At 69.3% G+C, this 55,272-nt stretch carries 56 protein-coding genes, 2 tRNA genes and 1 other RNA gene (2 of these 59 running past the window's edge); 41 read left to right on the top strand and 18 right to left on the bottom strand.

Annotation, left to right across the window (positions count from 1 at the left end):
- From ACZ5J1_RS16695 to ACZ5J1_RS16685, 3 genes are all read left to right on the top strand, one after another.
- Positions 1-69, top strand: the 3' end of a protein-coding gene (locus ACZ5J1_RS16695) for a hypothetical protein (RefSeq protein ID WP_464560662.1). The gene continues 84 nt to the left of window position 1, outside the view; the window shows 69 of its 153 coding nt (coding positions 85-153); its start codon lies beyond the left edge, outside the window; the stop codon is at positions 67-69.
- Between the two features lie 61 nt (positions 70-130).
- Positions 131-1,564, top strand: coding sequence for a fatty acid desaturase (locus ACZ5J1_RS16690; protein ID WP_464560661.1), 1,434 nt, complete (start codon positions 131-133; stop codon positions 1,562-1,564).
- A 49-nt stretch (positions 1,565-1,613) separates the two neighbouring features.
- Positions 1,614-1,811 (top strand): ferredoxin, encoded by a 198-nt coding sequence (locus ACZ5J1_RS16685; protein WP_464560660.1) that lies wholly within the window; start codon positions 1,614-1,616, stop codon positions 1,809-1,811.
- 27 nt (positions 1,812-1,838) lie between these two features.
- On the opposite strand, the gene ACZ5J1_RS16680 is transcribed toward ACZ5J1_RS16685, so the two are convergent.
- The 3 genes from ACZ5J1_RS16680 to ACZ5J1_RS16670 are packed head-to-tail and all read right to left on the bottom strand — an operon-like array spanning position 1,839 to position 4,268.
- Positions 1,839-3,020, bottom strand: a complete 1,182-nt coding sequence (locus tag ACZ5J1_RS16680; RefSeq protein WP_464560659.1) for a PucR family transcriptional regulator — start codon at positions 3,018-3,020, stop codon at positions 1,839-1,841.
- A gap of 19 nt (positions 3,021-3,039) precedes the next feature.
- Positions 3,040-3,348, bottom strand: coding sequence for a GNAT family N-acetyltransferase (locus tag ACZ5J1_RS16675; protein WP_464560658.1), 309 nt, complete (start codon positions 3,346-3,348; stop codon positions 3,040-3,042).
- The gene (locus ACZ5J1_RS16670) at positions 3,345-4,268 is read right to left on the bottom strand and encodes a pirin family protein (protein WP_464560657.1); all 924 of its coding nucleotides are present in this window, start codon (positions 4,266-4,268) and stop codon (positions 3,345-3,347) included. Before ACZ5J1_RS16670 ends, ACZ5J1_RS16675 begins: the two co-directional genes overlap by 4 nt.
- Between ACZ5J1_RS16670 and ACZ5J1_RS16665 the strand changes: the two genes are divergently transcribed.
- Positions 4,269-5,267, top strand: coding sequence for an oxidoreductase (locus tag ACZ5J1_RS16665; protein WP_464560656.1), 999 nt, complete (start codon positions 4,269-4,271; stop codon positions 5,265-5,267).
- Positions 5,268-5,308: 41 nt separating this feature from the next.
- Here ACZ5J1_RS16665 and ACZ5J1_RS16660 read toward each other — a convergent pair.
- Positions 5,309-5,393, bottom strand: a tRNA-Ser gene (locus ACZ5J1_RS16660).
- Positions 5,394-5,484: 91 nt separating this feature from the next.
- Between ACZ5J1_RS16660 and ACZ5J1_RS16655 the strand changes: the two genes are divergently transcribed.
- The 11 genes from ACZ5J1_RS16655 to ACZ5J1_RS16605 all read left to right on the top strand — a co-directional run bounded on the left by ACZ5J1_RS16655 (position 5,485) and on the right by ACZ5J1_RS16605 (position 15,686).
- Positions 5,485-6,642, top strand: coding sequence for a cation:proton antiporter (locus ACZ5J1_RS16655; protein ID WP_464560655.1), 1,158 nt, complete (start codon positions 5,485-5,487; stop codon positions 6,640-6,642).
- Positions 6,643-6,651: 9 nt separating this feature from the next.
- Positions 6,652-6,742, top strand: an RNA gene (gene ffs, locus ACZ5J1_RS16650) — signal recognition particle sRNA small type.
- A gap of 130 nt (positions 6,743-6,872) precedes the next feature.
- Positions 6,873-7,532 carry an FMN-dependent NADH-azoreductase gene (locus ACZ5J1_RS16645; protein WP_464560654.1) on the top strand — a complete coding sequence of 220 codons (660 nt, stop codon included), beginning with the start codon at positions 6,873-6,875 and terminating at the stop codon, positions 7,530-7,532.
- Positions 7,533-7,591: 59 nt separating this feature from the next.
- Positions 7,592-7,945 carry a winged helix-turn-helix transcriptional regulator gene (locus ACZ5J1_RS16640; protein ID WP_464560653.1) on the top strand — a complete coding sequence of 118 codons (354 nt, stop codon included), beginning with the start codon at positions 7,592-7,594 and terminating at the stop codon, positions 7,943-7,945.
- 9 nt (positions 7,946-7,954) lie between these two features.
- Positions 7,955-10,015, top strand: a complete 2,061-nt coding sequence (locus ACZ5J1_RS16635; protein WP_464560652.1) for a DNA polymerase III subunit gamma and tau — start codon at positions 7,955-7,957, stop codon at positions 10,013-10,015.
- A 36-nt stretch (positions 10,016-10,051) separates the two neighbouring features.
- Complete coding sequence (locus ACZ5J1_RS16630) at positions 10,052-10,453, top strand: YbaB/EbfC family nucleoid-associated protein (protein ID WP_464560651.1); 402 nt, start codon at positions 10,052-10,054, stop codon at positions 10,451-10,453.
- 13 nt (positions 10,454-10,466) lie between these two features.
- A complete protein-coding gene (gene recR, locus ACZ5J1_RS16625) occupies positions 10,467-11,063 on the top strand; it encodes a recombination mediator RecR (RefSeq protein ID WP_464560650.1) in 597 nt (198 codons plus the stop codon).
- On the top strand, positions 11,060-11,641 hold the full coding sequence (locus tag ACZ5J1_RS16620; protein WP_464560649.1) for a DUF5063 domain-containing protein: 582 nt from the start codon (positions 11,060-11,062) through the stop codon (positions 11,639-11,641). The genes recR and ACZ5J1_RS16620 overlap by 4 nt, the downstream gene beginning before the upstream one ends.
- Before the next feature lie 11 nt (positions 11,642-11,652).
- The gene (locus tag ACZ5J1_RS16615) at positions 11,653-12,951 is read left to right on the top strand and encodes an aspartate kinase (RefSeq protein WP_464560648.1); all 1,299 of its coding nucleotides are present in this window, start codon (positions 11,653-11,655) and stop codon (positions 12,949-12,951) included.
- Positions 12,948-14,009 (top strand): aspartate-semialdehyde dehydrogenase, encoded by a 1,062-nt coding sequence (locus tag ACZ5J1_RS16610; protein ID WP_464560647.1) that lies wholly within the window; start codon positions 12,948-12,950, stop codon positions 14,007-14,009. The genes ACZ5J1_RS16615 and ACZ5J1_RS16610 overlap by 4 nt, the downstream gene beginning before the upstream one ends.
- 81 nt (positions 14,010-14,090) lie before the next feature.
- The gene (locus ACZ5J1_RS16605; protein ID WP_464560646.1) at positions 14,091-15,686 is read left to right on the top strand and encodes a lipase family protein; all 1,596 of its coding nucleotides are present in this window, start codon (positions 14,091-14,093) and stop codon (positions 15,684-15,686) included.
- Here ACZ5J1_RS16605 and ACZ5J1_RS16600 read toward each other — a convergent pair.
- The gene (locus ACZ5J1_RS16600) at positions 15,622-16,287 is read right to left on the bottom strand and encodes a hypothetical protein (RefSeq protein WP_464560645.1); all 666 of its coding nucleotides are present in this window, start codon (positions 16,285-16,287) and stop codon (positions 15,622-15,624) included. The genes ACZ5J1_RS16605 and ACZ5J1_RS16600 overlap by 65 nt on opposite strands.
- A gap of 107 nt (positions 16,288-16,394) precedes the next feature.
- Here ACZ5J1_RS16600 and ACZ5J1_RS16595 point away from each other — a divergent pair, with 107 nt between their 5' ends.
- Entirely contained in the window at positions 16,395-17,342 is a 948-nt protein-coding gene (locus ACZ5J1_RS16595) for an RDD family protein (protein ID WP_464560644.1), read from the top strand.
- Here the strand turns inward: ACZ5J1_RS16595 and cls are convergent.
- The gene (gene cls, locus ACZ5J1_RS16590; RefSeq protein ID WP_464560643.1) at positions 17,323-18,780 is read right to left on the bottom strand and encodes a cardiolipin synthase; all 1,458 of its coding nucleotides are present in this window, start codon (positions 18,778-18,780) and stop codon (positions 17,323-17,325) included. The genes ACZ5J1_RS16595 and cls overlap by 20 nt on opposite strands.
- Positions 18,777-19,343, bottom strand: a complete 567-nt coding sequence (locus ACZ5J1_RS16585; RefSeq protein WP_464560642.1) for an HdeD family acid-resistance protein — start codon at positions 19,341-19,343, stop codon at positions 18,777-18,779. The genes cls and ACZ5J1_RS16585 overlap by 4 nt, the downstream gene beginning before the upstream one ends.
- Before the next feature lie 56 nt (positions 19,344-19,399).
- Between ACZ5J1_RS16585 and ACZ5J1_RS16580 the strand changes: the two genes are divergently transcribed.
- Positions 19,400-20,557, top strand: a complete 1,158-nt coding sequence (locus ACZ5J1_RS16580) for an alpha-hydroxy-acid oxidizing protein (protein ID WP_464560641.1) — start codon at positions 19,400-19,402, stop codon at positions 20,555-20,557.
- Between the two features lie 295 nt (positions 20,558-20,852).
- Complete coding sequence (locus ACZ5J1_RS16575; protein WP_464560640.1) at positions 20,853-21,518, top strand: C40 family peptidase; 666 nt, start codon at positions 20,853-20,855, stop codon at positions 21,516-21,518.
- Between the two features lies 1 nt (position 21,519).
- Here ACZ5J1_RS16575 and ACZ5J1_RS16570 read toward each other — a convergent pair whose 3' ends face one another.
- The 3 genes from ACZ5J1_RS16570 to ACZ5J1_RS16560 all read right to left on the bottom strand — a co-directional run bounded on the left by ACZ5J1_RS16570 (position 21,520) and on the right by ACZ5J1_RS16560 (position 25,797).
- Entirely contained in the window at positions 21,520-22,641 is a 1,122-nt protein-coding gene (locus ACZ5J1_RS16570) for a hypothetical protein (protein WP_464560639.1), read from the bottom strand.
- Positions 22,638-23,975, bottom strand: coding sequence for an RsbRD N-terminal domain-containing protein (locus ACZ5J1_RS16565; RefSeq protein WP_464560638.1), 1,338 nt, complete (start codon positions 23,973-23,975; stop codon positions 22,638-22,640). Before ACZ5J1_RS16565 ends, ACZ5J1_RS16570 begins: the two co-directional genes overlap by 4 nt.
- A gap of 298 nt (positions 23,976-24,273) precedes the next feature.
- Positions 24,274-25,797, bottom strand: a complete 1,524-nt coding sequence (locus ACZ5J1_RS16560) for an Ig-like domain repeat protein (protein ID WP_464560637.1) — start codon at positions 25,795-25,797, stop codon at positions 24,274-24,276.
- Between the two features lie 291 nt (positions 25,798-26,088).
- Between ACZ5J1_RS16560 and ACZ5J1_RS16555 the strand changes: the two genes are divergently transcribed.
- The 13 genes from ACZ5J1_RS16555 (at position 26,089) to ACZ5J1_RS16495 (ending at position 42,872) form a co-directional block, all read left to right on the top strand.
- A complete protein-coding gene (locus ACZ5J1_RS16555; RefSeq protein ID WP_464560636.1) occupies positions 26,089-28,623 on the top strand; it encodes a lamin tail domain-containing protein in 2,535 nt (844 codons plus the stop codon).
- A gap of 165 nt (positions 28,624-28,788) precedes the next feature.
- A complete protein-coding gene (locus tag ACZ5J1_RS16550; protein ID WP_464560635.1) occupies positions 28,789-30,708 on the top strand; it encodes a hypothetical protein in 1,920 nt (639 codons plus the stop codon).
- A 134-nt stretch (positions 30,709-30,842) separates the two neighbouring features.
- Positions 30,843-31,781, top strand: coding sequence for a hypothetical protein (locus ACZ5J1_RS16545; RefSeq protein ID WP_464560634.1), 939 nt, complete (start codon positions 30,843-30,845; stop codon positions 31,779-31,781).
- A 169-nt stretch (positions 31,782-31,950) separates the two neighbouring features.
- A complete protein-coding gene (locus ACZ5J1_RS16540; RefSeq protein ID WP_464560633.1) occupies positions 31,951-33,711 on the top strand; it encodes an ABC transporter permease in 1,761 nt (586 codons plus the stop codon).
- Between the two features lie 85 nt (positions 33,712-33,796).
- Entirely contained in the window at positions 33,797-34,615 is an 819-nt protein-coding gene (locus ACZ5J1_RS16535; protein ID WP_464560632.1) for an MlaE family ABC transporter permease, read from the top strand.
- Positions 34,612-35,970: an MCE family protein gene (locus ACZ5J1_RS16530; RefSeq protein ID WP_464560631.1), complete on the top strand. Its 1,359-nt coding sequence runs from the start codon at positions 34,612-34,614 to the stop codon at positions 35,968-35,970. Before ACZ5J1_RS16535 ends, ACZ5J1_RS16530 begins: the two co-directional genes overlap by 4 nt.
- Positions 35,967-37,022 carry an MCE family protein gene (locus tag ACZ5J1_RS16525; RefSeq protein ID WP_464560630.1) on the top strand — a complete coding sequence of 352 codons (1,056 nt, stop codon included), beginning with the start codon at positions 35,967-35,969 and terminating at the stop codon, positions 37,020-37,022. Before ACZ5J1_RS16530 ends, ACZ5J1_RS16525 begins: the two co-directional genes overlap by 4 nt.
- Positions 37,022-38,038 (top strand): MCE family protein, encoded by a 1,017-nt coding sequence (locus tag ACZ5J1_RS16520; RefSeq protein ID WP_464560629.1) that lies wholly within the window; start codon positions 37,022-37,024, stop codon positions 38,036-38,038. The genes ACZ5J1_RS16525 and ACZ5J1_RS16520 overlap by 1 nt, the downstream gene beginning before the upstream one ends.
- On the top strand, positions 38,035-39,084 hold the full coding sequence (locus ACZ5J1_RS16515; RefSeq protein ID WP_464560628.1) for an MCE family protein: 1,050 nt from the start codon (positions 38,035-38,037) through the stop codon (positions 39,082-39,084). Before ACZ5J1_RS16520 ends, ACZ5J1_RS16515 begins: the two co-directional genes overlap by 4 nt.
- Positions 39,081-40,481, top strand: a complete 1,401-nt coding sequence (locus tag ACZ5J1_RS16510) for an MCE family protein (protein ID WP_464560627.1) — start codon at positions 39,081-39,083, stop codon at positions 40,479-40,481. The genes ACZ5J1_RS16515 and ACZ5J1_RS16510 overlap by 4 nt, the downstream gene beginning before the upstream one ends.
- Before the next feature lie 11 nt (positions 40,482-40,492).
- The gene (locus tag ACZ5J1_RS16505) at positions 40,493-41,662 is read left to right on the top strand and encodes an MCE family protein (RefSeq protein WP_464560626.1); all 1,170 of its coding nucleotides are present in this window, start codon (positions 40,493-40,495) and stop codon (positions 41,660-41,662) included.
- Positions 41,659-42,345 carry a hypothetical protein gene (locus tag ACZ5J1_RS16500; protein ID WP_464560625.1) on the top strand — a complete coding sequence of 229 codons (687 nt, stop codon included), beginning with the start codon at positions 41,659-41,661 and terminating at the stop codon, positions 42,343-42,345. The genes ACZ5J1_RS16505 and ACZ5J1_RS16500 overlap by 4 nt, the downstream gene beginning before the upstream one ends.
- Positions 42,342-42,872 (top strand): hypothetical protein, encoded by a 531-nt coding sequence (locus tag ACZ5J1_RS16495; RefSeq protein WP_464560624.1) that lies wholly within the window; start codon positions 42,342-42,344, stop codon positions 42,870-42,872. The genes ACZ5J1_RS16500 and ACZ5J1_RS16495 overlap by 4 nt, the downstream gene beginning before the upstream one ends.
- Positions 42,873-42,882: 10 nt before the next feature.
- Here ACZ5J1_RS16495 and ACZ5J1_RS16490 read toward each other — a convergent pair whose 3' ends face one another.
- The 4 genes from ACZ5J1_RS16490 to ACZ5J1_RS16475 form a co-directional block, all read right to left on the bottom strand.
- Positions 42,883-43,308, bottom strand: coding sequence for a DUF6325 family protein (locus ACZ5J1_RS16490; RefSeq protein WP_464560623.1), 426 nt, complete (start codon positions 43,306-43,308; stop codon positions 42,883-42,885).
- A 390-nt stretch (positions 43,309-43,698) separates the two neighbouring features.
- Positions 43,699-44,301, bottom strand: coding sequence for a class I SAM-dependent methyltransferase (locus tag ACZ5J1_RS16485; RefSeq protein WP_464560622.1), 603 nt, complete (start codon positions 44,299-44,301; stop codon positions 43,699-43,701).
- A 92-nt stretch (positions 44,302-44,393) separates the two neighbouring features.
- Positions 44,394-44,467, bottom strand: a tRNA-Pro gene (locus ACZ5J1_RS16480).
- 78 nt (positions 44,468-44,545) lie between these two features.
- Positions 44,546-45,490 (bottom strand): metallophosphoesterase, encoded by a 945-nt coding sequence (locus tag ACZ5J1_RS16475; protein ID WP_464560621.1) that lies wholly within the window; start codon positions 45,488-45,490, stop codon positions 44,546-44,548.
- 17 nt (positions 45,491-45,507) lie between these two features.
- Here ACZ5J1_RS16475 and ACZ5J1_RS16470 point away from each other — a divergent pair, with 17 nt between their 5' ends.
- Together ACZ5J1_RS16470 and ACZ5J1_RS16465 are read left to right on the top strand one after the other, a co-directional pair.
- Positions 45,508-45,975: a GatB/YqeY domain-containing protein gene (locus ACZ5J1_RS16470; RefSeq protein WP_464560620.1), complete on the top strand. Its 468-nt coding sequence runs from the start codon at positions 45,508-45,510 to the stop codon at positions 45,973-45,975.
- A 57-nt stretch (positions 45,976-46,032) separates the two neighbouring features.
- Positions 46,033-46,794, top strand: coding sequence for a response regulator transcription factor (locus ACZ5J1_RS16465; RefSeq protein ID WP_464560619.1), 762 nt, complete (start codon positions 46,033-46,035; stop codon positions 46,792-46,794).
- On the opposite strand, the gene ACZ5J1_RS16460 is transcribed toward ACZ5J1_RS16465, so the two are convergent.
- Positions 46,762-48,975 (bottom strand): transglycosylase domain-containing protein, encoded by a 2,214-nt coding sequence (locus ACZ5J1_RS16460; protein ID WP_464560618.1) that lies wholly within the window; start codon positions 48,973-48,975, stop codon positions 46,762-46,764. The genes ACZ5J1_RS16465 and ACZ5J1_RS16460 overlap by 33 nt on opposite strands.
- 180 nt (positions 48,976-49,155) lie before the next feature.
- On the opposite strand from ACZ5J1_RS16460, the gene ACZ5J1_RS16455 reads away from it, so the two are divergent.
- On the top strand, positions 49,156-49,431 hold the full coding sequence (locus ACZ5J1_RS16455) for a WhiB family transcriptional regulator (protein WP_464560617.1): 276 nt from the start codon (positions 49,156-49,158) through the stop codon (positions 49,429-49,431).
- Positions 49,432-49,439: 8 nt separating this feature from the next.
- Here the strand turns inward: ACZ5J1_RS16455 and bagB are convergent, their stop codons facing one another.
- Positions 49,440-50,594, bottom strand: a complete 1,155-nt coding sequence (gene bagB / locus ACZ5J1_RS16450; RefSeq protein ID WP_464560616.1) for an ATPase BagB — start codon at positions 50,592-50,594, stop codon at positions 49,440-49,442.
- Complete coding sequence (bagA, locus tag ACZ5J1_RS16445; RefSeq protein WP_464560615.1) at positions 50,591-51,559, bottom strand: ATPase BagA; 969 nt, start codon at positions 51,557-51,559, stop codon at positions 50,591-50,593. Before bagA ends, bagB begins: the two co-directional genes overlap by 4 nt.
- 92 nt (positions 51,560-51,651) lie before the next feature.
- On the opposite strand from bagA, the gene ACZ5J1_RS16440 reads away from it, so the two are divergent.
- The 7 genes from ACZ5J1_RS16440 to ACZ5J1_RS16410 are packed head-to-tail and all read left to right on the top strand — an operon-like array spanning position 51,652 to position 55,093.
- On the top strand, positions 51,652-51,942 hold the full coding sequence (locus ACZ5J1_RS16440) for a hypothetical protein (RefSeq protein WP_464560614.1): 291 nt from the start codon (positions 51,652-51,654) through the stop codon (positions 51,940-51,942).
- On the top strand, positions 51,939-52,367 hold the full coding sequence (locus ACZ5J1_RS16435; RefSeq protein WP_464560613.1) for a hypothetical protein: 429 nt from the start codon (positions 51,939-51,941) through the stop codon (positions 52,365-52,367). Before ACZ5J1_RS16440 ends, ACZ5J1_RS16435 begins: the two co-directional genes overlap by 4 nt.
- A 4-nt stretch (positions 52,368-52,371) precedes the next feature.
- Positions 52,372-52,953, top strand: coding sequence for a YdeI/OmpD-associated family protein (locus ACZ5J1_RS16430; RefSeq protein WP_464560612.1), 582 nt, complete (start codon positions 52,372-52,374; stop codon positions 52,951-52,953).
- 36 nt (positions 52,954-52,989) lie between these two features.
- Positions 52,990-53,145: a DUF4177 domain-containing protein gene (locus tag ACZ5J1_RS16425; RefSeq protein WP_464560611.1), complete on the top strand. Its 156-nt coding sequence runs from the start codon at positions 52,990-52,992 to the stop codon at positions 53,143-53,145.
- Complete coding sequence (locus tag ACZ5J1_RS16420; protein WP_464560610.1) at positions 53,142-53,609, top strand: RidA family protein; 468 nt, start codon at positions 53,142-53,144, stop codon at positions 53,607-53,609. Before ACZ5J1_RS16425 ends, ACZ5J1_RS16420 begins: the two co-directional genes overlap by 4 nt.
- Before the next feature lie 4 nt (positions 53,610-53,613).
- Complete coding sequence (locus ACZ5J1_RS16415) at positions 53,614-54,300, top strand: NUDIX hydrolase (protein ID WP_464560609.1); 687 nt, start codon at positions 53,614-53,616, stop codon at positions 54,298-54,300.
- Between the two features lies 1 nt (position 54,301).
- A complete protein-coding gene (locus ACZ5J1_RS16410; protein WP_464560608.1) occupies positions 54,302-55,093 on the top strand; it encodes an MBL fold metallo-hydrolase in 792 nt (263 codons plus the stop codon).
- A gap of 69 nt (positions 55,094-55,162) precedes the next feature.
- On the opposite strand, the gene ACZ5J1_RS16405 is transcribed toward ACZ5J1_RS16410, so the two are convergent.
- Positions 55,163-55,272 carry the 3' end of a Crp/Fnr family transcriptional regulator gene (locus ACZ5J1_RS16405; protein WP_464560607.1) on the bottom strand. It continues 568 nt past the right edge of the window, so 110 of the gene's 678 nt are visible here — the last part of the coding sequence; the start codon falls outside the window, past its right edge — the gene reads right to left on this strand; the stop codon is at positions 55,163-55,165.

Below are 55,272 nucleotides of genomic sequence, written 5' to 3'. Positions count from 1 at the left end.
GGCCTCCGGCCACTGCTCCTCGGAGCGGTTGTCGCCGCCCTGATCGTTGTGCAGATGCACAATGGCTGACCGGCAAGTCTGCGCACAACGACGGTGACGGTGCGGCGGTCGAGGGCGCAGGCTGAGTCGCATGGCGACGTACAACCTCAGTGGCGAGGCGAGCGGCACGGTCCCGGCGGGGAGTGTCGCGCAGTGGACGGACAAGAAGCGCTACCTGTGGCTGATCGGCCTGGTGGTGCCCTCGCTGGTCTTCGTCGCGATCGGTGGCGCGGCGCTGACCGGGGTCGGCGCGTTCTACTGGACCGGCCCGATCGTGGTGCTGGTCGTGGTGCCGCTGATCGACCTGGTCGCGGGCCGCGACGGCACCAACCCGCCCGACGAGCTGATCGAGGCGCTGGAGAACGACCGCTACTACCGCTGGATCACCTACGCGTTCCTGCCGATCCAGTACGCCGGCTTCGTGTTCGCGCTCTCCGTGATCGCACGCGGCGACCTCAGCACGGTCGACCAGATCGGGTTGGCGATCACGATCGGGGCCGTCGGCGGGATCGGGATCAACACCGCCCACGAGCTCGGTCACAAGAAGGAGAGCCACGAGCGGTGGCTGTCCAAGATCGCGCTGGCGCAGAGCTTCTACGGGCACTTCTACCTCGAGCACAACCGCGGCCACCACGTCCGCGTCGCCACCCCGGAGGACCCGGCCAGCTCGCGGATCGGGGAGACCTTCTACGCGTTCTGGCCGCGCACGGTCAGTGGGTCGCTGCGCTCGGCGTGGAACCTGGAGAAGCGCCGGTACGCCCGCAAGGACACCCACCCGTTCCACCTGGGCAACGACGTGATCAACGCCTGGCTGATGTCGGCGGTGCTGTGGACCGGCATCTGCCTGTGGCTGGGGGTCGGGATCCTGCCCTTCCTGCTGATCCAGGCGGTCTTCGGGTTCTCGCTGCTCGAGGTGGTCAACTACATGGAGCACTACGGGATGCTGCGGCGACGAGTCGGGACCGGCGACCGGCAGCGCTACGAGCGGGTCGCGCCGTCGCACAGCTGGAACTCCAACAACCTCGCCACCAACGTGCTGCTCTACCACCTGCAGCGGCACAGCGACCACCACGCCAACCCGACCCGGCGCTACCAGGCGCTGCGCGACTACGAGGAGTCCCCGGTGCTCCCGACGGGGTACGCCGGGATGATCGTGCTGGCGCTGTTCCCGCCGCTCTTCCGGCGGGCGATGGACCAGCGCGTGGTCGACCACTTCGGCGGCGACCTGCGGCTGGCCAACGTGCAGCCCGGCAAGGAGTCGCAGCTCTTCGACCGCTATCCGGTGCCGGGTCTCGAGTCCGGTGACGACGCCCACGACGACGTCACCCGCCAGGAGCTCGCCGATGACGTGCTCGCCGCGCGCTGCCCGGGCTGCGGCTACGTCTACGAGGTCGCCGAGGGCAACGAGCTCGAGGGGTTCGCCGCCGGGACCGCGTGGCGTGACGTCCCCGACGACTGGTGCTGCCCCGACTGCGGGGTGCGCGAGAAGGTCGACTTCATCCCGCTGACGGAGTCACTCCGATGAATCACCCCATCCAGATGCTCGCTTCGCTCCGCTCTGGACAGGGACCCCGATGACCCGGCTCGTGGCCGACCTCGGTCTCTGCGAGGGGATCGGGATGTGCGAGGCCCAGGCGCACGAGTACTTCCAGGTCAACGACGACGACCAGGTCGAGCTGCTGCGCGACGAGGTCGCCGAGGCCGATCGCAGCACCGTGCACCGCGCGGTCGAGAGCTGCCCGGTGTTCGCGCTCAAGCTCCTCGAGGCGTGACACCAGCGCCACCTCGGGGGGCAGACGTCACAGCTCGATGACCTGCAGCGCCAGCAGCAGGTCGCCGAGCCGGTGCTGCACCGGCCGTCCGAGCAGCTGCTCGACCTGCCCCATCCGGTAGCGGACCGTGTTGCGGTGCACCCCGAGCCCGGCAGCGACGGCCTCGGCGCCACCCGGGGCGGTCAGCACCGCCTGGACGGTCTCCCGGAGCACGGCGTGCTGCGGGTCGGCCAGGGGACCGAGCACCCGATGGGCGAACCGTTCGGCGGCGGCCGGGTCGGCACTGAGGAGGACGAGGGCCGCCACGTCGTCGTACGTCGTCACGGGGCGCGGCCGACGGAGCGCGACCTCGATCGCGGCGCGGGCCTCGGTGTGGGCGAGCACGAATCCGTCGAGGCCGGGATGTGGTCCGGCCAGCGTCAGCCGCAGCGTCGGATCGAGGTCCAGGTCGGTCAGGGTCTCAGCGGTGGGCGCGGACGCGGCCGGGATCCAGCCCCAGACCTCACGCCCGGTCGAGCGCACGACCAACGGAGCCCGGCTGCCGAGCCGCGCGGCCACCCGCACCAGGGTCGGCTCGAGCAGCGCGAGCGCGTCCGGTGTCCGCGTGCTCAGCACCAGGGCGAGGTGGGAGTCGGTCAGCGGATATCCGCCGAGGGCCGCCGACAGCGCTCGCGGGTCGGCGGCGGCGGTGTCACCGGTCAGCAGCTCCTGCACGGCCTCGAAGCGTTGCGCCTCGCCGCGTTGCCGGATCCGGGTCGCCTCGGTCTGGTGCCGCAGCAGCGACTCCTCGACGCTCGAGTCGAGCCAGGCCGCCGCCTCGGTCCAGAAGACGACCAGGAGCTCCTCGTGGCTCAGGCCGGTCGGCGCCTCCCGGACGATCCCGGTGGCGTAGGTCCACGACGCACGCTGGGCCGCGCGGTAGACGGCGAGCAGCAGCGTGACGTCGAGGTGGCGGCGGGCGAGCTCGTCGGCCAGCTCGGCCGCGGTGGGCGGCAGCCGGTAGGGGCTCTGCGTCTCGAGGTGGTCGAGGAAGGCCCGCCAGTGCTCCTCGATCGCGCCCTGGATCGGCTCGGCGAGGTCGGGCATCGCGTCGACCGCGGGGACGTCGGTCCGGATGGCCGCCCACGTGCGTGCCACCCACGCCTCGACGTGCTCACTCGATCGCTCGGTGGCGATGAAGTCAGCCAGCCAGGCATCGATCGACGTCATGGCAGGGTCCGTGGCGCGGTCAGGAGGGCCAGTCGGTGATCGTGTCGAAGCCCTCGGCCTCGCCGTGCTTGCGCAGCCAGGAGGCGACGTACGGGCACTCGGGGATGATCCGCTTGCCCTGCTGCCGCACGTCGTCGAGGGCGAACGCGACCAGTCGGCCGGCCAGTCCCTGGCCGCCGTACTCCTCGGAGACCTCGGTGTGGACGAAGTCGAGGTGGGTGTCCTCGAGGGGGACGTACTGGGTGAACCCGATGACCTGGTCGCCCTCGCGCTCGTCGTCGCGGATCTCGTAGCGACGCTGCTCCGGGGCGTGGACGAAGGTGATCACGGCTGTCTCCTCGGGATGACGGTGGTCGGCAGGGCGGGGGCGGGCAACGGGGGCTCCGGGTCCTCGGCGGGGAGGCCGAACGCGGCGGCCGCGACGGCGTCAGGATCACCGTCGATCTCGGCCTGCCAGCGCACCCGTGCGGCAACGATGTCCTCGTGGCTGCGGCCGACGAAGTTCCACCACATCACGATCGGCTCCTCGAACGGCGGGCCGCCGAGCAGGATCAGCCGGGTCCGCTCGGATCCGGCCTCCAGGGTGAGGACCTCAGCGCCGGGAGACCGGAAGCCGAGCTCGTGGGCCGCCAGCGGCTCACCGTCGACCTCGACGGCGCCGTGGTCGACCAGCACCCCCAGCTCGAAGGTCGGGTCGACCTGCAGCTCGAGCGCCGCACCCGGCTCGAGGATCAGCTCCGCGCCGAGCAGCGGCGTGTACGTCGCCACCGGACTGGTCTCGCCGAGCAGCGATCCGAGGAAGACCCGGGCGCTCCAGCCGGCGCTGCGCCGCACGGGCGGGACGTGGTGCTGGAAGCTGCGTGCGACGAACCGGGCGTGGTCGGGCAGCGCGACCCAGAGCTGGACGCCGTGCAGGATCTCGGTCTCGGGGGTGGAGCGCTCGGAGTGACTGATCCCGGAGCCGGCGGTCATCAGGTTGACCTCGCCGGGGCGCACGATCGCGTGGTTGCCGGCGCTGTCGCGGTGCTCGATCTCGCCGGTGAAGAGCCAGCTGACCGTCTGCAGGCCGATGTGCGGGTGCACCGGCACCTGCATCCCACCGGTCGCGGCGACCGGGTCGGGTCCGTAGTGGTCGGCGAAGCACCAGGCTCCGATCAGGCTGCGCTGGCGCTGCGGCAACGTGCGCCGCACTCCCATCGCCCGGGGTCCGCCGAGCGGGACGTCGCGGGGGGTGAGGACCTCGATCACATGCGCGAGCCTACGACGTCGGTGCTTGGCGTCTACGGTGGTGCCGACACGACGATCCGAGGAGCCGAGATGAGCTGGTCCGAGCAGGACATTCCACTCCAGGACGGCCGCACCGCCGTCGTCACCGGCGGCAACGGAGGCCTCGGGTTCGCCACGGCCCGGGCGCTCGCCGCCGCCGGCGCCACCGTCGTGATCGCGGCCCGCAACCAGGCCAAGGCCGAGGCCGCCCGGGCCGCCATCGTCGGCGCCACCCCGGCGGCTGCGGTCGAGATCGTGCCGCTGGACCTGTCCGCCCAGAGCTCCGTCCGTGAAGCCGCCGCTGCCGTCCTGGCGGAGCATCCGCGGATCGACCTGCTGATCAACAACGCCGGCGTGATGGCCACGCCCGAGGGCCGCACGGTCGACGGGTACGAGACCCAGCTCGGCACCAACCACCTGGGCCACTGGACCTGGACCGCCGACCTGCTGCCCGCGGTGCTGGCCGCTCCGGCCGGTCGAGTGGTGACGCTGACCAGCATCGCCCGGTTCCAGGGGCGTCGCCTCGATCCAGCCAACCCGTTCCTGGAGGGCAACTACTCGGCCTGGCGGGCCTACGGGAACTCGAAGTACGCCAACCTGCACTTCGCGATCGGGCTCGACCGGCGGTTCCGGGCCGCTGGGGTGCCGGCGATCGCGGTCGCCGCCCACCCGGGCCTGACCAACTCGGACCTGCAGGCCACCACCCAGGAGGCCGGCGGCGCCGGTCTGATCGGCACGCTCAGCCACCTCGGCGCCGAACGGTTCGGGATGCGGGTCGAGCGCGGTGTGCTGAGCCAGCTGCGAGCGGCCACCGATCCGACCGTGACCGGAGGGACGCTGTACGGCCCCGTCTTCGGGAGCTTCGGAGATCCGATCCGGAAGCCGATCGAGCCGTTCGGGGTGGACGAGGCCGTCCGACGGCTGTGGGCGATCTCGGAGGAGGCCACGGGCGTCGCGGTCGAGGTCCCACCCACGTCCTGAAATGCCGAATGGCACCGCTTGCGCGATGCCATTCGAACCTGCGGACCCGGGGGGATTCGAACCCCCGAGGGCTTGCACCCAACACGGATTCCAGCCGTGCGCCATAGGCCACTAGGCGACGGGTCCGTGGAGGAGGTTACCGGCGTCACCGGGGGAGGACGAAATCGCCTCCGCGCAGCCCCGCCCCATCCAGGCCCGCAACCACTAGCGTCGAGGCGTGGACTTCACGCAGCTCGCCGTGATCGGAGCGGTCGCGCTGCTCGGGCCGCTGCTCGCCACACCGACCGCGTGGCGGCTGCCCGTGGTGCTGGGGGAGCTGCTCGCCGGGATCGCGCTGGGCGCGACCGGGATCGGCTACCTCGACGCCTCGGAGCCGACGTTCCGCTTCCTGGCCGAGGTGGGCTTCGCCCTCGTGATGTTCGTCGCGGGCACGCACGTCCCGGTCCGGGACCCGCGACTCCGAGCCTCGATGGTCGCCGGGCTGGTCCGCGCGGTGCTGGTGGGTCTCGCGGCGGTCGTGCTCGGCTGGGCGCTGGCCGAGTGGATCGACCTGCCGCACGGGGCGTTGTACGCCGTCGTGATGGCGTCGTCGAGCGCCGCGATCGTGCTCCCGACGATCGACTCGCTGCACCTGCCCGCAGCATCGGTGGTCGACCTGGTGCCCCAGGTCGCGATCGCGGACGCGACCTGCATCGTGCTGCTCCCGCTGGCGATCGACCCGGACCACGCCTGGCGTTCAGCGGTGGGGACCCTGGCGGTGCTCGGCGCAGCCGCCGTCGTCTTCGGGCTGCTGTGGTGGCTCGAGCGCACCGGGGTGCGGAAACGGGTCCACCGGGTCTCGGAGCGCCGGCTCTTCGCCACCGAGCTCCGGATCCAGATCGTGATCCTCGCCAGCCTGGCCGCGCTGGCCGTGGCGACCCACGTCTCGATCCTGCTGGCCGGCTTCGCGTTCGGGATCGCGGTCAACGCGATCGGGGAGCCGCGTCGGTTGGCCCACCAGCTGTTCGCGCTGACCGAGGGCTTCTTCGGGCCGATCTTCTTCGTCTGGCTGGGAGCCTCGATCCAGGTCCGGAACCTGGCGACCCATCCGGAGATGGCGTTCCTCGGCGTCGCGCTCGGAGTCGGTGCGGTGCTCGCCCACCTGGTGACCCGCCTCGTGGGCCAGTCGCTGCCCCTGGGTCTGCTGGCCGCGGCTCAGATCGGGGTGCCGAGTGCTGCCGTCACGATCGGGGAGGAGCAGGGCCTGCTGGCCGCCGGTGAGGGGGCCGCGCTGCTGCTGGGCGCGTTGGTCACGATCGGCGCCGCCGTACTCGGGGGTGTTCTGGCCGGGCGTGGGAGTGAGGCCGGATTGGAGACGCCGCGGCTGGATGCCTAGACTCTGGGCAACCCCCCGTGTGGCGTTATCTCGCCGAACCTCCCCAGGGCCGGAAGGCAGCAAGGATACGTGAGCTCTAGCGGGTACGCGGGGGGCCTTTTCATGCCCTGACGCATGCCGACGCCGAGCTCCTCGCAGCCCGTCGAATGAAATTTCATGAATCCGGAATGGATCTCTGTTTCCCGGGGTTACTACTGATACAGAAGCACCTATCTGATCAGGAGAACATCATGTCCTTGCTGCGCCTCGACTCGTCCGTCCTCGGCCCCTACTCCTCCAGCCGCGCGCTGACCGACTCGGTCGTCGCCACCTGGTCCGCCGAGCACCCGGGAGCCGACGTCGTCACCCGCGACCTCGCCGCCAACCCGGTCCTGGCGACCTCCTGGATCGCTGCGGTCAGCGGCGGCCAGACGCCCGCCGACCAGCGCACGCCCGAGCAGGTCGCCGGCCTCGCGCTCGCCAGCGAGCTCTTCACCGAGCTGACCTCGGCCGAGACCATCGTCGTCGCCACCGGTCTGTACAACTGGGGCGTCAACCAGCTGATCAAGTCCTACATCGACCAGGTCATCGTCGGCGGCCAGCAGGCCCAGGCCGAGGGCTTCCTTGTGGGCAAGGACGTCGCCATCGTCGTGACCCGTGGTGGGTACTACGGCGAGGACGGCCCCAAGGCCGGCTGGGACCACGGCATCGACTACCTGGTCCGCATCTTCGGTGAGGTGTGGGGCGCCAACGTCACCATCGTCGAGCGTGACTTCACCCTCGTCGGTGTGAACCCGGCCCTCGACGGCTTCGCCGAGCAGGGCGCCGCCCTCAAGGCCGCCGCCGAGTCGCGGGCTGCCGAGGTCGGCAAGGAGCTCGCCGTCTCCTACGCCGAGCGCGTCTCCGCCTGATCGCATCTCGATCCGGTTCATTCGTCGTACCATCGCTTGCCCAGGAGAAAGGAGTGGAGATGACCGAGCACCAGCCGACGAGCTGTGACGCTGCGCTGAGCTCCGCCTTCGCCATCCTGGGCAAGCGCTGGAACGGCCTGATTCTCAGCGTGCTGGCCGACAGCGGCGCCGGATTCGCTGATCTGTCCCGCGGTCTGGGCTCCCAGATCAGCGACTCGATGCTCTCGGGCAGGCTCACCGAGCTCGCCCAGATGGGGCTGATCGAGCGCCAGGTCTCCCCCGGTCCGCCGGTCTCGGTGCGTTACACCTTGACCGATGCCGGGCGCGCCCTCCTGCCCGCGTTGAACGCCCTGGCCGACTGGGCCCGCCTCCACCTGGAACCGAACCGCGACGCACAGCCTGCGGCTGGCTAGGGTTGCGGGGTGGAGTCACCCCTCGCGCTGTATCGCCGCTACCGGCCGGAGACCTTTGCCGAGGTGATCGGCCAGGATCACGTCACCACGCCGCTGCGTGCGGCGCTGGCGAACAACCGGGTCAACCACGCCTACCTCTTCAGCGGCCCGCGCGGCTGCGGCAAGACGACGTCGGCCCGGATCCTGGCCCGCGCACTCAACTGCGAGAAGGCCCCGATCGCCGACCCGTGCGGCGAGTGCGACTCGTGCCGGGACCTGGCTCGCGGCGGTCCCGGCTCGATCGACGTGATCGAGATCGACGCCGCCTCCCACGGTGGCGTCGACGACGCACGCGACCTGCGCGAGAAGGCGTTCTTCGCGCCGGTGAAGTCGCGTTACAAGGTCTACATCATCGATGAGGCCCACATGGTCTCCACCCAGGGCTTCAACGCGCTGCTCAAGCTCGTCGAGGAGCCGCCGCCGCACCTGCGCTTCATCTTCGCCACCACCGAGCCGGAGAAGGTCATCCCGACCATCCGCTCGCGCACCCACCACTACCCGTTCCGGCTGATCCCGCCGCGGCTGCTCTCGGGCTACCTCTCCGAGATCTGCGCCGCCGAGGGCGTCCAGGTCGAGCCCGCCGCGCTGCCGCTGATCGTCCGCGCCGGCGCGGGCTCGGCCCGCGACACGCTCTCGGTGATGGACCAGCTGCTCGGTGGTGCCGGCACCGACGGTGTCACCTACGAGCTGGCCTCCGGGCTGCTCGGGTACACCCCTGACTCGCTGCTCGACGAGGTCGTCGACGCGTTCGCCGCGCACGACGGCGCCGCGGTGTTCGGCGTGGTCGACAAGGTGATCGAGACCGGTCAGGACCCCCGCCGCTTCACCGAGGACCTGCTCCGCCGCCTGCGTGACCTCGTCATCGTCGCCGCCGTACCGGGTGCGACCGCCTCCGGCCTGATCGACGTCTCCGAGGAGGCCGGCGAGCGGCTCGAGGCCCAGGCCCGCCGCTTCGGAGCCTCCGAGCTCTCCCGCGCCGCCGACCTGGTCGCGGTCGGGCTGACCGAGATGCGCGGAGCCACCGCCCCCCGGCTGCTGCTCGAGCTGATCTGTGCCCGGGTGCTGCTGCCCGCCACCGGCCCTGACGGCCTCGGCGCCCGGATCGACCGGCTCGAGCGCCGCCTCGCCGTCGGCGGGGAGATCGCGATGCCCGCCCCCGGCCCTGCCGCGCCCGCTCCGGCTCCGGCTCCGGCTCCGGTGACAGCTCCCGCCCCGGTGGCTGCCCCTGAGCCCGCCGCCGCGCCGGTCACTGCTGGTCAACGTCCTGCCGAGCCGGCCCCGGCCCCCGTTTCACCAGCAGTTACCCCTGAGGCGGCGGCCCCTGCTGCCCCTCCGGCCCCAGCCGCGCCGGCAGCGCCCGTCGCACCGGCAGCCCCGGCAGCTCCCGCTGCCGCCACGGCCCCCGCGGGGTTCGGGGCGGTCGACGTCCGACGGGTGTGGCCGGAGATCGTCGAGGCGACCAAGTCGATGCGCCGGTTGGCCTGGATGCACCTCACCCAGAACGCGCAGGTGCTCGGCCTCGAGGGCGACAACCTCACCCTCGGCTTCATCAACGAGGGCGCCCGCAGCTCGTTCGCCAACGGCGGCTACGACGAGATCCTCAAGCAGGCCGTGGTCAACGTGGTCGGCGCGCAGTGGACGATCACCGCGATCGTCGCCCCCGGTGCCCAGCCCGGCACGATCGGCGGCCCGAGTACGGCGTCCGCGCCGGCGAGCCCGCAGGCCGCCCCCGCGCCCGCCGCGCCGGCCACCCCCGACTTAACTGCTGGTCAACGCCCCTCCGAGGCACCCCCGGAGCGGCCTTCGCCAGCAGTTAACCCGGCGGTCGAGGCGGCGCGTCAGCAGATCGTGGCCCAGGGCGAGCAGGCACCGCCGCCGCCGTGGGACGACCCGGCCGAGCCTGACTGGGTCTCGGCCGACGCCGCGGCCGGGTTCGACGACGCCGTCACCGACGACGTCGTCGACAGCGAGGAACTGCTCCGTCGTGAGCTCGGTGCGACCGTCATCGAAGAGATTCCGCACGACCAGTGACCGGCACATCGGGTCGGGCAGTGGAAGAATCGACCCATGACTGAGAACCCGTTCGGTGGCTTCGACCTCAACGCCCTGCTGGGTCAGGCCCAGGCGATGCAGGCCAGCCTGGCTGAGGCCCAGGAGCGGCTGGCCGAGGCGACCGTCACCGGCACGGTCGCCGGCGGTGCCGTCTCGGTCACCGTGAGCGGCATCGGCGACCTCGTGGGCGTCGACCTGCGGGCCGGCGAGTTCGACGGCTCCGACGCCGACAGCCTGTCCGACCTCGGCGACCTGATCGTCGCCGCCTACCGCGACGCCAAGGCGCAGGCCGACTCGCTCGCCACCCAGAGCCTGGGCCCGCTCGCCGGCGGCCTCGACTCGTTCCTCGGCGGCGACAGCGACGTCAGCGGCCACGGCGACGGCCCGGGTGAGCCGCCGCTGAAGCTCGGCTTCTGAGCGGAGGGGCACGGTGTACGAGGGTGTCGTCCAGGATCTGATCGACGAGCTCGGTCGGCTTCCCGGCGTGGGTCCGAAGTCGGCCCAGCGGATCGCGTTCCACCTTCTGCAGGCCGACGCCGAGGACGTGCAGCGACTCGCGAACACGCTGCTCGAGGTCAAGGCGCGGGTGAAGTTCTGCTCGATCTGCTTCAACGTCTCCGAGGAGGAGACCTGCCGGATCTGCCGCGACCCGCGACGCGACCCGAGCGTGCTGTGCGTGGTCGAGGAGTACAAGGACGTCGTTGCGATCGAGCGGACCCGGGAGTTCAAGGGCCGCTACCACGTGCTCGGCGGCGCGATCAGCCCGATCGACGGGATCGGACCGGAGCAGCTGCACATCCGCGAGCTGCACCAGCGGCTCAGCGACCCCGGCATCGTCGAGATCATCCTCGCCACCGACCCGAACCTCGAAGGCGAAGCGACGGCCACCTACCTGACCCGCCAGCTGGCACCACTGGGGTTGCGCGTCACGCGACTTGCGAGTGGACTGCCGGTGGGAGGAGACCTGGAGTACGCCGACGAGGTGACTCTCGGTCGAGCATTCGCCGGACGGAGGGCAGCTGAATGACCGCACCAGTCAGCGGGGTGGACGACGGCTTCGCGAACGAGATCGCCGATCAGGTCGAGTCGTTCCTGGTGGCCCTGCGAGCGATCGCGGTCGAGGGCGACCCGGGGCGCGCCGTACCGCTGCTGCTGCTGGAGATCAGCCAGCTGCTGCTCGCCGGTGCGCGGGTCGGGGTGCAGAACGACTTCACGCCGCGCAGCGAGTTCCAGCCCGACGTGGGCCCGGAGGCCGATGTGGAGGAGCTGCGGCTGCGGCTGGCCGAGATGCTCGGTGACGCCGACACGTACAGCTTCGTCTTCGACCCGTACGACCCCGAGGTCGTCGACTCGCAGATCTCCGACGACCTGACCAGCATCGCCGCCGACCTGGAGAACGGCCTGCGGCACTACCGGCGCGGCGACCTCACCGAGGCGCTGTGGTGGTGGCAGTTCTCCTACATCTCGAGCTGGGGAAATCTCGCCGGCGCGGTGCTCAACGCGCTGGTCACGGTGGTCGCTCACGACCGCCTCGATGCCGAGCATCCGGGCGAGGATGACCAACTGGCGGTCGCCGAACAAATAGTCAGTAGCGACCGCCCGTAGAATCATCCCCCGTGGGAATCGTCGTTCAGAAGTTCGGCGGCTCGTCCGTGGCAGATGCCACCGGAGTCAAGCGGGTCGCCCAGCGGATCATCAACACGCGCAAGCAGGGCCATGACGTCGTCGTGGTCGTCTCAGCGATGGGCGACACGACCGACGAGCTGATCGATCTCGCCAACGAGGTCTCCCCGCTCCCGCCGGCTCGTGAGCTCGACATGCTGCTCACCGCGGGGGAGCGGATCTCGATGGCCGTGCTCGCGATGGCGATCCAGAACCTCGGCCACGAGGCGCGCTCCTTCACCGGTTCCCAGGCCGGCGTCATCACCGACGCCGCGCACGGCAAGGCGAAGATCATCGACGTCCGTCCGGGCCGGATCAGCGAGGCCCTCGGTGAGGGTGCGATCGCGATCGTCGCCGGCTTCCAGGGCGTCTCCCAGACCACGAAGGACATCACCACGCTCGGTCGTGGTGGCTCCGACACCACCGCGGTCGCTCTCGCCGTCGCCCTCGAGGCCGACGTCTGCGAGATCTACTCCGACGTGGACGGCATCTTCACCGCCGACCCGCGGATCGAGCCGCGGGCCCGCAAGATCAACCGGATCTCGTACGAGGAGACTCTCGAGATGGCCGCGCAGGGCGCCAAGATCCTGCACCTGCGGTGCGTCGAGTACGCCCGCCGCTACGACATGCCGATCCACGTGCGCTCGTCCTTCTCGGACAAGGAAGGCACCTGGGTCGTCAAGGCCGAAGACGTCCCCACCCCCCAGACCTCCGAGCAGGGAGACAGCACCATGGAAGCCGCGATCATCACCGGCGTCGCCCACGACCGCAGCCAGGCCAAGATCACCGTGGTCGGCGTCCCGGACAAGGTCGGCGAGGCCGCCGCGATCTTCCGTGCGATCGCTGACGCGCAGGTCAACATCGACATGATCGTGCAGAACGTGTCGGCCGCCGCGACCGGTCTGACCGACATCTCCTTCACGCTGCCGCGCGGCGAGGGGCAGCACGCGATGTCGTCGCTCTCCAAGCTGCAGGGCACCGTCGGCTACGAGCGCCTGCAGTACGACGACTCCGTCGGCAAGGTCTCCATCGTCGGTGCCGGCATGTCCTCGGCCCCCGGCACCTCGGCCCGCTTCTTCGAGGCGCTGTCGGACGCCGGCGTGAACATCGAGATGATCTCCACCTCCGAGATCCGGGTCTCCGTGATCGTCGCCGAGGCCCAGGTCGAGGCCGCCGTCAACGCCGCCCACGACGTCTTCGAGCTCGGCTCGGACGAGGTCGAGGCCGTGGTCTACGGAGGTACCGGACGATGAACGACGCCAAGCCCGGCCTCAAGATCGGCATCGTGGGCGCCACCGGCCAGGTCGGCGTCGCGATGCGCCAGATCCTCGCCGAGCGGAACTTCCCGGTCGAGGAGATCCGGTTCTTCTCCTCGCCGAAGTCGGCCGGCACCGTGCTCACCTACGAGGGCCGCGACGTCGTGGTCGAGGACGCCTCGACCGCCGACCCGACCGGGCTCGACGTGGCACTCTTCTCCGCCGGCGCCACCGCGTCCCGCGCCCTGGTGCCGAAGTTCGTCGACGCCGGCGTGATCGTGGTCGACAACTCCAGCGCGTTCCGCAAGGACCCGTCGATCCCACTGGTCGTCTCCGAGGTGAACCCGGAGGCCGCCGCCGAGGTGATCGCTGCTGGACGCGGGATCATCGCGAACCCGAACTGCACCACCATGGCCGCGATGCCGGTGCTCAAGCCGCTGCACGAGGAGGCCGGCCTGCGCCGCCTCGTCATCTCGACCTACCAGGCCGTCTCCGGCTCCGGCATCGCGGGCGTCGCCGAGCTCGCCTCGGGCGTCGCTGCTGCGGGCGAGAAGGCCACCGAGCTGGCCTACGACGGCGCGGCGGTGTCGTTTCCCGAGCCGGGTGTGTACAAGCGCACCATCGCCTACAACGTGCTGCCCTTCGCCGGGAACCTGGTCGAGGACGGGTCCAACGAGACCGACGAGGAGCAGAAGCTCCGCAACGAGTCCCGCAAGATCCTCGGGCTGCCCGAGCTGCTGGTCTCGGCCACGAACGTCCGCGTCCCGGTCTTCACTGGCCACTCGTTGACGATCAACGCCGAGTTCGACGGGGAAATCTCCCCCGAGCGGGCCACCGAGATCCTCGCCACCGCCGCCGGTGTCGAGGTAACCGACATCCCGACGCCGCTCCAGGCCGCCGGCCAGGACCCGTCGTACGTCGGCCGGATCCGCGCCGACGAGGGTGCTCCGGCCGGTCACGGTCTGGCGATGTTCGTCTCCGGTGACAACCTGCGCAAGGGTGCGGCGTTGAACACCGTCCAGATCGCGGAGCTGGTCGCCGCCTCGACCCGCTGACGGCGCGTCTGCTTCATTGGTCGTGGTCCCGCTGATGTGACTCACCAGTAACTCCCGCAGACCCGGCCCGTTGAGCAGGGCATGCGACGAGGAATTCGGGTCCTGGCGGCAACAGTGGCGACGAGTCTGGTCACCGGACTCGGACTGACGGTCGGAGCGGCGCCGGTCCAGGCGGCTGGTGAGCTCGACGACCCGTTCTACGACTACACCGGCTCGACGCCCTTGAGTCGGATCCCGCTCGGCACCCCGCTGAAGACCCGGACCATCCCGTACTCCATCCAGGGCCTCCCGCTGCCGCTGCAGTCGGTGCAGGTGCTCTACCGGGCACGCAACCAGCGTGGTCAGGCCGTCACCAACGTGACAACGGTCGTGCGCCCGCTGCTCCCGGTCGGCCCGTCCCGGGTGGTCTCCTACCAGTCGTTCTACGACTCGCTCGACCCTGCCGACCAGCCGTCCGCGGCGATCGCCGGCGCCCAGGGCATCGGGCCCGCCTTCGCCAACATCGAGACCCTGCTGTTCGCTCCGCTGCTGCTGGCCGGATTCGCGATCAACATCCCCGACACCGAGGGACAGACCGCGAACTTCGCCGCCGGCCCGGAGTACGGCTACAACACCCTCGACTCGCTGCGTGCGATCACCCGTGTCGCCGACACCGGGGTCAGTGCGGACGCACCGATGGGCCTGATCGGCTACTCCGGTGGCGCGATCGCCAGCGAGTGGGCGGCCGAGCTGGCGCCGACGTACGCGCCCGACGTCGCCGACAACCTGGTCGGCACCGCGATTGGCGGCGTGCTGGTCGAGCCCGGCCACAACCTGCACTACGTCAGCGGGTCCCAGGTCTGGGCCGGCGTGATGCCGATGGCGATCATCGGGATCGCGCGTTCCTTCGGGGTCGACTTCCAGAAGTACCTGAGCCCCTACGGCCAGCAGCTCTTCGCGCAGATGAAGGACGACACCATCGCCGAGGTGCTCGGTGCCTACCCGGGCCTGACCTGGGACAAGCTGGTCAAGCCGGAGTACGCGGTCCCGGAGAAGATCGGCCTCCTGGTGAAGCTGGCCAACCAGCTGATCATGGGCACCGGCGGCACACCCAACGCTCCGCTGTTCATCGGGCAGGGCACCGGCGGTCAGCTCGAGGGGACCTCCCCGAGCCAGGCGTACGGCGGCGGGGACGGCGTCATGATCGCCGGCGACGTCCGGGGTCTGGCTCACCGGTACTGCGACCGGGGCGTGCCGATCCAGTACAGCGAGTACCCGCTGTCCCACTTCACCTCGGTGGCGCTCTGGCTGCCGGAGGCGCTGGGCTGGCTCACCTCGCGGTTCGCCGGCGTCAGTGCTCCCAACAACTGCGACTCGATCGCACCCGGCAACTCACTCGCCCCGCTGGTCTCCCAGGAGAAGCCCACTGCCACGCCGGTGGGGGTCACCTCGTGGGGTGCGAAGACCCGCGCGAAGCCGCGGGCGGGTGACTGGGTCGGCGTGAAGCCGACGACGGCGATCGGTGCGCAGCCGCGCTACGTGTGGCGGGTCGGTGGCCGGGTGGTGAAGTCGGGCACCGTGACCAAGCTGCGGATCAAGTCGAAGTGGCGGGGGAAGAAGGTGACCCTGACGGTCACGGTCCCGCGGGCTGGTCAGGCTCCGCTGCAGCGGACGTACCGCTTCGGTCGGGTGCGCTGACCTCGACCACCTGGTCGGCCGGCTCGATGTAGCGCGTCATCACCCAGTGGCTGACGACGTAGCCGAGCACGGTCAGCACCGGCACGATCACGACCGCCGCCCAGCCGTCGACGGCATCGAGCAGGAAGAGTCCGACGACGACCGCGACCAGGGCGATCGCGAGGAAGCTCGTCGAGGTGGCGCTCGGGGTCCGGGCCAGGGCACGCAGCAGGGCGCCGCCCAGAACGACGGCGCCACCGAGGATGACGATCAGCAGCGGCAGGCCGACGTTGCCGCACGACTCGGTGCCGCGGAGGTTGCCGCAGACGTCCAGGGCGGCGGAGGAGACCGCCAGGATCGCGATCCCCACGATCAGGCCCGTGATGATCGAGGTCGGCCACACGCCGAGGGGTGCGCGCTGCTTCCGCACCCGGGGCGGCTTGACCGGCTTGGGCTCCTTGGCCGGCTTCGGCTCCTTGACCGGCTTGGCTGCCTTCGGCTCCTTCTCCGGTTGGGGAGTCTGGGGGTCGGAGGGGACCTTTGGGGCCTTGGGCGCCTTGGGTGTCCTCGGTCGCCCGAAGCCGACCTCGAGGGACCGATTTTCGCCACTCTGTGAGCCCATAGCGCCCGAGTGTGCATGATGGGGACCATGCTGCCAATCACCGGGTCCGCTCAGCCCAGGAGCACACCTCGGAGCCGGCGATGAGCGGGCGGGATCCGTTGGGCCCGGTGGGACGTCTCGCGGACGCCGTCACCGGCCGCCTGGTGGACGCGGTGCCGCCCGAAGTCCTGATCAGCCACCTCGATCTGGACGCGATCCTCGACCAGATCGACATCAACCACCTGCTCGACCGGGTCGACATCAACCACCTGCTCGACCGCATCGACGTGCCGCGGTTGCTGGACCGCGTCGACGTCAACGCCCTGCTCTCCGAAGCCGACCTGGAGGAGCTGGTGCAGCGCGCCGGGATCCCGGCGATCGTCGCCGAGACGACGGGGCACCTCGCCGGCGGCACCCTCGACTCCGCCCGCCGTCAGCTGGTCGGGATCGATGCGCTCGTCTCGCGCCTGCTCGACCGGCTGCTGTTCCGGCGCCGCGTCCGGTTCGTCGGTCCCGAAGCACTCCTCCCGCCGGAGGAGGCGGTCGCGGGCAAGCGCCTGGTGGTCAGTGGTCGGTACGCCGGCCCGGGATCCCGGTTGGCGGCGGTGCTGATCGATCTCGGCCTGGGGCTCGCGACCTATGCGGCGGCCGGTGCGGTGGTGTCGTGGCTGCTCGGCGTCCTGATCTCGAAGGATCTCCCCGAGCTGCCCGGCTGGTTGGCCACGGCGATGCTGTTCGGCTGGTTCGGCGCCTACATGCTGATCGCCGGTGTGATCTCGGGCCGCACGGTCGGCAAGGCGATCGTCGGGGTGCGGATCGTCAAGGCCGCCGGCACGCCGCTGACCCCGGGTGCGGCGCTGGTGCGGGTGATCGCGTTCCCGTTCAGCCTGGCGTTCTTCGGGCTCGGCGTGGCGTGGATGCTGGTCGACCGGCGCCGCCGTGCGTTCCACGACATCGTCGCGGGGACCGCGGTCGTCTACGACTGGGGTGACCGTCCGGCCGAGCTGCCCACGCCGCTGTCGACGTTCCTCGCCCGGCACCAGGCCGAGGAGGCCGCTACTGCAGTCCGGCCGTGAGCCGCATGACGTTGTCGACGTACTTGAGCCGGGGACTGCGCTGCTCCCACTCGTCGAACGTCAGCTCCTTGGACAGGGCCCGGTAGGTGTCCTCGACCTCCCGCATCCGGCGGACGACGTCGGCGTCGGGGATCATCATCGACACCTCGTAGTTGAGCGCGAACGAGCGCATGTCCATGTTGGACGACCCGATCACGGCCACGTCGTCGTCGACCGTGAAGTGCTTGGCGTGCAGGATGTACGGCGCCGGGTAGAGGTAGATCCGCACGCCCGAGTTGAGCAGCGCCCGGTAGTACGACGCCTGCGCGTGCCCCACCATGAACTGGTCGGAGAGCTCGCTGACGAACAGCTCGACCTCGACGCCGCGCTCGGCCGCCGTGGTGACGGCGTAGAGCAGTGACTCGTCCGGGACGAAGTACGGCGACGTCAGCGACAGTCGCTGCTTGGCGGTGTAGATCAGCGAAGTGAACATCCGCAGGTTGTTCTCCGCCACCCGGCCCGGACCGCTGGGCACGACCTGGCAGGCCACGGTGCCGCCGGCGACGGGGGTGCCGAGGGCCTCGACCTGCACCACGTCACCGGTCTCGGTGTACCAGTCGGCGGCGAAGACCGCGTTGAGCGCGAGCGCGACCGGACCCTCGAGCCGGATCATCAGCTCCACCCACTCGCGACCGAGCTTGTGGTTCTTCGGCTTATTGTAGCCCCGCTCGGTGAGGTTGAGCGAACCCATGAAGGCCACCGTGCCGTCGGCGACCAGGATCTTGCGGTGGTTGCGCAGGTCCGGGCGGCGGAACCGACCCTTGAGCGGCTGGATCGGCAGCATCGCCTGGTAGGCGATCTTGGTCGCGTCCAGGCGCTTGAGCATCTCCTGGTAGACCGGGATGCCGCGTGAACCCAGGTGGTCGAAGAGCAGCTTGACGTCGACGCCGCGGTCGGCGGCGCGCGACATCGCCTGGAACAGCGGGTCGGTCACCTCGTCCCAGGCGGTGATGTAGAACTCGACGTGCACGTAGTGCTCGGCGGCGTCGACGGCCTCGGCCATCCGCGCGATCGTCTCGTAGTAGTCGGGCAGCAGCTCGACGGCGTTGTCGTCGATCAGCGGCAGGGCGCCCAGGTTGACGTTGAGGTCGACGATCTTGCGCACGTGCGCATCGAGCTTCGTCACGTCGAAGGCGGGGAACAGGTCCGCCTGGCGCTGGGTCGTCTCGATCGCGAGGACCTGACGCGCCTCACGCTTGGCGCCCAGCTTGGTGCGGCCGAGGAAGAGGAACGCGGTGAAGCCGAGGATCGGCTCGATCAGGATCAGCAGCAGCCAGGCGGTGCCGACCGCGGGGCGACGATTGCCCGGGATGATCCCCAGCGCGACGATACGGAGCCCGATCTCGAGGATCAGGATGATCCAGCCGATCAGGCTCGCCGGGGGCACGAAGTCCATCATGAGATCACGATGTTCTGCTCGTCGTACAGCTTGACGTCGCGGCGCAGGACGAAGCCGTTGAAGATCTGCATCACCCCGACCACCACGGCGAGCGCACCGAGCAGGACCGCGATGCTCACGGCCGCCTTGCCGGGGTTGGCGACGAAGAGGATGCCGATCGCGAGGTCGACCGCGCCGGTGAGGAAGTAGAGCCAGCGCGGTCCGTTCGACCCGCGGTTGAGCAGGCCGACGACGAGGTCGTGCACACCGCGGATGAGGAGCCAGATGCCGACCACCCAGGTGAGCACCTTGACCGTGTCGGTCGGGTGGATGATCAGGAAGAACGCGATCCCCAGCGCGATCAGCGCCATCACGATCGCGAAGACGCGGACCCCGCGCGGCTCGTCGACCCCGAAGGCCGAGACGCCGAGCGCGATGCCGTCGATCAGCGCCCAGATCCCCCAGAGCACGGTCAGTGCGACCACGGTCTCGGCCGGCCAGGTCATCACCACGATCCCGAAGATCACCGCGATCACGCCACGGATGACCAGGAGTTTCCACGAGGCGTTCAGGAGATCGCGCATGGGAGGGACTCTGCCAGACCTGACGCGCAGCGGTCGGGAGCGCTAGCGTCCCTAGGGTGCCGAATTTCGCGGATTTCCAGCTCAACACGTACTTCGCCGGGCTGGCCGGTCAGCTGCCCGAGCACCCGTTCAGCTTCGCCGAGGTGGCCGAGCGCGCCCGGGCCGCGCTGGAGGAGTCGGTGTGGGACTACATCGCGGGCGGGGCGGGGGACGAGCAGACCCAGGACGACAACGTCGCTGCCTTCGCGGAGTGGGGGATCCTGCCGCGGATGCTCTCCGGGGCGGCGCAGCGCGACCTGGGAATCGACCTCTTCGGAGTCCGACTTCCCTCCCCGATCTTCCTCGCCCCCGTCGGTGTGGTCGGCATCGCTGCCGCCGACGGCCACGGTGACCTGGCAGCGGCCCGGGCAGCGGCCGAGACCGGCGTCCCGTTCATCGGCAGCACCCTGATGCAGGACCCGCTCGAGGACGTCGCCGCCGAGCTCGGCCAGACCCCGGGATACTTCCAGCTGTACTGGCCCAACGACCGCGAGGTCGCCGAGAGCCTCGTCCATCGCGCCGAGGCGGCCGGCTACAGCGCTCTGGTCGTCACGCTCGACACCTGGACCCTGGGCTACCGGCCACGTGATCTCCGCCACGGGATCTTCCCGCAGCTGAAGGGCGCGTGCCTGGCCAACTACGCCAGCGACCCCGTCTTCCGCAGCCGCCTGAACAGCCCGGACGACCTGGTCGCGACCTGGGCGCTGATGTTCGGCAACCCGACCCTGACGTGGGACGACCTGGCGTGGCTGCGCGGGCTGACGACGCTGCCGATCGTGCTCAAGGGGATCTGCGCGCCCGACGACGTACGGCGTGCGAGGGATGCCGGGATGGACGGCATCTACTGCTCCAACCACGGCGGACGACAGGCTGCGAGCGCGCCAGCACTGGGTTTCCTGCCCGGAGTGGTCGAGGCGGCCGGCGATCTTCCGGTCCTCTTCGACTCCGGGATCCGCTCCGGAGTCGACGTGGTCAAGGCGCTCGCGCTCGGTGCCACCGCCGTCGGGATCGGGCGTCCGTACGTCTACGCGGCGGCCGCGGCGGGGGACCAGCCGACGGCCGGAATCACCCACCTCCTGCGCTGGATGCTCGCCGAAGCGGACCTCACGATGGGACTCAACGGGTACCCGGACATCGCCGCACTCATGACACCAGGTGCCGTTTTTCGGCGCTGATCCGGGTTTGGTGGGACGTACGTCCCGTGTCATAGTCGTTGGGTTCTTCTGCTTGAACGGAGGAAGAACCGCTCCGGTTGCGCCGAGGTCCGTGACGGCCGGAGGAGACATCGATACCGATGTCGGTCACGGACACGGGGGCACCACCGCATCCATCCCAGATGCACCGCTCCGGCCGCTGAGAAACATGGTCGGAGCTTGGGGCTAAGGCCATCGCCGCACGCGGCGTGGCCCGGACACCAGCAGTCCGAGTCCGACAGGTTCACCTTCGCAGGCGTCGCTGTGGATACCTCTCATGTCATTTGCCTGCCCCCAGGGGCTGTCGCGCGCATTCGTGCGCCTGCGCACCCTGATCGCCCTCGCCATCGTGAGCCTGCTCAGCGTCGCCCTCGTCGGGATCGTCCAGCCCGACACCGCCTCGGCGGCCCTGGCGACGCACGCGTCGAAGCACGCCACGAAGCACCACAAGCCCGCCAAGAAGCACCGCCCGGCTCGCCCGATCTCGCTCGCCGAGGCCGTCGACCGCAAGGTCGACCAGCGCGTCATGCGCATGGCCGCGTCGCGCAAGGGCACCCCCTACCGGTACGGCGGCACCGGCAGCGGTGGCTTCGACTGCTCGGGTTACACCCGCTGGGTCTTCAAGCGCCTCGGCGCGAGCCTGCCGCACAGCTCCGCCGCCCAGGTGGGTCGCACCAAGCGCACCCGCCACCCCGAGGCCGGCGACCTGGTCTTCTTCAGCCACGGCGGCCACGTCTACCACGTGGCGATCTACGCCGGCCACGGCCAGATCTGGCACGCGCCCTACTCCGGCACCCGTGTGCGCAAGGAGCGCCTCTGGACGCGCTCCGGCGTCTTCTACGGCAAGGTGAAGGGCATGCGTAAGGCCTACAAGAAGGCCGAGCGCGAGGTCGTCGCGCAGCGTCAGCGTGCTGCTGCGCGTGCCGCCGCACTCGCCGCCTGATTCACGCCGGGTCCGGCTCGGTCGCAGCATCGAGGCCGACAAAGCCCGCTGCTGCGACCAGCCCGACCACGGCCCAGGTGACGGCACCCATCGCGAGCGCGACCACCGGTGTCAGGAGTCCCAGGGCTGCGGCCGGAAGCGGTAGCAGGTAGAGCAGCCACGCCAGGATGATCGACCGGCGACGGATCTGGTGCGCGCGTGCCGCCAGTGTCAGGGCGTCGACCACGGTGTCGATGGCGCACGTGGCGAGGTAGATCGGTTCACCCGAGCCCCGCGCGTCGGCGTCGGGACCGACGATGAGCAGCGCCGCAGTGTCGTCGGCGAGCCCCTGCACCAGCCCGACCGGCTCGCCCCCGATCGCCAGGTCACCGGCCAGTTGGTGTGGATCGGTCTCGGCGTGCCAGGTCGGGCTGCTGGAGAGCTTCGCCAGCCGCTCGGTCTCCTCCACGCTGCGCGCGGCGGCGAGGATCGGCGTGAACCCCGCACGACGCAGCCGGTCGAGCTGACGTGCCGCATCCCGTCGGACCTCGTCCGCCACCGTGATCCTGCCGAGCGGGCGTTGGTCCACGTCGACAGCCACCGTGGTGCCGATCGGACTGACCGCACGGTCGTCCATGCCGATCCACTGCGGGTGCCCGACCCGCACGGGGTGCCGGTCGACAGTGCCACGAATCCCCAGTCCTGGCTCGGTCGCCACGTTCGTGATCCGGCCCCGACCGGCCAGCTTGGCGACTGCGCGGCCCACCGGATCGTCGTACGAGTGCGCGAGGGCGCCGGCGAACCAGCGCAAGTTGCCTTCGTGCTCCGGGTCGACCGGTTGCACCTCCGTGACCACCAGGTGCCCGGTGGTCAGGCTCCGGAACGGGTCGAGCACCAGGCTCCGGACGTGGTTCCACTTCTCGACCGCATCCAGGTCCATCGACGTGACCCCGATCCGCCGCCCGGCCCTGCGGGTGAGCCAAGGCGGAAGGGCGACGGCCAGGAGCAGCCCGACCGGCAGACCCACCGCGAGCACCGCGAGAGCGTCAGCGGGGTCGCGGGTCAGCCACGTCACGAGGGCCGCGACCGCCGTGATCCCCAGTGCGAGCAGAGGCTGGGCCCTCCCGGCCTTCGCAGTGCTCACAGGTCCGCGTCCTTCGAGTCGCGGAAGAGCTCGAAGTCGCTCTGGTCGCCGCCCTTCCAGAGCAGCAGGCTGGACTTGAGGACGAGGGTGATCTGGATGACGAACTCCGGGTCGTGCAGGGCCTCGCCGAACAGCTCGTTGATCCGACGCCACCGGTAGCGGACCGTCTGCGGATGGACGTCGAGCCTGGCCGCGATGGCGGGCGCACTCTCCCGCGTCTCCAACCAGGTCAGCAGGGTCTCGGAGAGGATCTCGCGAGAATTGGGAGACTCGGCGAGCAACGGCTGCAGCAGGTCCTGGCAGAGCCGGCGGCGCATCGACGGTTCCGCGTGCAGCCACAGCTGCGTGGTGTGGTCGACGCAGTGCACCACCTGGTCCGGCGGCAGGACTCCGAGACGCACCAGATCGAGGGCGCGCATCGTCCAGAGCAGGGCGGTGCCCGACTCCTCCGGCGGCACCGGCCAGCTCATCACCACCCGACGGTCGGTCGCCGATCGGGTGATGTCCGCGATCAACGCCGTCGCGTGCTGGGCCGGGCACAGGATGAGCATCCGGCCAGGTTCCAGCGAGACCAGCACCTCGTTGCTCGTCGGTGCCGGCGGGTGCTCGCCGTGGAACGTGACGGCGAGCGCGATCACCTGGTCCGGCACCGTCCAGTGCGCTTGCGTGGCCAGCTCGGCCAGCTCCTCGGGGTCGACACCGAGAGCTTCCAACGGTGAGATCCGGCCGGTGCGTCCAGGGGCGAGGAACTCCCACAGCCGGGTCCGGGCGCGGTCCTCGTCGTAGTACGGGTCGCGGTGCCAGAGGCTGTGTCCCGCCAGTAGTTCAGCCCTCAGGCGCTCGCTGTACTCCAGGAGCGTGTCGACCACGTCGCGGAGCGCCTGAACAGAGTGCCCGCGGGCGACTGACTCATCGGCGAGCGCTCGCCAGATCACCCGACGGGCGACCTGCAGGGCCATCTCGAGGTTCTCCGGGCCGTTGCCGTCCTGGGCCTCGCCCCACCCCATCCGGTGGAACAGCTCGTCGACCTTGCGGAGCGCGGAGGGCCGGTGTGTCGAGGTGTCGAGGAAGGCCCGCAATGCAGCGTTCGTCGCCATGCTCATGAGTTGGTGCCGGCGTCCCCCGACGGGACCCGCATAGGCAGGTACGTCGGACCGGACCTGCGCCACGATCGGCTCGGCGATCTGCAACAGCACCGCACGGAACGCCTGGGTGTTCATCCTGTTGGCGGCTGCTGGCACGAGGATCGGGACGTCGGTCATCGGCGCGCCCTCGACGTCGGTCGACTGCTTCCCATCCTCGGCCTCCTGATCCGTTGGCCCCTCGTCGTTCATGAACCTAGAGACTTCCGGTCTCGTTTGTCAGCGATTCCGTCCACAGCCCCGGCCGCGGAGCGTTCGGGGGGAGGGGCGGCCCCGCGGCCGGTGCTGACGGAACGGGTGCGAGTCCGTGGCTCCGCACCTCCGATCCAGCCAGTTCGAGGGAGGGCGGGCAAGGGATGTGGCGCAGTCCAGGTGGCACGGCTCTGAAAGTTGGTATCCGCGTCACAACTAATCCCGTTCGGCTCAGGCGAGACGAAGGGGCGGGGCCGCGGCACACAGCCGCGACCCCGCCCCGATCCGGGCCGGTCGTTCAGAGCTTGAACTTCACCGCTGTCCGGGCTCCGGTGACGTTGCCGTTCCCGGCGTAGGTCACCGTGGCGGTGTACTTGCCCTTCTTGAGCTTCTTGACCGTGACCGATCCCGTGCCGTTGGCGTTCACCGTGACGCGCACCGTCTTCTTGGTCTTGCCCTTGATCGTGATGGTGACCTGGCCAGCGGGTGAGATCCGGGTGGCGCTGGCCGCAGTGACCGTCAGGGTGACCTTCTTGGCCTTGTGGTTGGCCTTGGCCCGTGCGCTCACCTTGCCGGCCGCCTTCGTGACCTGGATGGTCACCGGGGTGGCGGTGGAGGCGAACGACGAGACGCTGCCGTTGTAGACGGCCGTGACAGTGCGGCTGCCCGGGGCCCGGGTGGGCAGCGCCCAGACGGCCTTGCCGCCAGTGACCGGGACGGTCTTCGTGTCCGTGCCGACCTTGAACGTGATCGTTCCGCCGCTGCCGCTGCCCGGCTGGGTGACCGTGGCGGTCGCTGTGCGGGCTCCACCGACCGGGCCGGTCGCCGGGCTCACAGCCAGGGTCGTGCTGGATGCGACCCGGTCGACGATGACTGCGGCGTGGGCGCCACCCATCGCGATGCCAGACACGGGTCGCCCGGTCAGCGAGGCAGGAATGGTGGAGATCGAGCTCGGTGCACCACCCCAGATGTGGACCGCGCCATCGGCTGTCACTGCCGCGGAGGCCGCGGAGTTCGAGTTGGTGGCCAGGCTGATCACCTTGCCGGCCGACGTCAGACCGTCGAAGGTCGGCTTGTCCGCAGGATCCCCGACCCCCCAGGTCTGCATCGAGCCGTCCTCGAAGACGACCAGGCTGTAGAGGAAGCCCGCCTGGATCTTGGCGACCTTCTTGCTCCCGAAATCAGGATGCTCGTTGAGGCCGGGAAGGGGCGCGCCCCAGATGGCGATGGTTCCGTCGGACCTGAGAGCGATCGCGTGGGTGAGAGAAGCGGACACGTCGACCAAGTCGGTCATGCCCGTCGCGGGCACCGGATAGGCGAGCGTGCCGCCCCAGGTCGCCAGGGTTCCGTCGGGCTTCACTGCGTAACCGACGTCGGACTGCAGGGCGATCGCTGTGGCCCGCAGGTCCGTCGGCACGTCGTCGAGGGCGTCGCCCTTGCCCCATGCGGTGATGTGACCGTCCTTGTGGAGGACGGCGGCGTGCTGGATGGCGAAGGTGACGGCCGCAGCGTCAGTGACCCCGACTGGTGCCATGTTCACGTCGTCGAAGGTCGACTTGCCCCAGACGACCAGCTTGCCGTCGGCGGTCACCGCCCCTGAGGCGCGGCCGTTGGTGCCCAGGGAGACGACCGGCCGGTTGATGTCCGCGGGGGTGTCGATGGCGTCGGGCCCCTCGTTCGGGTCCTGCGTATCGCCCCAGCCGACGACCTCTCCGCCGCCGGCCTGGGATGGCGGCGCCGTGACTGAGTAGGTCGGCGCGGCGGCCCCGCCGAGGGCTAGTGCCCCGACAGCCGTGGCGGCCAGAAGGTTGCGTAGTCGCATGTCTCTTCTCCTGATTCGACGGAGGTGGTTCCTCCCGGTGATCGGCCATCCTCATGAGACACACGTCGCTACGGCGCACCCGCCACCGAACTCGGCGGAGAGAAGTATCGAAATTGTGAACCAGGTCACAACTCTTGACCAGGCCGTGCTGGCAGCCGAGCCATCGGGGGCGGTCGGACCGGATTTCATCACCCTGATGACAAGTTCCGGGCCGCGGGCCACGATGTTCCGCTGGCACAGCCTGGGCTGGCGGACAGCGATCTACGGTGTGCCCTACGTCACGCTCTGCGTGTGCGCCCGACCGAGACGAAAGAGTCCACCTTGCGATCCTTCGGTAGACCCCTCACGGCTGTCCTAGCCGGCGCGCTGTGTGCCTTCTCCCTCGTAGCGGTCGTCCCGGCCGCGGGCGCGGACGCGGTCAGCGGACCTGCCGTTCGCATCACTGAGTTCTCGCCGACGGGCCAGGTCGCCCGCTACGGCATCGGCAGCGGCGAGTACGTCGAGCTGACCAACGTTGGTGACGAACCGGCCCAGGTGAACGGCTGGTCCTACGACAGCGGTTCTGATCACGTCCTCGGTATTTCCCTGACCTCGCTGGGAACGATCGAGCCTGGCGAGTCGGTGATCATCACCGATCTCTCGCCGACCTGGTTTCGTGACGAGTGGGGCTTGAAGGACTCGGTCAGAGTGATCAGCAACGCTCAGACCAGCACCCTGAGTGCGGGCCCGGACACGGTCACCATCTACGACGGCAGCGATCACGTGGTCGAGTCGGTCTCCTACGGCGCCGGGTTCATGTCAGCTGGTGAGTCGGCCTGGGTCGATGCGGCCCACCTTGGTGCCCAGTCCGGCACCGCGGGTTGGCACACCTCTGCGATCAACGATGCTGAAGCCAGTTGGGCCAGCAGGCTCGGCAGCATCGGTTCGCCAGGTGCCTCGAGCCAGGGAACCCAGGCGCCGAGCGACATCCGCGACGCCTCGCGTCCCGAATCGGCGTGCGACACCGACGACACGAGGTGGCCGAGGCCCCAGAGGAAGGACAACCCGGCGCCGTACGAATGGCCGGTGAACTCCACCCCGCGGACCATCGACGAAGTATGCGCCTGGGCCACCCCGGTTGCAGATCGGGGCTTGAGTGGACTGGTTCTCGACCCCAACGACCCCGAGGTCCTCTACGCACTGCAGGACACCGGGCACCTGTACCGCTTGATCCACTCGGGTGGCGACTGGATCAGGGATACCGATGACGGGTGGGCCGGCGGCAAGGATCTCCGCTTTCCGGGCGGCGGCGGGGTGCCGGACACCGAAGGGATCACCGTGGGGCCAGAGGGCTCGCTCTATGTCACCACCGAGCGCGACCATGCCGTTCCTGGGACACCGCTGGACTCGGTCCTGCGATTCGACCCGACTGCAGCGGGCACGACCCTGGTCGCCACCGACCAGTGGGTGCTGACCCCTGATCTCGGCCTGAGTGGTGCCGACGACGCCGATATGGGTCTGGACGGAATCACCTACCTCCCGGACAGTTTCCTGACCTCGAACGGGTTCAAGACGGGTGAGAACTCTGTGTACAACCCGGCTGCGTACCCAGCGAAAGCCGCTGAGGGGCTCTTCGCAGTCGCGATCGAGAAGACCGGCCAGGTGCGGTTGTTCGCGTTCGATCGCGACCACACCTTCACTCGGGTGGCGGACTTCAGTTCCGGCCTGGTGGGTGTGATGGACATTTCATTCGATGCCGAACTGGGACGGATCTGGGCCCACTGCGATGACAGGTGCCTCAACGCGACGGCGCTGCTCCGGATCGGAGTCGATGGCTACTTCGGTTACGACCGGTACTACCTCCGACCGGAGAACCTGCCGGACTACGGCTTCGAAGGTTTCGCTGTCGCGCCCGCCGCGACTGCGAAGGACGGCGTCCGTGAGGTGCTCTGGGCCGACGACGGGAACCGATTCGGCCATTCATTGTGGAGCGGCACTCTCGACGCCGACCAGCAACTGGCGCAGGTGCTGACCCCCCTTCCCGTGATCGTCGGCACGCCAGCCATTGGGGCGGGCGTTCTGAGCGCACAGATCGGAACATGGGGTCCCGGGGTGGCGGTTCACTACCGGTGGATGCTCGACGCCGGACCGCTCGGGGAAGAGGGAACCGAGATCGGCGCTGACGGACCCTTGTCACTATCCGACCCCACCCTCGCCGGTCGGACGGTCGTGCTCGTTGTCACCGGAGTCCGGAGCGGCTTCCGGTCGGCGACCGTGACTGCCAGCACGGGGATCACCGACGGTTCACTCACGACCCGGGTGCCCCAGATCAGCGGTCTTCCCGCGGTCGGGAAGACACTCGTCGCGCGTGCTGTCGGCTGGGGCCCGACGGGTGTGACGCTGGCGTACCAGTGGCTCGCCGACGGCCAGCCGATCCGCGGGGCGACCAGATCCACCCTCCGGCTTGGGACCGCTCAGCTCGGTCGGGCGATCAGCGTCCGAGTGACAGGTATCAAGGCCGGGTTCGATGATGAGACCGAGCAGTCGTCGTCCACTACACGGGTGCGGGCCGGCACGATCGTGACCCACCGGCCAGTCATCAAGGGCAAGGCCACAGTCGGGCGACGGCTGGTGGCCCGACCGGGCGGCTGGAGGGCCGATGGGGCCGCAGTCCGCTACCGCTTCCAGTGGTATGTCAACGGCCATGCTGTGCGCGGCGCCGATCGTGCGACGCTGGTCGTCAAACGAGCGTTCCGAGGCAAGCGGATCACCGTCAAGGTGACCGGAGACGCTGCTGGCTACGCGGTCGCCACGCGGCGTTCCCCGGCCACGGCCAGAGCCAGGTAGCGCCGAACCAACGCACCGGCCCGGACCCGCCCAGCGCGGTTCCGGGCCGGTTTTCATCATGGCGATGACAAGTTCCCAGGTGCTGTGGGACGGGTTCGGTCCAGGCCGGGGTGCGGGTGGCCAGTGAGCCCTACGGTGTGTCTCACGTCACATTGAGGAGTGAACATGCGCAGAGAGCTGATCAGGGGTCGTTCGGCCCGGAGCGGGGTGGTCCTGGCGGCAGTGCTGGCATTGGGTGCCACGGGCCTCACGGGCACGGCCCGCGCCGGTGTCCAGGAGAGTGCTGCAGCAGCGTGGGATCCAGCGGAGCTGACGCCGCTGACCACTCCAGGGATGGCGGTGCCGCTGGAGCGGGCCGGTGAGGTCGGTTTCTGGGGTGACAACGCCTATGGCCAGTCGACGGTCCCTGCGTCGTTGGACGGCGTTGCGATCTCGCAGGTGGTGCGCCCCGATGGGCGCTCGGCATTGCTGCTGACCGCGGACGGTCATGTGGTCGGCCTGGGAAAACATCCTGACAAGCTCGAAGTGATTCCGCCGGCGGTGGAGGCGGAGAAGATCGTGCAGATCACGACCGGCACCTACGCCGCCGGTTACGCCGGAGCCGTCACTGACGACGGTCGCGTGATCGTGTGGGGGAAGAAGCGCACCACAGCGAACCCTGCGCAGGTCCCGGCGGGGTTGATCGGAGTCAAGCAACTCGTGATCAGTGCCTATTCGGCCGGGGCGATTAAAGCCGACGGCTCGGTGGTGACCTGGGGGCAGCTCAAGGGAACCGCGCAACCCCCGTCGCAGTCAGCCACGCCACCGGCGGGCCTGAAAGCGGCGGCCATCGCGGTGAACGGGACCAACAGCTGGGTGGCATTGAAGCCTGACGGCTCGCTGACGAGCTGGGGGCAGACGCTGTCGGGTTCGGGTATGCCCTCGGCGTTGAAGGTGCCGGGAAGCGTGAAGGCGATCGTCGGCTACTCCGAGTACTTCCTGGCGCTGCTGACGAACAACACGACGATGTCCTTCGGTTACGGGCCCGCCATGCCGGCGGAGCTGACCAACAACGACACCGTGTTGTTGGCGTCCGGGCCTGGCACTTATGAGGCAGCGATCGTGGACCGGCAGCGGAAGATCCACTACTGGAGGAACTACGAGCTCCCGGGAACGGTCCCGACCACGTGGGACGGTCAGGACATCGCACAGATCGCTATCGGGCACTACTCCAACTCAAGCGCCGGTGACCCGACCGTACCGACGGGCGGGGTGATCGTCACGAAGATGCTGCGCGCCGCGGCGCCGCGTGTCGCAGGCGCTGCGACGGTGGGCGGGACGCTCACGGCGACGCCCGGCACGTTCTCCGCCTCGCCCGACAGCGTCACCGGGCAGTGGCTGGCCGACGGTGCCGAGATCCCTGGTGAGACCGGGACATCGCTGGTGCTGACCTCCGACCGGCTCGGCCAGCAGATCAGTTACTCCTCGACCGCGACCAAGGCCGGTCAGACGACGATCTCCTCGACCTCGCCAGCGGTCAAGGTGCTGGTCCCGGCAACCGTCGGACTGGCGGTGGCGCGGGGGGTGTACGGGACTGCTTCGACGGTGGTGGCGTCGGTGGCCGGTGTGAGCGGGAGTGTGTCCCTCACGGTCGACGGCAAGTCGCTCGGGGTGAAGGTGCTGGCCGGCGGCAGAGCGTCGTTCGCCGTCGCTGCGGGCACCGGCCCTGGCAACCACGCGGTCAAGGCGACGTACGCCGGTGGCACGGACTTCGGTCCCGGAAGTGCCAGCGCGACATTGAGCGTCGGCAGGGGCCGAACCGGCGCGCCGACGGTCCGGGTGACGAAGGCGAGCTCGAAGAAGAAGGGGACTCTCACCGTGACGGTCCCGACTGCCGTTGGGTTGGCGAAGGCCTCAGGAAAAGCGACCGTCGTGCTGAAGAAGGCCAAGACCTCGAAGAGGATCACCCTGACCCTGGTCAACGGCCATGCCTCCGGCAAGTTGCCCAAACTGCCGAAAGGTAGTTGGACGGCGACCGTGACGTTCCTCGGCAGCGGGTACTACGTGCCGGCAACCTCTCGGGCGACGAAAGTCAGGTCGAAGTAGCTCCGGCTGAACTGGAGGGGCCCCGCGCAGCCGGGGCCCCTCCTTTGTCATGAGAGTGACAACAGTGCCCTCCTGGGCGGAGGAGTTTCCCGGATCCGCTTGTTGTGACCCAGGTCACCCGCGATGGTTCCCTCATGAGTCGCAAACAGCAGGTGCGCCGCTGGACCCTCGTCGCGGCCCTCGGCGCTGCTATCGGACTCGCACTTCCGTCCTCCTCGCAGGCCGAGGATTGGTACCCCGGACTCCCTGACGCCACCTTCGGTGGCTGGGCCAACACGTCGTCCGGCGGGATGTCCTACGCGACGAGGGCGAAGCAGTGGTTCAGGACGCCGGCGGGGATGGCGACCTCCGAGGCGATCAACCTGCCCAACCTCGAAGACCCACGAGGCGAGGACCAGTTCCTGCGGGCCAAGACGTACTTCGTCTCACCGGAGGGTGCGCCGGAGAACTACGGCTACTTGGAGCCGATGGTGATCAGGTCCGTGGGCTTCGGGCTGATGCCGGTCGAGGCCACCGTGCAAGTGAGCCAACGCCGAGCGAACGGGTTTCCCGTTCCGTTCCACATCGTCATGCACAACTCGATCGTCAGCTTCAACCCCTACCGGTACTACTACGGGCCAGCCTTGGTCAACGACGCTCTCAATGTCCGGATCCTGGCCGTCAAGATCGATGGTGTGGACGTCGGCCTCACGGGGAACTGCCGGACGGTCAAGCCGGCGCCGGTGAGCATGTCGAGCCCTGGGTACACCGTCACGAACAACGACGAGGGCCTCTGGTTCGCAAGCCACGACCCGTCCACCTACTTCCACCCGTCCTATGGCGGAGAACTGCACGGCACGGTCACCATCCCGCCTTTCAAGGGATGCACGACGAAGACGGGCGACGACATGTCGAGCCTGATCACGCTGGCAGCGTCCGGACCTGACAACCCGATCGTTGCCCGCGCTGGAGCGCCGTGCGGAATCTTCGTGGACGGTGTGAACGCCCCGGCGGCACCCGGTCAGTCGACCCCGAAGCTCACCAACTGCCCCGGCCCGAAACCCTTCGCGTACCCGGCGCGTCCCACCGACTGAGTTCACGGATCGGGAGTTGTCACGCCGCTGACAACAACCGCCCGACTTCTGCGGGACCGGACCAGAAAAGCTCCCGCGCCCGGCCACGAGCCTGGAAAGTAAGCCGCAGCCGGAACGTGACCCAGGTCACCTCTCCGGTCTCCAAACCAGACGAAGCAGGAGGCCCACCGTGGGTGGATCCGTGGAAGTGATCGGGCTGAGCAAGACGTACGGCCGCCAGAACATCTGGCACGACGTCACGCTGACGATTCCCCCGGGAGAGATCACCGCGATGATGGGCCCCTCGGGCACAGGGAAGTCGGTCTTCCTCAAGTCCCTGATCGGGTTGGTGGAGCCCGAGGAGGGCCAGATCCTGATCGACGGCGTCGACATGGTCTCGGCGCGGGAGTCCCGCCGGCTCGAGCTGCGCAAGAAGTTCGGCGTGCTCTTCCAGGACGGTGCCCTGTTCGGTTCGATCAACGTCTACGACAACGTCGCCTTCCCGCTCCGCGAGCACACCAAGCTCAAGGAGTCCCAGGTGCGGGAGGTGGTGATGTCGAAGCTCGAGATGGTCGGCCTGGTCGGGCAGGAGCACAAGCTCCCCGGCGAGATCTCCGGCGGTATGAAGAAGCGCGCCGGCCTGGCCCGCTCGCTGGTCACAGATCCCGAGATCATCCTGATCGACGAGCCCGACTCCGGGCTCGACCCGGTGCGGACCTCCAACCTGGCGGAGCTGCTGATCGAGGTCAACGCCGCCACCGACGCCACCATGCTGGTCGTCACCCACAACATCGAGCTGGCCCGCACGCTGCCCGACAACCTCGGGATGCTGTACCGCCGCGAGCTCGTCATGTTCGGGCCCCGCGAGCACTTCCTGATGACCGACCACCCCGTGGTCAGCCAGTTCATGAGCGGCGACCCCGACGGTCCGATCGGGATGAGCGAGGAGGCGGACCACAAGCGCAGCGAACCGGTCGGCTTCGACGGCGGCGCCTATCCCGGATCGACTGCCGTGCACAGCGGCGCTCGGGCGATCGAGGTGCTGCCCCGCCAGCTGACGCCGCGCTCGGGGGCCACGCGGGCCAGCGCCGAACGGCACCGTCAACGGGTCAACTCGGGCGCGGCGGCTCTGTACGTCGCCGACGACGAGGAGAATGACCGAGCACGAGCGATCCCGAAGCCGAGCCTCCCGGTCCGGGCGCTCGACGCGACCGGCACCCTTTTCGCCCTTGCGCTCGACACCGTCCGTGCCACGTTCCGGCGGCCCTTCGCCTGGCGGGAAGCCCTGGAGCAGTTCTGGTTCGTGGTGAGCGTGTCATGGATCCCAGCGATGCTGATCTCGATCCCGCTCGGCGCGGTCATCGCACTTCAGCTTGGCACCCTCACCAAGCAGATCGGCGCCCAGTCGTTCACGGGCGCGGCCAGCGTCCTGGCCGTGGTCCAGCAGGCTTCACCGATCGTCACCACCCTGGTCATCGCCGGCGCGGGCGGGGCCGCCATCTGCGCTGAGATCGGATCACGCACCATCCGTGACGAGATCGCCGCCATGAAGGTGATCGGCCTCGATCCGGTGCAACGTCTGGTCGTGCCTCGGGTCGTGGCCTGCGTCGCCGGAGCCGTCCTCCTCAACGGCCTGGTCTCAGTCGTCGGTGTGCTGGGCGGCTACTTCTTCAACGTCGTCCTGCAAGACGGCACCCCGGGCGCCTACCTGTCCAGCTTCACCGCGCTCGCCCAGATCTCCGATCTCTGGGTCGGTGAGCTCAAGGCAGTGATCTTCGGCTTCTTGGCCGGCGTCGTCGCCTGCTACCGCGGTTTGAACACCGCGCCAGGGCCGAAGGGCGTCGGTGACTCGGTGAACCAGTCGGTCGTGGTCACCTTCCTGCTCCTCTTCTTCGTCAACTTCGTCCTCACCGGGCTTTACCTGACCCTCGTTCCCATGAAGGGGGCCTGAGATGGCCGAGAACCCAGTCCTTCGGTTCCCGCCGCTCGAGTACGAGCAGAGAACCCCGAGGCGGAAGCGCAGTTCGGATGCTGTGGTGCCACGGTGGCTCCGTCGCCCGGTCGACGGCCTCAGCGATCTCGGCGCCAACCTCCGGTTCTACCTCGAGGTCCTCCAGCAGATCCCGGCGACGCTCAAGCACTATCCGAAGGAAGTGCTGAGGCTGCTCTCGGAGGTCAGCTTCGGCTCCGGCGCTCTCGCCGTGATCGGAGGCACGATCGGCGTGATGCTCGGGATGACGCTCTCGGTCGGATTCGTGGTCGGGATGCAGGGGTACGCCGCCCTCGACCAGATCGGCGCGTCGGCACTCAACGGATTCATCTCGGCCTACTTCAACACCCGCGAGGTGGCGCCCATGGTGGCCGCACTCGCTCTCTCGGCCACGGTCGGCTCCGGTTTCACCGCCCAGCTGGGTGCGATGCGGATCAACGAGGAGGTCGACGCCCTGCGTGCGATGGCTGTCTCACCCGTGCCCTACCTGATCACGACCCGAGTGATCGCCGGGTTCGTCGCCATCATCCCGCTCTACGTCATCGGGTTGCTGACGTCCTACGGGGGCGCCCGTTTCATCACGGTCTTCGTCTACGGACAGTCGGCCGGCACCTATGACCACTACTTCAACCTGTTCCTGCCCCCGATCGACATCCTGCTCTCGTTCGTCAAGGTGCTGATCTTCTCGGTGATGATCATCCTGGTGCACTGCCGGATGGGCTACCAGGCCTCCGGCGGCCCTGCCGGCGTCGGTGTCGCCGTCGGTCGTGCAGTCCGCCGCAGCTTGGTCTCGGTCGCCGTGCTCGACCTGATCCTGTCGATGGCGCTGTGGGGTGCCGTCACGACGGTGAGGATCGCCGGATGAGCGCCGGACGCCTGCGCGACCTGCTGCTCGGGGTCTTAGCGCTCTCCTTGCTCGGCGGTGGCCTGGCAGTCGCTTTCCTCGCCTACCAGCGGGTGCTCGTCCCGCACCGCGACATCGTCCTGCGCACCGACGTGGTGGGGAACGCCCTCCAGGTCGGCTCGGACGTCAAGTTGAACGGGGTCCCGGTCGGGACCGTCGCCAAGATCTCGGCGACGGACGAGGGCGCTGACCTTCGGTTGGCGCTCGACCCCGACGTCCTCGCCAAGGTGCCGGACAACGCTGTCGCACGGCTGTTGCCCAAGACCATGTTCGGCGAGCGGTACGTCGCCCTGGTGGTCCCGGACCAGCCGAGCAGCACCACGCTCGAGGCGGGTGACGTGATCCACCAGGACGCCACGGCCGAGGCAGCCGAGCTGCAACAGGTCCTCGACGCCATGCTGCCGACACTCAAGGCGATCCAGCCGGAGAAGCTCGCCGCGACGCTTGGCGAGTTCGCCCAGATGCTGCAGGGCCAGGGTGCTGCACTCGGTGACTCGATGGTCGCCTGGTCGCACTACGTGGAGAAGCTGAACCCGAAGGTCCCGCAGATGACCGAGGACTTCGCCCAGCTCGCGCGGGTCGCCGACCAGTGGAACATCGCCGCACCCGACCTGCTGGAAGCGGTCAGCACGATGACGACCAGTACCCAGACCCTGGTTGACGAACAGGCGAACCTGCGCGACGTCTACGCCAGCGTGATCAGCTCGGCGGACACCACGAGGGGGTGGGTGGCCGACCAGCACGACACCATCGTGGTGCTCTCGGAGCAGAGTCGGGACGCGCTGCGGGCGAGCTCGCCGTACGCGGCGCAGTTCCCCTGCCTGTTCAAGGCGGTGGCTGACTTCAAGCCGCGGATGGAGCAGGCACTCGGCGCAGGGACCGGCGAGCCCGGCATGCACGCGGTCCTCACCGTGATGCCGGCACGGAGCAAGTACCTCGTCGGCACCGACGACGTGCAGTACACGAAGGGCACCCCACCGCCGCGGTGTCCCTACGTGACCGGCCACGTCGGAACATCGGCCGCCCGCGAGAGTGCGGCAACGCCTGCTGACACCGCCGTGTGGCCGAGGTCGACCGCCACCGTCACCGACCCCGCCGCCGCGACGCCGGTTCAGATCGGACCGCCGCCGGGGGCCAACGCTGAGTCCTACCTGCGTGCCCTGGTCGGACTCGGTGACGCGAACTCTCCGGGGGAGAACCAGCTGATCTCTGAGCTCGTCGGGCCCACCCAGGGGATCGCGCCCGCCGACTATCCGGACTGGAACAGCTTGCTGCTGGGTCCGACCTTGAGAAACACGAAGGTGGTGCTGAAGTGAGCAGGGACGTCAATCACGGCGGGCTGTGGAGCATCGGGATCAAGAGCCTGGTCTTCACCCTGGTCACCGTCGCCGCCACCGCGGTGCTCGCCAGCACCATCCGAAACAGCTCGGCCGGGGAGATGAAGACCTACACGGCCGTGTTCAGCGACGCCACCAGCGTCAACCGTGGTGACGACGTCCGGATGGTCGGAGTCAAGGTGGGGACCGTGCAGGACGTCGGCCTCACCCAGAACAGGCTGGCGAAGGTGAAGTTCACCATCCGCAAGGGGGTGCGACTCGACGCCGGCACTCGGATCCAGGTCAAGTTCCGCAACCTCGTCGGCCAGCGCTACCTGGCAGTCGAGCAGCCGGACCTGACCACCGCCACCACGGTGTCCGCGAAGCCGGCCATCGCGCCGGGCCACGTCTTCGGGCTTGAGGAGACGCGCGGCGCCCTGGACCTGACCTTGCTCTTCAACGGGTTCCGTCCGCTGCTGCGGATGCTGGACGCCGACGACGTCAACAAGCTCAGTGAGCAGATCGTCGCCGTCTTCCAAGGAGAGGACGCGACTGTCGACGGACTGCTCAGCAGCACCGCCAGCGTCACGTCGACCCTCGCCCAGAAGGACCAGGTGATCGGTGAGTTGATCACCAGCCTGAGCAGCGTGATGAGCACGGTGAACGATCGATCCGGGCAGCTGGACACGACGCTGGTCACCATGCAGCAGCTGGTCTCCGGGCTCGCCCAGGACCGAGCGGCGATCGGGGACTCGATCACCGGGATGGGCGAACTGACCAGCAAGGTCGCCACCCTCTTCGAGGACACTCGCCCCTCCATCCGAGCATCGATCAACGACCTCGGGGCCATCTCGGCGAATCTCAACCAGCACAGCCACGAGGTCGAGAACTTCCTCCAGATGCTGCCGATCAAGCTCGACCGGATCGGCCGCACCGCGAGCTACGGCTCCTGGCTCAACTTCTACCTGTGCTCGATGGACGGACGGATTCCGATGGCTGAGGGCTACATGGGCGACCTGGGTGCACAGCCCGTTGCCGGGAGGTGCCGCTGATGTCCCGCTACCCCGTGTCGTTCGCTGAACGCAACCGCGTCGTGATCGCGATCGTCGGCCTGATCACCATGGGTGTCGTCTTCTACGGCGTGCTCAACATGAGCTCGCTTCCGATCGTCGGCGCGGGCAAGACGTACAGCGCGGTCTTCACCGAGGCCGGCGGATTGCGTCCGGGAGACGAGGTCAGAGTCGCCGGGGTCAGGGTCGGCGAGGTGACCGACGTGCAGCTCGACGGCAAGCAGGTCGTGGTCAGCTTCCAAGCCAAGGGCGTGCACCTGAAGGACGCAACCACCGCAGCGATCAAGGTCAAGACCATGCTGGGCCAGAAGTTCGTCTCGCTGGATCCCCTCGGCAGCGGCTCGCTGCACGGGTCGATCCCGTTGGACAGGACCACGACGCCGTACGACGTCAACGCAGCGGTTTCGGACATGTCGACCACTTTCAACGAGATCGACACCGATCAGATGGAGGCCAGCTTCGAGGCGCTTGCAGTGGCCTTCAAGGACACTCCGGAGTCGGTGCGAAGGATGGTCAGCGGGCTGACCGACCTGTCCCGCACCATCTCCTCCCGTGACGACGAGCTCGGGGGTCTCCTCGAGGCGACTGAGGGTGTCACGGGCACGCTGGCCAGCCGGAACGCCGAGCTGGCCAGCCTGATCACCGACGGATCCGACCTGCTCGGCGAGCTGCAGCAGCGGCGCGACTCGGTGCACACCTTGCTGACCGGCACCGCCAACCTCGGCACCCAGCTGCACGGCCTGGTCGACGACAACGACAAGACGCTGGCACCCGCACTGGCCAAGCTCGACGGGGTCACCGAGATCCTCAACCGCAACCAAGCGAACCTGGACAAGGCCCTCACTCAGCTCGGGCCCTACTACCGGGTGCTGGGTGCTGCGACCGGCAACGGCCGTTGGGTCGATGCGTACCTCTGCGGACTCTTCGACAAGGACAAGAACCCGGTGCTGGACAACGACGTGGTTCGAAACTGCTACCCGCCCGGAGGTGCCCAGTGAAGCGGTTCGCCAGCCGATGGTCAGCGATCGCGGTCATCGTTGCGATGGTCGCAGCCGCGGGACTCGGTCTCCACCTGATGCTCCGACCCGATCCGGTCCGCCTCACCGCGCTGTTCGACTCGACCGTGGGCCTCTATCCCGGGTCCGACGTGCAGGTGCTCGGCGTGCCGGTCGGCAAGGTCACGGAGGTGAGCGCCGAAGGTGACAACGTGCGGGTCCAGATGGAGCTCGATCCCGACCAAGCGGTGGCCGCAGACACGAAGGCGGTGATCATCGCCCCGACGATGGTCAGCGACCGTTTCGTCCAGCTCACCGAGCCGTGGGTCAAGGGCTCGGGCACAGCCCAACTCAAGAGCGGCACGGTGCTCGAGCGTGATCGCACCGCGGTGCCGGTCGAGATCGACGATCTGTACGCGGGTCTGAAGGACTTCGCCGACGCTCTGGGGCCGAACGGTGCGAACAAGCACGGCGCACTCAGCGAGCTCCTCAAGGTCGCCGCGGCAAACCTCGATGGCCAGGGCGCAAACATGAACACGATGGTCCGCGAATTCGGCAAGGCGACGTCGACGATGTCGAGCATCGACGAGAGCTTCTTCGCCACGATCGCCAACCTCGATCAGCTCAACCAGATGCTGGCGGACAACGACAGCGCCGTGGCGAAGGTGAACACCCAATTCGCTGACGTCGCTGGATACCTGGCCGACGATCGGGAGGACCTCGGTGCCGCGGCCGACAACCTGGCCGAAGCGATGAGCGTCCTCGACGACTTCATCCGGGACCACCGGGCCCAGTTGCAGGGCAGCCTCGAAGGTCTGCTGCCGACGGCCAGGAAGCTCGCCAAGAACCACGAGTCGCTCGATGAGACCGTTCGTCTGGCGCCGCTTCTGCTGCACAACCTCAGCGATGCCTACGACCCGACGCACAACGTGATCGGGGGCCGCGGCAACGTCAACGAGGTCTCCGTGTGGAGCACCGACGGGCTAACCGCGCAGAGCTCCAGCAACGCGCCGCCGACCATGCTCGACAACGAACGGAAGGGCCGATGAGGACCAGCAACCGCACTCGTCCGGGCCAGCGGCGGGCCGCTGCGATCGCAGCCTTCGGCGTCGGTCTGACCCTCGCGTTGTCGGGATGCGGTCTGGGGAAGGACCTCTACACCACGCCGTTGCCCGGCGGAGCCGACGTCGGGTCGAACCCGGTGACGATCACCGCCGACTTCGCCGATGCCGTCGACCTGGTGCCGCAGAGCAGCGTCAAGGTGGAGAACATCGCCGTCGGGCGGGTCGCCACGATCAAGCTCAACCCGGACGGGCGCAGTGCACGCGTCGAGCTGGTCCTGCGACGTGACGTCGACCTGCCTTCGGGAACCACGGCACGGCTACAGCAGACATCGCTCCTCGGGGAGAAGTACGTCGCCCTGATCCGCCCCGAGACTGCTGCCTCCGGAGCGGCCAGTTCGCTGGCTGACGGCGCGAACATCCCGGTCGCCTCCACCAGCCAGGTCGCCGAGGTCGAGGAGGTCCTCGGAGCGCTATCGATGGTGATCAACGGTGGCGGCGTCGGGCAGTTCCAGAACATCTCCCGCGAGCTGCAGCAGGTGTCGTCAGGTCGACCGGAGGAGATCCGCGGCTTCCTGCGCAACATGGAGGTCTTCATGACCAGCCTGGATGCTCGCAAGGGCGCGATCACCGACGCCCTGGACTCGCTCGCGACGTTGTCGTCGACGCTCGACCAGGACAAGGACAAGATCACCCAGGTGCTCGAGGGCCTCAGCCCGGGCATGAAGGTGCTTTCCGACCAGCGCGGGGACCTGGTGAAGATGTTGAGCTCGCTCGACCGGCTCAGCACGGTCAGCGTGCGGACCCTCAACGCCTCGCAGCAGGAGATGACGGAGGACCTGCGGCTCCTGGAGCCGATCCTGCGTGAGCTCGCAGCCTCAGGGGCCGCGCTGCCCAACTCTCTCGAGATGCTGCTCACCTACCCGTTCCCCGACTCGGTGCTGGGCGCGATCAAGGGTGACTACCTCAACGTCTTCGCGACCGCGAACTACACCTCACTGCCTGACAGCTGTGCCGGGTTCGGGTGTCCGTGGCCACAGCTTCCCGATACCGGGAACCGGCCGCCGTTCGTCGTGGTGGACCCGAACGCCAGCGCGACCCCCTCATCGGCGGCGGCCGCCGGACTCTCGGATGCGACCAACGCCCCGACCAGCTCAGGGCCGTCGCTCTCCGCATCGGCGAGCCCATCCGGGACGTTGTCACCGAGCCCGTCGGAGAGCGCGTCGGCTGACACGAGTGCAAGCGCTGACCCGAGCCCGAGCGGTAGCGCGCCAACGAGCCTGGCCGATCCCGACCCGTCGCCGACCCTGCTGCCGCCGACTGACTCGGCGCTTCCCGGTCTGGCTCAACGGTCGGTGCAGGTCCCGTCGAGGAAGGCGCGCTGATGCTGACTTTCATGACCAAGACCAAGGTCGTCGTGTTCATGATCATCGCTCTGGTCACGACCGCCTTCCTGGCGCTGCACTACGTCGGCCTCGACCGCTACGTCGGCGGCTACCAGGTCACCGTCGACATGCCCGGGGCCGGCGGTCTGTTCAAGAACTCCGAGGTGACCTACCGCGGCGTCCCGGTCGGCCGGGTGCAGTCCCTGACGGCGAACCGCGACGGAGCCACCGCCGTGCTGCGGATCGAGGGAGGTGCCCCCGAGATGCCGGCCGAGGTCGAGGCCCGGGTGGTGGACCGCTCGGCGATCGGCGAGCAGTACCTCGACCTCCGTGGAGGCTCGGTGGAGGGGACGAAGCTCAGCGACGGGGCGCACCTGACGATGACGGCAGCAGGACTGCCGCCTTCCATCGACGGCTTGCTGCGCAGCAGCCGGGACATGATCTCCTCGGTTCCGTCCGAGGAGCTGAACACCGTCGTCGACGAGGCGTACGAGTTCACCCGTGGCAACGGGCAGAACCTCGCTCGCCTGGTGGAGACCTCGTCGGAGTTCGCCCGCACGGCGGACCGCAACTTCTTGGTCACGGTCAGCCTGATCGAGAACTCCGGAAAGGTGCTGGCCACCCAGGAGGCAGCGGCCTCGAGCTTCAAGAGCTTCAGCAAGGACATGAGCCTGCTGGCGGACACGCTCGTCGAGCACGACGCGTCCTGGCGGCAGCTGATCGAGCAGACCCCGGCCTCGGCCCGGCAGCTGGACGAGCTCTTCCGGACCGTGGGCCAGCCACTCGGCCAGCTGATGGGCAACCTCGTGTCGACCGCCGAGGTCTTCGGGGCCAACGCCGATGGCGTCAAGGAGACGATGATCCGGCTGCCTGAGGGCATCTCGATCACGTACGCCGTCATGACCGGACAGGGGATGCGTTCGGGTCTGGAACCGACCTTCTTCAGCCCGATGCCGTGCGTCCAGGGGTATGAGAGCACGACGATGCGGGGTGGCCTCGATACCAGCCCAGGTAAGCCGTTCAACACCAAAGCCGGCTGCACGATGGCACCATCGTCCGGAGTGAACGTGCGGGGACCCCAGGCCGCCCGGCGCGGGACCGGCAAGCAGGGCACCAGCTCCCGATCCACTCTGGCTGGAGCGGCCGACAGCCTGGAGGATCTGATGGGAGGCGCGCGATGAGCATCGACGAATCGATGGAGGAGTCCGCGGTCGAGGAGGGGTCGACGGCGCCGTTCACGTTCCGGGGCCGGCGCTCCGGGCGTGGCACCGCGGCAGAGCCGGTCGTGACGACTGAGGCCGACCCCGAGATTGTCGACGAGGTCGCAGATCCAGGCGGGGACGATGTGCCGCCGCGGCGTCGCCAGTCTGGGCTGGGCGGGCCGATCTGGGCCCTGCTCGTGATCTCCCTGATTGCGGCCGTCCTGGCGTTCATCTCCTGGCGTTCGGTCGCGCACGACCCTGACCGAGACCGCGCTGCGCTGCGCGACGACGCCCTGATCGAGGGCACCGCCGGGGTCGTGACGATGACCTCGATGGATCATCGGAACGTGGCCGCGGGTATCAAGGCGTGGCAGACGGTCTCGACGGGTGTCCTGCACGATCAGCTGGTCTCGATCGGCGCCGACGAGGAGAAGATGCTGGCCGATCAGGGCAAGATCGCGACCGGCCGCGTCGTTGAGGCCGCCCTCTCCGAGCTGTCGGATCGTACGGCGACCCTGATCGCAGCCGTCGAGGTGACCGTCAGTGAGGACGACCCGAACGTGGAACCGACCGTGAAGCGCAACCGATTCTCCGCCGACCTGGTGCTCGTGAACGGTCACTGGAAGATCGAGAACCTGCAGCAAGTGGCGGTGGGACTGTGAAGACGGCGCTCGCGACGATCCGTTCCGCAGGTCCGCTCCGGCTGACGGTGGTGGGTCTGTCGGTCGTCCTCCTCCTCACGGCTGCCGTTCTGGGCTGGCGGGCGCACGAGCTCCGCCAGGACCCCTCCCTGACGAACCGGGCTCTGCTCGCCACCGAGGTCCAGGAGGATGCGGTCAAGACCGTCTCCCAGGGGCTGACCCAGGTGCTCAGCTTCGACTACACCCAACCCGACGCCACTCGGGCGTTCGCCGACCGGGTGCTGAGTGGGCAGGCTCGCCAGGAGTACGACACCTTGTTCGCGAGCCTCGAGGAGCGGGCACCCGGCCAGAAGCTGACGCTGTCGGCGGAGGTCAGGGTGGCAGGAGTCCGGGAGCTGACCGCCTCGCGAGCCTCGATGCTGGTCTTCGTCGACCAGAGGAGCACGCGCGCCAAGGATGCGCAGGCGTCCGTGTCGGCGGCACAGCTCAGCGTGACGGCCGAGCGCAAGGGCTCCCACTGGGTGATCACCGGGCTGAAGCCGCTCTGAACCCAGGTGGTCAGGGCGCGGACAGTCGGGCGCGGTCCTCGGGGGAGAGCCACAGCTCCCCGAGCAGGTGGCCCCCGGCCGCACCGATGGCGCCGACGAGCGGCACGGCCCAGGTGTGTTCGATCAGCGCGACCGCCGCGGCCGAACCCGGCGCCACCAGATCGGCGAGCGACCAGGACTGGTCCGACACGTCGACGCTCGCTCCGTCGCTGCGCTCCTCGCCGAGGAGCTCGGCGGCAGCCCGGTGGAGCTCGGGCGGGACGCCCGCCGGTGGCTCGAGGGTGTCGAACGTGCCGTCCGCGTCGCGGTTGACGAGGAGCAGGCCGACCAGTCGGACCACTCCGGCCTCGCGCAGTCGGGTGAGCTCGTCGAGGACGGCACCCGAGAACGACGGCTCCTCGAAGCCGAGGACCAGGACCTGGACGGGCGCACTCACGGTGTGATCCGGGCGATCAGCCGATCGTGCTCCGCCTGGTCGATGACGCCGGACCGGTGCAGTCCCGCCAGCGCCTCGCGCGCCTCGGCGGGCGTCTGAGCAGGACTCGGCGGCGCAGTAGCGGCGGGCGGTGCCGGAGCTGCCGGAGGCGGTGCAGGGTGCGAGGCGGCGTACGCCTGGCTGGGGGTGACCGCCCGCCGTAGTACGGGACGGCGCCCGTCATCCCCGTGAACCGCAGCTGCCTCGGTACCAGCACGACCATGCGTTCAGCATCGCGCAGCGACGGCCGCGGCGGAACCCATGGGATCGTCGTAACGACGCACCGTGTGCTGTTCGGGACCCGGATCAGCTCGTCGTGCCTTCGAAGTGACACAGCCTGTGCGGTTCGACTCAGGCGGTCAGGGCAGCCAGGGCTCCGTGGGGGCGCCGATCGCCGTTCTGCCCGCGCTCGAGGCGCTCGACCTCGGCGAAACCCGCGGCCTCGAGATGCGCCGCCATGGCATCGATCGGCCAGCGACGAGCGGTGATGACCTTGTGCGCGAAGGTGTCGCTGACCTCGCCCACGAAGAATCCGACCACGAGTGGGCGGCCGCTCCCGAGAACTCGCCTGATCTCGGTGAGAGCCGCGGCCAGCTCCTGGGCATCGAGGTGGATGAGCGAGTACCAGGCCAGGGCACCGGCGACCGTCCCGTCCTCGAAGGGCAGGTCCATGACGGAACCGAGATCGAACGTGGCCGATGGCTGGGCACGACGGGCGTGGTCGATGAACTCGGGGACGAGGTCAATGCCGTGGGCGTTTGCGCCCGTGGACTGGAGGAGCCCCGTGAGATGGCCGGGACCGCAGCCCAGGTCGGCGACGGTGCCTGACAGACCGCCCAGGTGGCGCACGATCAGCCGGAGGTCGTCGACGTGCTCGTGGCTGCCGGACGCGAAGAGGTCGATGTACCGGCTGGACATCCGCGAGTAGGCCCGCTGGACGTCGCTCGGCTGCATGCGCGGACTCTAGGGAATCCGGAGGCTCACCATCGACCTGATCCGCGGAAATGCGACGAGGGCCAGCGTTTCCGCTGGCCCTCACCGGTCGGTCGGGGTGACAGGATTTGAACCTGCGGCCTCTACGTCCCGAACGTAGCGCGCTACCAAACTGCGCCACACCCCGATGTGCCCCGCCATCCGAGGATGCCGACTCACAAGCATGGGAGCGTACCGGAACACCCCGGCGCACCCGTAATCGGGATCAGTCCCCGGACGGGACCGCCGGCACCAGGGTCAGCAGGGTCGCCTCGGGGCGGCACGCGATCCGCATCCGGAGGTAGGGGTTCGTGCCCAGGCCCGCCGACACGTGCAACCAGGCCGAACCCGGGTCGCCGGGCTGGGACTGTGCGGGATGACGGTGCAGCCCTCGCGCGCGGGCCGTGTCGAGGTCGCAGTTCGTGGTCAGGGCACGCGAGCCGCCGGGCCACGGCAGCCGCCACTGCCCGCCGTGCGTGTGCCCGGCGATGATCGCGTCGTACCCGTCGCCGGCGAACTGGTCCAGCACCCTCCGGTACGGCGCGTGCGTGACTGCGAGACGCACGTCGGCGGTGCGGTCGGCCGGACCGGCGACGTCCTCGAGGCGGTCGTAGCTCAGGTGCGGATCGTCGACGCCGGCGAAGGCGATCGAGACTCCACCGACCTCCAGGGTGTCAAGCCGGTTGCTCAGGTCGAGCCAGCCGCCGCCGGAGAACCCGGCCGCCAGGTCGCGCCACGGCAGCGACGGCGTGTGGGTCGCGCGGTGGCCGTCATCGGGCAGCACGTACCGCAGCGGGTTGCGCATGCCCGGCTCGAAGTAGTCGTTGGACCCGAGCACGAAGACGCCCGGAACCTCCATCAGCCCGCCCAGGGCGTCGAGCAGCGGTGGGATCGCGTCGCGGTGGGCCAGGTTGTCGCCGGTGTTGATCACCAGGTCGGGGCGCAGGACGCTCAGCCCGGCCAGCCACTCGAGCTTCTTGGTCTGCGACGGAACCAGGTGGATGTCCGACAGGTGCAGCACCTGGATCGGGTCGGCGCCGGCGGGCAGCACCGGCAGCGTGACCCGCTTCAACGTGTACTGGCGGGCCTCCCAGTGGGCGTACGCGACCGCACCGACCCCAGCGAGTGCGGTCGCGGTCGCCGTACGGCGAAGAATGGAGGCGGGCGCCATGGAGCAAGGCTGCCACAATGGGGTTCATGACCCTCAAGGAGACGATCCGTACCGACCTCACCGCCGCGATCAAGGCCCGGGATGAGATCCGCTCCTCCACCCTCCGGATGGTGCTCACTGCGATCACCAACGCGGAGGTCGCTGGCAAGGAGGCGATCGTGCTGACCGACGCCCAGGTGATCGACGTGCTCTCGAGCGAGGCCAAGAAGCGGCGCGAGGCCGCGGTCGCGTTCGAGGACGGCGGCCGTCTCGAGGCTGCGGCCAAGGAGGTCGCCGAGGCCGCCGTGATCGCCGACTACCTGCCGCCGCAGCTGAGTGAGACCGAGATCGTCGAGCTGGTCACCGCCACCATCGCCGACCTCGGCGTGGCCGGTGACGGGATGCGGGCGATGGGCCGCGTGATGGGTGCTCTGCAGCCCCAGACGAAGGGGCGTGCCGACGGCAGCTTCGTGTCGGCTGAGGTGAAGCGCCAGCTCGGCGCCTGACGCCCGCGCCCCGTCGACCCCGCCCGTCCCGTGCCGCGCGACTACCCGGACTTCTCCGTGTTCGATCGCACCGAGATCATCGATCCGGTGCTGCACCAACGCGTCCTCGACGCGTCGGCGGAGCTCCAGGCGGCACGCTCACGTCTGGCAGGCGAGGTCGCGCGTGGGCGGCGGGCCGGCATCCGGCTCTTCGGGCCGGGGCCTGGCGAGGTGAACCGGAACCTGTACGAGGAGTCGAAGACGTGGCGCCAGTACCTCTCGATCCGGCCGTGGCTCCGGGCCGAGGAGCTGCGCGCGAACCTGCAGACCAACCGGGCCCGGGCGACGAGCGCCGACGCGACCAGCGTCTACGACATCAACGCGACGACCGACGCAGCACGCCTCGTGCTGAGCGGGGAGACCCAGGGGCGCTACCTCCTCGGGATCGCGCCGATCCAGCTGAAGCTGGTCGAGGACCGTGAGGCGTTCGTCGACGGACCCGTGTCCAGCGAGGGGCCGACCGTGATGGCTGTCGCGGATCCGGCGTTCCTCGCCGTCGCTCGGGCGTACGCCGACGCGGTGATCGCCTCGGCCTCGCCGCCGGAGCGGTTCGGTGTCGGATTCGCCGGGCTCTCCGCCCGCCAGCGCCAGGTCGTCGGGCTGCTCTCGGCGGAGTCGAGCGACGCCCAGATCGCTGAGGCGCTCGGCTTCAGCATCCGGACCGTGCGCACCGAGATCGCCCAGCTGATGGAGCACTTCGGTGTCGGCACCCGGTTCGCTCTCGGCAGCGCCATCGCGGCGCAGCAGTCAGCGTCCGCCGCGACCCCGGCCGGGACCTGAACCGTCCCGCCCGCGCTTGCCCTTCTTCTTCTTCTCCTTCTCGGGCTCGGGCCGCTTCGTGTACTCGATGTCCTTGACCTTGTCGGGGGTCGCGGCGACCATGCTGGCCGGCGGCGCCTCGAAGTCGACCGGCTTGAGCTCGGACTGGATCGGGTGCATCGCGTCGGCCCACATCGGACCGGCGAAGCCGGAGCCGCTGACCGCGCTGCTGGAGATGTAGGTCCCGGAGATGGTCTGGCCACCCAGCGGGATGGGTGAGCCGAAGCTGTTCGCCCCGGCGATCATCGCCGCGGTCGCGATCTGCGGGGTGTAGCCCATGAACCAGACCGACTTGCCGCCCTGGGTGGTTCCGGTCTTGCCGGCCGACTCGATGGTCTGGCCACCGCTCGTCTGCAGGTTGGTGTGGCCGATGTCGTGGCCGAACCCGCCCGGCTCCTGGACGCCGCGCAGGACGTCGTTGACGCCGTCGGCGACGTCCTTGGGGAGCACCTGCTTGCAGTCGGTGTCGTAGCTCTTGATCGGGTTGCCGGCCGAGTCGGCGATCTCCGTGACCGGGCGCGGCGTGCAGTAGAGGCCGCGGGCACCGAAGGTCGCGTAGGCGCCGGCCATCTCGAGCGGGCTGACGTCGACGACGCCGAGGGTGAAGGCGGGCAGCCGTTCGATCTTGGGCTTGGTCAGGAAGAGGCCCATCGACTTGGCCAGGTTGAACGGCTCGCACACACCGGTGACCTGCTCGAGCTGGGCGTAGAAGGTGTTCACCGACAGCCGGGTGCCCGTGTAGAGCGTCATCCGGCCGCTGGTGGTCGAGTTGCCGACCTCCCACGGGTCGACGAAGTTCCCCGCACCGGGGCAGTTCTTGTAGGCACTGCCCGGGAACGTCATCGGCGACGGCGCGTCGATCGAGGTGCTCAGGCCGACCCCGTCACGGATCGCGGCGGCGAGCACGAACGCCTTGAACGTCGACCCCGCCTGGAAGCCGTTCGAGTCGCCGTACTCCTTGGGGACGGTGTAGTTGAGGTAGGTCTCGCCCTGCTTCTTGCTCCGACCCATCGGGCGGGACTGCGACAGTGCGAGCACGTTGCCGGTGCCCGGCTCGACCTCGGCGATCGCGCCGATCGCCTGGTCCTTGGCGTGGACGTGGTCCGCCGTCGACTTGTCGGCCGCCTTCTGGTTGGCCAGGTTGAGCGTGGTCTTGATCGTCAGGCCGCCCGAGTAGAGCAGCTTGCGGCGCTCCTCGGCCGTGGCGCCCAGCGCCGGGTCGTCCAGCAGTCGACGGATCACGTAGTCGCAGAAGAACGCGGCCCGCGAGTTCACGCAGCCGTTCTGCGCCTCCTTCACGTCGAGCCCGAGATCGGCGGCCTTGGCCTCCTTGGCCTGGGCGGCGGTGATCACGTTGAGCTGGGCCATCCGGTCCAGGACGACGTTGCGCCGCGCGATGGCGCGGTCGGGGGAGTTGGTCGGGTCGTAGCCGGTCGGGTTCTTCACCAGCCCGGCGAGCACCGCGGCCTGGGTGAGCGTCAGCTTGTCGGAGTTCACGTTGAAGTAGTGCTTGGCGGCCGCCTGGACACCGAACGCACCGTCTCCGAAGTACGCCGTGTTGAGGTAGCGCTCCAGGATCCAGTCCTTGGAGTGCGACTGCTCCAGAGCGATGGCGTAGCGCAGCTCCTGGATCTTGCGGGCGTAGGAGTCGGCCGTGACGGCCTTGCGCTCGGCGTCGGTGGTGGCCTGGCTGAGCAGGGTCAGCTTGACCAGCTGCTGGGTGATCGAGGAGCCGCCCTGGACGACGCCGCTGTTGGCCTTGTTGGTGATGAAGGCGCGCAGCGTGCCCTTCAGGTCGAGGGCGCCGTGCTGGTAGAAGCGGTAGTCCTCGATCGAGACGATCGCCTGCACCATCGTGCGGCTGATCTGGTCGAGCGGTCGGGTGATCCGGTTCTCGTCGTAGAGCGTCGTGATCGTCCTGCCCGAGGCGTCGACGATCTTCGAGCGCTGGGCCAGGTCGCCGGGCTCCAGCTCGGTGGGAAGCTCGGTCATCGACCGTGACACGTTGCGGGCAGCGATACCGGCCACCCCGGCGAACGGGATGGCCAGCAGGGCGACCACGACGCCGAGAACGACGGCCACGGCGACCATCACTCCCAGCCGGGTCAGCACGAGCTCGCGGCGGTCAGCAGGCCTGGACATGGGGGCCAGGGTACGTGACGAGTGGGAACTAGCCGGTTGTGACTAGTCCTAAATGACTACGCAACTTGGGTCGAACGGGACTGTATACCTGAAACCGGGTAGGAATATCGTATATTCAGAAATCCAGTATCGCTCCTGTGAGGGGACCCATGGGAACGATGCACTCGAAAAGGACACGTTATGTGGGTTGAAGACTGGACCCCTCGGGCGGCGTGCCGAGGTACACAACCAGACCAGCTGTTCGTCAAAGGTGCCGAGCAGAACAAGGCCAAGCAGCTGTGCTCCAGCTGCCCGGTGAAGACCGAATGCCTCGCCGAGGCCCTCGACAACCAGATCGAGTGGGGCGTGTGGGGCGGGATGACCGAGCGTGAGCGACGCGCCCTGCTGCGCCGTCGCCCGAACGCCTCGTGGCGTGCGGTGCTCGAGTCTGCTCGCACGGTCGACCTGACCAAGTAGTCCCCTGCTCACTCGGTGAGCAGCGTCCCGACCTCGCGGAGTCCGTCGAGGTCGTGGACGTCGCCGGCGAGCGCCGGCACCACGGCGATCGGCACCTGTGGGTGCGCGGCGCTGAAGCGGTCGGTGAGCTGGCGTTCGCGCGCCACCCTGATCGTGCGGTCGGCGTGCAGGCGGAGCAGGCCCGCGGTGATCGAGTCCGGGTCGGCGTGCTCGAGCTGCTCGGCGCCGCCGAGCGCCCCCGCCGCGGTCAGGTCGTCGGCCGCGGGCGTCGTCGCGCGGTTGACCACGAGTCCCGCCAGCGGCATGCCGTCGCCGTGCAGTCGTTCGACGAAGTACGCCGCCTCGCGCAGCGCGTCCGGCTCGGGTGCCGCAACCACCACGAACGCCGTGCCGCTGGCCTGGAGCAGCGCGTAGGTCTCCTGCGCCCGCTGCCGGAACCCGCCGAAGACGGTGTCGAGCGCGGCCACGAAGGTCTGCAGGTCGACCAGGAACTGGCCGCCCAGGATCTTCGAGAGGGCGCCGGTGATCATGCCGAACCCGGCGGTCATCAACCGGGCCGGTCCCTTCGCCGGAACGAGCATCATCTTGATGAACCGGCCGTCGAGGAAGCTCGACAACCGGTCGGGTGCGTCGAGGAAGTCCAGCGCGTTCCGGCTCGGAGGCGTGTCGACGACGATCAGGTCGTAGTCCCCGGCGCGGTGCAGCTGGCCGAGCTTCTCCATCGCCATGTACTCCTGCGTCCCCGCGAACGAGCTCGACAGTGCGACGTAGAACGGGTTGGCCAGGATGGCGGCCGCCTTCTCGGGGCTGGCCTGGGCGAGCACGACCTCGTCGAAGGTCGACTTCATGTCCAGCATCATCGCCTCGAGCGAGCCGTCGCCGGTCAGGCCGACGACGGGCTTGGGCACGTTGCCGAGCTGCTCGATCCCCATCGACTGCGCCAGCCGTCGGGCCGGGTCGATGGTGAGCACGACCACCTTGCGGCCGCGTTCGGCGGCGCGCAGCGCGAGCGCGGCGCTGGTGGTGGTCTTCCCGACCCCGCCCGACCCGCAGCACACGATGATCCCGGTGCCGGGGTCGTCCAGCAGGGCGTCGAGGTCGAGCGCGGGGGCGCTGGTCGGGTGAGCGGCCAACGGGCCGACCCGGATGCGCGGGTGGTTCATGCCAGACCCTCCTCGACCAGACGCTCGGCCAGCTCGTAGAGCCCGCCCAGGTCGACGCCACCGGCCAACCGGGGCAGCTCGATGGTGTCGCGCCCGTACTCGGCGACCCGGACCCGCTGGGCGTCCTCGAGCTCGCGTCGCTCGGCGTGCTCGGCCGCATCGACGGCCAAGGAGTCCAGGAGCACGTCGGCCGCCTCGATCCCGACGCTGGTCAGGTCGGCCGCGATCGCCGCCCGGTCGGGATGCGCGGTTTCGACCAGGTCGTGCGGACGGACCATGTTGACCACCACGGTGCCGACCGGCAGCTCGGCCGCCTCCAGCTCGGCGATCCCGTCGGCGGTCTCCTGCACCGGCATCTCCTCCAGCAGGGTGACCAGGTGGACCGCCGTCGCCGGCGAGCGGAAGAGCGTCATCATGGTGTCGGCCTGGCTCCGGATCGGTCCGACCTTGGCCAGACCGGCGACCTGCTCGGACACGTTGAGGAACTGGGTGACGCGGCCCGTGGGAGGCGCGTCCAGCACGACGGCGTCGTACGTCCGGGCGCCCTTGTTCCGGCTGTTGCGCTGCACCGCCTCGAAGATCTTGCCGGTGAGGAGCACGTCGCGGACCCCGGGGGCGACGGTGGTGGCGAACTCGATCACGCCGAACCGGTCGAGCGCCTTCCCGGCCCGGCCGAGCTTGTAGTACATCGAGAGGTACTCCAGCAGCGCGGACTCGGCGTCGATGTGCAGCGCGTAGACGTTCCCCGGGCGCGCGCTGCCGACGGTGAGGCCGGTCGCGATCCGGGTCTCGGCGTAGGGCAGTGGGTCGACGTCGAACATCCGGGCGATGCCCTGGCGGCCCTCGACCTCGCAGAGCAGCACGTCGGCGCCCTTGCTGGCCAGGGCGAGCGCGAGCGCGGCAGCGACCGTCGACTTCCCGGTGCCGCCCTTGCCGCTCACGACATGCAGCCGCGGAACCCCCATGTCCATCACGATCATCGACTCTAATCACCGGCCCTCGCCGGCGTCCGGGGATCGGTGCTCGGATCGGTGTGCAGCGCGGCACAATGGCGGTCGTGAGCATCCCCGCGAAGCGCCGACTGAACCGTGCAATCCTGGTCAGCAACCTGGTCGCCGGCGTCCTGGTGATCGTCGCGCTCGTGGTCTGGGTCCCCGTCTTCCTCCTGGCCGCGCCCTTCGCGCTGGCGTTCGTGGTGCTCTCCAGCCTCGCCTTCCCCGCTGACGGCCTCGTGTGGCGGGTCCTGGTCGCCGTCGGCCTTGCTCCGGTCCTGGCGACCCTCTGCTTCGTGCCCTGGCAGGTGATCGCCCTGGGGATCCGGCAGGCGACCCGGCGGGTGATGGCGTGAGAAACGAGCGCCGGCTGGATCGGCCGGTGCTGTTCAGCAACCTGATCGCTGGCGCGATCGTGCTGGCCACCACCATGGCGTGGCACGACGACTTCCGCGTGCTGCTGCTGGTCGCGTCGGTCACCTACATCGCCCTGGCCAGTCTGTACCTCGCCGGCATCGCCAGCGACGAGGACATCACCCCGACGCAGGAGCTGAAGGATCTGGCGCTTCCCTGGCTCGCCGGCTGCGCGTCCTGGGCCGGTTTGATGCTGGCCGTGCCCGCGTATGCGGGGGAGGGCGACGGCCCCCAGTGGCTCGGGGTCGTGATCGGAGCACCGTTCTTCACCACGTGCCTCTTCGTGATCTGGCAACTCTATGCTCACGCGGTCCGGCGGCTGATCTCGTTCCTTGTACGGCGACGGGCACGTCTGACGGCAGACTGAGTCCATGGTCCTTTCTGGCGAGGAGATGCTCTTTCCCGACGTCGACGCGTGGCGGGCATGGCTGGTCGAGCATCACGCCGACGTGCCGGCCGTCTGGCTGGTGCTGAGCCGCAAGGGCGGGACGACCACGTCGTTGTTCTACGCCGACGCGTTGGACGAGGCCCTCTGCTACGGCTGGATCGACGGGCAGACCCGCAGTCGCGACGACCAGACCACGTTCCAACGGTGGACCCCGCGCGGGCCGAAGAGCCGGTGGTCCGTGATCAACGTCGGCAAGGCCGAGCGCCTGATCGAGGAGGGGCGCATGCAGCCCGCGGGGTTCGCCGCGATCGAGGCGGCGAAGGCCGACGGCCGCTGGGAGGCGGCGTACGCGGGCAGCGCGACGATGGTGATGCCTCCCGAGCTGCTCGCGGCGATCGCCGCGGTGCCGGCGGCGCAGGCGACGTACGACTCTCTCAACGCCCAGGACCGGTACGCGCTCTACCACCGGTTGACCGCGCTGCGGACCGAGGCTGGACGGGCGAAACGGATCCAGTCGTTCGTCGCGATGCTGGCCGAGGGTCGCGGTCCTCACACCCCGACCTGAGCCAGCCGGCGTGAGCCCCCGGTAGGGTGCTGAGCCATGACCAAGTGGGAGTACCAGGTCGCCCCGATCCTCAACCATGTCGCGGGCCAGATCCTCAACAACTTCGGTGCCGACGGCTGGGAGCTCGTCACGATCAGTGACAACGGCTCGGGCAACCTCGTCGGTTACTTCAAGCGGCCGGCCGAGCAGTGAGCCTCGTCGAGGACCGGCTCGCCGAGCTCGGGCTGACCGTCCCGGACGTCGTTCCGCCGGTCGCCGCCTACGTGCCGGCGATCCGGACGGGCAACTACGTCTTCACCTCGGGCCAGATCCCGATGCGCGACGGTGTCCCCGTCGCCGTGGGCAAGGTCGGCGCTGCTGAGAACGGCGTGTCGGTCGAGCTCGCCACCGAGGCCGCGCAGCAGTGCGCGCTCAACGCGATCGCCGCGGTCAAGGCCGAGATCGGCGACCTGGACCTGGTCAAGCGCGTGGTCAAGGCGGTCGTCTTCGTCGCCTCCGACCCGTCGTTCACCGGTCAGCCGGGCGTCGCCAACGGTGCCTCGGAGCTGCTCAAGGCCGCCTTCGGCGACGGCGGCACCCACGCCCGCTCCGCGGTGGGTGTGGCGGTTCTCCCCCTCGACGTCGCCGTCGAGGTCGAGATCATCGTCGAGCTCTGAGCCGATGACGGCGTCCGCCGGGCCCCCGGAGCCCGCTGAGCCGGTCGAGCCGCGCGACGCCGCCACCATCGTGCTGGTGCGCTCGACGGAGGACTCCCCGCTGGAGGTCTTCGTGATGGTGCGCCGCACCTCGATGGACTTCGCCGGCGGTGTGGTCGCCTTCCCCGGCGGCGGGGTCGCTTCCGACGACGGCTTCGGTGTCTCGGTCGAGCCGGAGCTCGCCGCCCGGATGGATGCGACCACCCCGGCTCAGGCTGCTGCCGTGCTGGTCGCCGGTGTGCGCGAGCTCGAGGAGGAGACCGGCGTCATCGTGCCGCTCTCTGCGCTCGGGCTGTGGGACGCCTGGACGACCCCCACGATCATGCCGAAGCGCTACCGGACCTGGTTCTTCGCGACCCTGCTGCCCGAGGGACAGGAGGCGCTCGAGCTCTCCACCGAGTCCTCGGCCGTGGAGTGGGTGACGCCGGCCGAGGCGCTCGCCCGGGCCGACGCCGGGGTGTGGGAGCTGATGCCGCCGACGTACTCCTCGATGCTGCGGCTGGCGACGTACGCCCGGGCCGAGGACGTCGTTGCCGCCACCCAGGAGGCGAGCCTGTCGATGTTCACCCCCGACTGGACCGGCGACGGGATCCGGCTGCCCGTGTGGGCGGCCGAGCTCGCCGCCGCCCGACCCGGCGCCCGCTGGAGCTGACGTGGAGGCCTGGCACGGAGGCACGTTCGGGGAGCACCGGTGTGTGCTGGCCGCCAACCCCGGGATCATGACCCTCGACGGGACCAACACCTGGATCCTGCGCGACGGCGAGCGGTCCGTCGTGGTCGACCCGGGCCCGCTCGACGAGGCCCACCTCGACGCCGTCCGGGCCGAGGCCGGCGACGTCGTCGAGGTCCTGCTCACCCACCACCACTTCGACCACGCCGAGGCCGCGGTCGCGTTCGCCGAGTCGGTCGGTGCCCCGGTGCGGGCGTTGGACCCGTCCCTGGTGCTCGGCGCCGACGGACTGCGTGACGGCGACGTGGTGGCGGTCTCCTCCTCGCTCGAGGTGCAGGTGATCGGGACGCCGGGCCACACCGCCGACTCGCTCTCCTTCTGGGTGCCCTCGGCCTCCGCCGTCCTGACCGGCGACACCGTGCTGGGCCGCGGCACCACCGTCGTCGCCCACCCCGACGGCTCCCTCGGGGCCTACCTGGACTCCCTCGACCGGCTCCGTGCCGTCGCCGAGGAGTACGACGTCTCCTGGATCTGGCCGGGCCACGGACCCGCGATCGCCGACGCGCTCGCGGTGCTCGACTACTACATCGCCCACCGCCGCTCCCGGCTCGAGCAGGTGGCGACCGCCCTGGCCCTCGTGCCGCCGGACACGATGGGTGACGACGTCCCCCGGGCGGTCGTCGAGATCGTCTACGCCGACGTCGACCCGGTGCTCTGGGGCGCGGCCGAGCTCAGCGTCCGCGCCCAGCTGGCCTTCTTGAGGCGAAATGACTAACTGGTCTTGAACCGGCTCTCGGAGTGACTCCGAGGGCCGTTTCAAGACCAGTTAGTTGGAGAGCTGGGGTCAGCGGGCGCGGCGGCTCATCCGCTCGACGTCGAGGATGACGACCGAGCGCGGCTCGAGGCGGAGCCAGCCGCGGGAGACGAAGTCGGCCAGCGCCTTGTTGACCGTCT

Source organism: Nocardioides sp. JCM 18999 (assembly GCF_055391175.1).
This window is presented reverse-complemented; position numbering and strand designations above follow the sequence as displayed.

Excerpts from the sequence above, each read along its gene's own strand:
- ACZ5J1_RS16690 (WP_464560661.1), top strand. The coding sequence starts at position 131 with ATGGCGACGTACAACCTCAGTGGCGAGGCGAGCGGCACGGTCCCGGCG.
- ACZ5J1_RS16685 (WP_464560660.1), top strand. The coding sequence starts at position 1,614 with ATGACCCGGCTCGTGGCCGACCTCGGTCTCTGCGAGGGGATCGGGATG.
- ACZ5J1_RS16680 (WP_464560659.1), bottom strand. The coding sequence starts at position 3,020 with ATGACGTCGATCGATGCCTGGCTGGCTGACTTCATCGCCACCGAGCGA.
- ACZ5J1_RS16665 (WP_464560656.1), top strand. The coding sequence starts at position 4,269 with ATGCGCGAGCCTACGACGTCGGTGCTTGGCGTCTACGGTGGTGCCGAC.
- ACZ5J1_RS16645 (WP_464560654.1), top strand. The coding sequence starts at position 6,873 with ATGTCCTTGCTGCGCCTCGACTCGTCCGTCCTCGGCCCCTACTCCTCC.
- ACZ5J1_RS16640 (WP_464560653.1), top strand. The coding sequence starts at position 7,592 with ATGACCGAGCACCAGCCGACGAGCTGTGACGCTGCGCTGAGCTCCGCC.
- ACZ5J1_RS16630 (WP_464560651.1), top strand. The coding sequence starts at position 10,052 with ATGACTGAGAACCCGTTCGGTGGCTTCGACCTCAACGCCCTGCTGGGT.
- ACZ5J1_RS16620 (WP_464560649.1), top strand. The coding sequence starts at position 11,060 with ATGACCGCACCAGTCAGCGGGGTGGACGACGGCTTCGCGAACGAGATC.
- ACZ5J1_RS16610 (WP_464560647.1), top strand. The coding sequence starts at position 12,948 with ATGAACGACGCCAAGCCCGGCCTCAAGATCGGCATCGTGGGCGCCACC.
- ACZ5J1_RS16605 (WP_464560646.1), top strand. The coding sequence starts at position 14,091 with ATGCGACGAGGAATTCGGGTCCTGGCGGCAACAGTGGCGACGAGTCTG.
- ACZ5J1_RS16600 (WP_464560645.1), bottom strand. The coding sequence starts at position 16,287 with ATGGGCTCACAGAGTGGCGAAAATCGGTCCCTCGAGGTCGGCTTCGGG.
- cls (WP_464560643.1), bottom strand. The coding sequence starts at position 18,780 with ATGATGGACTTCGTGCCCCCGGCGAGCCTGATCGGCTGGATCATCCTG.
- ACZ5J1_RS16585 (WP_464560642.1), bottom strand. The coding sequence starts at position 19,343 with ATGCGCGATCTCCTGAACGCCTCGTGGAAACTCCTGGTCATCCGTGGC.
- ACZ5J1_RS16575 (WP_464560640.1), top strand. The coding sequence starts at position 20,853 with ATGTCATTTGCCTGCCCCCAGGGGCTGTCGCGCGCATTCGTGCGCCTG.
- ACZ5J1_RS16565 (WP_464560638.1), bottom strand. The coding sequence starts at position 23,975 with ATGAACGACGAGGGGCCAACGGATCAGGAGGCCGAGGATGGGAAGCAG.
- ACZ5J1_RS16560 (WP_464560637.1), bottom strand. The coding sequence starts at position 25,797 with ATGCGACTACGCAACCTTCTGGCCGCCACGGCTGTCGGGGCACTAGCC.
- ACZ5J1_RS16550 (WP_464560635.1), top strand. The coding sequence starts at position 28,789 with ATGCGCAGAGAGCTGATCAGGGGTCGTTCGGCCCGGAGCGGGGTGGTC.
- ACZ5J1_RS16545 (WP_464560634.1), top strand. The coding sequence starts at position 30,843 with ATGAGTCGCAAACAGCAGGTGCGCCGCTGGACCCTCGTCGCGGCCCTC.
- ACZ5J1_RS16530 (WP_464560631.1), top strand. The coding sequence starts at position 34,612 with ATGAGCGCCGGACGCCTGCGCGACCTGCTGCTCGGGGTCTTAGCGCTC.
- ACZ5J1_RS16520 (WP_464560629.1), top strand. The coding sequence starts at position 37,022 with ATGTCCCGCTACCCCGTGTCGTTCGCTGAACGCAACCGCGTCGTGATC.
- ACZ5J1_RS16510 (WP_464560627.1), top strand. The coding sequence starts at position 39,081 with ATGAGGACCAGCAACCGCACTCGTCCGGGCCAGCGGCGGGCCGCTGCG.
- ACZ5J1_RS16505 (WP_464560626.1), top strand. The coding sequence starts at position 40,493 with ATGACCAAGACCAAGGTCGTCGTGTTCATGATCATCGCTCTGGTCACG.
- ACZ5J1_RS16500 (WP_464560625.1), top strand. The coding sequence starts at position 41,659 with ATGAGCATCGACGAATCGATGGAGGAGTCCGCGGTCGAGGAGGGGTCG.
- ACZ5J1_RS16485 (WP_464560622.1), bottom strand. The coding sequence starts at position 44,301 with ATGCAGCCGAGCGACGTCCAGCGGGCCTACTCGCGGATGTCCAGCCGG.
- ACZ5J1_RS16475 (WP_464560621.1), bottom strand. The coding sequence starts at position 45,490 with ATGGCGCCCGCCTCCATTCTTCGCCGTACGGCGACCGCGACCGCACTC.
- ACZ5J1_RS16470 (WP_464560620.1), top strand. The coding sequence starts at position 45,508 with ATGGGGTTCATGACCCTCAAGGAGACGATCCGTACCGACCTCACCGCC.
- ACZ5J1_RS16460 (WP_464560618.1), bottom strand. The coding sequence starts at position 48,975 with ATGTCCAGGCCTGCTGACCGCCGCGAGCTCGTGCTGACCCGGCTGGGA.
- ACZ5J1_RS16455 (WP_464560617.1), top strand. The coding sequence starts at position 49,156 with ATGTGGGTTGAAGACTGGACCCCTCGGGCGGCGTGCCGAGGTACACAA.
- bagB (WP_464560616.1), bottom strand. The coding sequence starts at position 50,594 with ATGAACCACCCGCGCATCCGGGTCGGCCCGTTGGCCGCTCACCCGACC.
- bagA (WP_464560615.1), bottom strand. The coding sequence starts at position 51,559 with ATGGGGGTTCCGCGGCTGCATGTCGTGAGCGGCAAGGGCGGCACCGGG.
- ACZ5J1_RS16430 (WP_464560612.1), top strand. The coding sequence starts at position 52,372 with ATGGTCCTTTCTGGCGAGGAGATGCTCTTTCCCGACGTCGACGCGTGG.
- ACZ5J1_RS16425 (WP_464560611.1), top strand. The coding sequence starts at position 52,990 with ATGACCAAGTGGGAGTACCAGGTCGCCCCGATCCTCAACCATGTCGCG.
- ACZ5J1_RS16415 (WP_464560609.1), top strand. The coding sequence starts at position 53,614 with ATGACGGCGTCCGCCGGGCCCCCGGAGCCCGCTGAGCCGGTCGAGCCG.